This window comes from Pseudovibrio sp. Ad46 (genome assembly GCF_001623065.1).
Lineage (GTDB): Bacteria > Pseudomonadota > Alphaproteobacteria > Rhizobiales > Stappiaceae > Pseudovibrio.
The window spans coordinates 115,344-173,014 of sequence record NZ_LMCG01000049.1 but is presented as its reverse complement, the minus strand read 5'-3'; the positions used below and the strand labels follow the sequence as shown (position 1 = coordinate 173,014).

The 57,671-nt window shown below is 51.8% G+C and carries 47 protein-coding genes (2 of these 47 cut by a window edge); 24 read left to right on the top strand and 23 right to left on the bottom strand.

The features are described 5' to 3' along the window. Positions 1 to 643, bottom strand: the 5' portion of a protein-coding gene (locus PsAD46_RS13925; RefSeq protein WP_063293185.1) for a DMT family transporter. Its footprint begins 236 nt before the window's first position; the window shows 643 of its 879 coding nt (coding positions 1-643); it begins with the start codon at positions 641 to 643; its stop codon lies beyond the left edge, outside the window. 146 nt (positions 644 to 789) lie between these two features. Here PsAD46_RS13925 and PsAD46_RS13920 point away from each other — a divergent pair, with 146 nt between their 5' ends. Beyond that, entirely contained in the window at positions 790 to 1,290 is a 501-nt protein-coding gene (locus PsAD46_RS13920; RefSeq protein ID WP_063293186.1) for a MarR family transcriptional regulator, read from the top strand. 221 nt (positions 1,291 to 1,511) lie between these two features. On the opposite strand, the gene PsAD46_RS13915 is transcribed toward PsAD46_RS13920, so the two are convergent. Beyond that, positions 1,512 to 2,615 (bottom strand): zinc ABC transporter substrate-binding protein, encoded by a 1,104-nt coding sequence (locus PsAD46_RS13915; protein ID WP_063293187.1) that lies wholly within the window; start codon positions 2,613 to 2,615, stop codon positions 1,512 to 1,514. Positions 2,616 to 2,864: 249 nt separating this feature from the next. Between PsAD46_RS13915 and PsAD46_RS13910 the strand changes: the two genes are divergently transcribed. Continuing rightward, entirely contained in the window at positions 2,865 to 3,344 is a 480-nt protein-coding gene (locus PsAD46_RS13910; RefSeq protein WP_057465942.1) for an Lrp/AsnC family transcriptional regulator, read from the top strand. A 243-nt stretch (positions 3,345 to 3,587) separates the two neighbouring features. Then, positions 3,588 to 4,709: a saccharopine dehydrogenase C-terminal domain-containing protein gene (locus PsAD46_RS13905; protein WP_057465941.1), complete on the top strand. Its 1,122-nt coding sequence runs from the start codon at positions 3,588 to 3,590 to the stop codon at positions 4,707 to 4,709. A 97-nt stretch (positions 4,710 to 4,806) separates the two neighbouring features. On the opposite strand, the gene cydC is transcribed toward PsAD46_RS13905, so the two are convergent. Then, positions 4,807 to 6,546: a thiol reductant ABC exporter subunit CydC gene (gene cydC, locus PsAD46_RS13900; protein ID WP_063307173.1), complete on the bottom strand. Its 1,740-nt coding sequence runs from the start codon at positions 6,544 to 6,546 to the stop codon at positions 4,807 to 4,809. Then, positions 6,543 to 8,348: a thiol reductant ABC exporter subunit CydD gene (cydD, locus tag PsAD46_RS13895; RefSeq protein ID WP_063307172.1), complete on the bottom strand. Its 1,806-nt coding sequence runs from the start codon at positions 8,346 to 8,348 to the stop codon at positions 6,543 to 6,545. Before cydD ends, cydC begins: the two co-directional genes overlap by 4 nt. A 451-nt stretch (positions 8,349 to 8,799) precedes the next feature. On the opposite strand from cydD, the gene PsAD46_RS13890 reads away from it, so the two are divergent. Then, a complete protein-coding gene (locus tag PsAD46_RS13890; protein ID WP_208980737.1) occupies positions 8,800 to 9,300 on the top strand; it encodes a hypothetical protein in 501 nt (166 codons plus the stop codon). A 45-nt stretch (positions 9,301 to 9,345) separates the two neighbouring features. Here the strand turns inward: PsAD46_RS13890 and PsAD46_RS13885 are convergent, their stop codons facing one another. Continuing rightward, a complete protein-coding gene (locus PsAD46_RS13885; protein WP_057465938.1) occupies positions 9,346 to 10,845 on the bottom strand; it encodes a CoA-acylating methylmalonate-semialdehyde dehydrogenase in 1,500 nt (499 codons plus the stop codon). A gap of 190 nt (positions 10,846 to 11,035) precedes the next feature. On the opposite strand from PsAD46_RS13885, the gene PsAD46_RS13880 reads away from it, so the two are divergent. Both PsAD46_RS13880 and PsAD46_RS13875 read left to right on the top strand, forming a co-directional pair. Beyond that, positions 11,036 to 11,926: a LysR family transcriptional regulator gene (locus PsAD46_RS13880; RefSeq protein WP_063288218.1), complete on the top strand. Its 891-nt coding sequence runs from the start codon at positions 11,036 to 11,038 to the stop codon at positions 11,924 to 11,926. 112 nt (positions 11,927 to 12,038) lie between these two features. Next, entirely contained in the window at positions 12,039 to 12,878 is an 840-nt protein-coding gene (locus PsAD46_RS13875) for a hypothetical protein (RefSeq protein WP_063293190.1), read from the top strand. 87 nt (positions 12,879 to 12,965) lie between these two features. Here the strand turns inward: PsAD46_RS13875 and PsAD46_RS13870 are convergent, their stop codons facing one another. Together PsAD46_RS13870 and PsAD46_RS13865 are read right to left on the bottom strand one after the other, a co-directional pair. Next, on the bottom strand, positions 12,966 to 14,477 hold the full coding sequence (locus PsAD46_RS13870; RefSeq protein ID WP_063293191.1) for a phosphomannomutase/phosphoglucomutase: 1,512 nt from the start codon (positions 14,475 to 14,477) through the stop codon (positions 12,966 to 12,968). A gap of 109 nt (positions 14,478 to 14,586) precedes the next feature. Next, complete coding sequence (locus tag PsAD46_RS13865; RefSeq protein WP_063307171.1) at positions 14,587 to 15,990, bottom strand: mannose-1-phosphate guanylyltransferase/mannose-6-phosphate isomerase; 1,404 nt, start codon at positions 15,988 to 15,990, stop codon at positions 14,587 to 14,589. Positions 15,991 to 16,226: 236 nt separating this feature from the next. Here PsAD46_RS13865 and PsAD46_RS13860 point away from each other — a divergent pair, with 236 nt between their 5' ends. From PsAD46_RS13860 to PsAD46_RS13805, 12 genes are all read left to right on the top strand, one after another. Continuing rightward, positions 16,227 to 17,540, top strand: coding sequence for an acetylornithine deacetylase/succinyl-diaminopimelate desuccinylase family protein (locus PsAD46_RS13860; protein WP_063307170.1), 1,314 nt, complete (start codon positions 16,227 to 16,229; stop codon positions 17,538 to 17,540). A gap of 20 nt (positions 17,541 to 17,560) precedes the next feature. Then, entirely contained in the window at positions 17,561 to 19,072 is a 1,512-nt protein-coding gene (locus PsAD46_RS13855; protein ID WP_063307169.1) for an ABC transporter substrate-binding protein, read from the top strand. A 197-nt stretch (positions 19,073 to 19,269) separates the two neighbouring features. Further along, on the top strand, positions 19,270 to 20,217 hold the full coding sequence (locus PsAD46_RS13850; protein ID WP_063307168.1) for an ABC transporter permease: 948 nt from the start codon (positions 19,270 to 19,272) through the stop codon (positions 20,215 to 20,217). Next, positions 20,214 to 21,098, top strand: a complete 885-nt coding sequence (locus PsAD46_RS13845; RefSeq protein WP_063307167.1) for an ABC transporter permease — start codon at positions 20,214 to 20,216, stop codon at positions 21,096 to 21,098. The genes PsAD46_RS13850 and PsAD46_RS13845 overlap by 4 nt, the downstream gene beginning before the upstream one ends. Further along, complete coding sequence (locus PsAD46_RS13840) at positions 21,095 to 22,732, top strand: dipeptide ABC transporter ATP-binding protein (RefSeq protein WP_063307166.1); 1,638 nt, start codon at positions 21,095 to 21,097, stop codon at positions 22,730 to 22,732. Before PsAD46_RS13845 ends, PsAD46_RS13840 begins: the two co-directional genes overlap by 4 nt. A gap of 72 nt (positions 22,733 to 22,804) precedes the next feature. Next, positions 22,805 to 23,503 carry a class II aldolase/adducin family protein gene (locus tag PsAD46_RS13835; protein WP_063307165.1) on the top strand — a complete coding sequence of 233 codons (699 nt, stop codon included), beginning with the start codon at positions 22,805 to 22,807 and terminating at the stop codon, positions 23,501 to 23,503. 67 nt (positions 23,504 to 23,570) lie between these two features. Further along, complete coding sequence (locus PsAD46_RS13830) at positions 23,571 to 24,503, top strand: ROK family protein (protein ID WP_063307164.1); 933 nt, start codon at positions 23,571 to 23,573, stop codon at positions 24,501 to 24,503. 72 nt (positions 24,504 to 24,575) lie between these two features. Continuing rightward, positions 24,576 to 25,730, top strand: coding sequence for an acetylornithine deacetylase (argE, locus tag PsAD46_RS13825; RefSeq protein ID WP_063307163.1), 1,155 nt, complete (start codon positions 24,576 to 24,578; stop codon positions 25,728 to 25,730). Between the two features lie 287 nt (positions 25,731 to 26,017). Next, complete coding sequence (locus PsAD46_RS13820; protein ID WP_063307162.1) at positions 26,018 to 28,180, top strand: anthranilate synthase component I; 2,163 nt, start codon at positions 26,018 to 26,020, stop codon at positions 28,178 to 28,180. Positions 28,181 to 28,584: 404 nt separating this feature from the next. Then, positions 28,585 to 29,604 (top strand): ABC transporter substrate-binding protein, encoded by a 1,020-nt coding sequence (locus PsAD46_RS13815; RefSeq protein ID WP_063293199.1) that lies wholly within the window; start codon positions 28,585 to 28,587, stop codon positions 29,602 to 29,604. A 63-nt stretch (positions 29,605 to 29,667) separates the two neighbouring features. After that, positions 29,668 to 30,435, top strand: a complete 768-nt coding sequence (locus PsAD46_RS13810) for an ABC transporter ATP-binding protein (RefSeq protein ID WP_063307226.1) — start codon at positions 29,668 to 29,670, stop codon at positions 30,433 to 30,435. Next, complete coding sequence (locus PsAD46_RS13805) at positions 30,428 to 31,228, top strand: ABC transporter permease (RefSeq protein WP_063307161.1); 801 nt, start codon at positions 30,428 to 30,430, stop codon at positions 31,226 to 31,228. Before PsAD46_RS13810 ends, PsAD46_RS13805 begins: the two co-directional genes overlap by 8 nt. Before the next feature lie 48 nt (positions 31,229 to 31,276). Here the strand turns inward: PsAD46_RS13805 and PsAD46_RS13800 are convergent, their stop codons facing one another. Further along, entirely contained in the window at positions 31,277 to 31,738 is a 462-nt protein-coding gene (locus PsAD46_RS13800; protein ID WP_063307160.1) for an SRPBCC family protein, read from the bottom strand. Next, positions 31,698 to 32,048 carry a metalloregulator ArsR/SmtB family transcription factor gene (locus tag PsAD46_RS13795; RefSeq protein ID WP_063307159.1) on the bottom strand — a complete coding sequence of 117 codons (351 nt, stop codon included), beginning with the start codon at positions 32,046 to 32,048 and terminating at the stop codon, positions 31,698 to 31,700. The genes PsAD46_RS13800 and PsAD46_RS13795 overlap by 41 nt, the downstream gene beginning before the upstream one ends. A gap of 235 nt (positions 32,049 to 32,283) precedes the next feature. Here PsAD46_RS13795 and PsAD46_RS13790 point away from each other — a divergent pair, with 235 nt between their 5' ends. Continuing rightward, on the top strand, positions 32,284 to 32,934 hold the full coding sequence (locus tag PsAD46_RS13790; RefSeq protein WP_063307225.1) for a peroxiredoxin: 651 nt from the start codon (positions 32,284 to 32,286) through the stop codon (positions 32,932 to 32,934). Positions 32,935 to 33,018: 84 nt separating this feature from the next. Here PsAD46_RS13790 and ilvD read toward each other — a convergent pair whose 3' ends face one another. The 8 genes from ilvD to PsAD46_RS13750 form a co-directional block, all read right to left on the bottom strand. Beyond that, complete coding sequence (ilvD, locus tag PsAD46_RS13785) at positions 33,019 to 34,866, bottom strand: dihydroxy-acid dehydratase (protein WP_063307158.1); 1,848 nt, start codon at positions 34,864 to 34,866, stop codon at positions 33,019 to 33,021. Between the two features lie 191 nt (positions 34,867 to 35,057). Continuing rightward, positions 35,058 to 36,359 carry an FAD-binding oxidoreductase gene (locus PsAD46_RS13780; RefSeq protein ID WP_063307157.1) on the bottom strand — a complete coding sequence of 434 codons (1,302 nt, stop codon included), beginning with the start codon at positions 36,357 to 36,359 and terminating at the stop codon, positions 35,058 to 35,060. 18 nt (positions 36,360 to 36,377) lie between these two features. Next, on the bottom strand, positions 36,378 to 37,718 hold the full coding sequence (locus PsAD46_RS13775; RefSeq protein WP_063307156.1) for an FAD-binding oxidoreductase: 1,341 nt from the start codon (positions 37,716 to 37,718) through the stop codon (positions 36,378 to 36,380). Between the two features lie 184 nt (positions 37,719 to 37,902). After that, positions 37,903 to 38,670 (bottom strand): SDR family NAD(P)-dependent oxidoreductase, encoded by a 768-nt coding sequence (locus tag PsAD46_RS13770; protein ID WP_063307224.1) that lies wholly within the window; start codon positions 38,668 to 38,670, stop codon positions 37,903 to 37,905. A 111-nt stretch (positions 38,671 to 38,781) separates the two neighbouring features. Beyond that, positions 38,782 to 40,251 carry an adenylate/guanylate cyclase domain-containing protein gene (locus PsAD46_RS13765; RefSeq protein WP_057465918.1) on the bottom strand — a complete coding sequence of 490 codons (1,470 nt, stop codon included), beginning with the start codon at positions 40,249 to 40,251 and terminating at the stop codon, positions 38,782 to 38,784. 86 nt (positions 40,252 to 40,337) lie between these two features. Then, positions 40,338 to 41,159: an MBL fold metallo-hydrolase gene (locus tag PsAD46_RS13760; protein ID WP_063293205.1), complete on the bottom strand. Its 822-nt coding sequence runs from the start codon at positions 41,157 to 41,159 to the stop codon at positions 40,338 to 40,340. 13 nt (positions 41,160 to 41,172) lie between these two features. After that, entirely contained in the window at positions 41,173 to 41,613 is a 441-nt protein-coding gene (locus PsAD46_RS13755; protein WP_193757786.1) for a cyclic nucleotide-binding domain-containing protein, read from the bottom strand. Positions 41,614 to 41,713: 100 nt separating this feature from the next. Then, positions 41,714 to 44,305 (bottom strand): ABC transporter ATP-binding protein/permease, encoded by a 2,592-nt coding sequence (locus PsAD46_RS13750; protein WP_063307155.1) that lies wholly within the window; start codon positions 44,303 to 44,305, stop codon positions 41,714 to 41,716. A gap of 253 nt (positions 44,306 to 44,558) precedes the next feature. On the opposite strand from PsAD46_RS13750, the gene PsAD46_RS13745 reads away from it, so the two are divergent. From PsAD46_RS13745 to PsAD46_RS13725, 5 genes are read left to right on the top strand one after another with little or no spacing between them, the layout of a single operon-like run. Beyond that, a complete protein-coding gene (locus tag PsAD46_RS13745) occupies positions 44,559 to 45,800 on the top strand; it encodes a glycosyltransferase (RefSeq protein ID WP_063307223.1) in 1,242 nt (413 codons plus the stop codon). 2 nt (positions 45,801 to 45,802) lie between these two features. Next, positions 45,803 to 47,041, top strand: coding sequence for a glycosyltransferase family 4 protein (locus PsAD46_RS13740; protein WP_063307154.1), 1,239 nt, complete (start codon positions 45,803 to 45,805; stop codon positions 47,039 to 47,041). After that, positions 47,041 to 48,171, top strand: a complete 1,131-nt coding sequence (locus PsAD46_RS13735; RefSeq protein WP_057465914.1) for a glycosyltransferase family 4 protein — start codon at positions 47,041 to 47,043, stop codon at positions 48,169 to 48,171. Before PsAD46_RS13740 ends, PsAD46_RS13735 begins: the two co-directional genes overlap by 1 nt. Next, positions 48,171 to 49,370 carry a glycosyltransferase gene (locus PsAD46_RS13730; RefSeq protein WP_063307222.1) on the top strand — a complete coding sequence of 400 codons (1,200 nt, stop codon included), beginning with the start codon at positions 48,171 to 48,173 and terminating at the stop codon, positions 49,368 to 49,370. Before PsAD46_RS13735 ends, PsAD46_RS13730 begins: the two co-directional genes overlap by 1 nt. Beyond that, the gene (locus PsAD46_RS13725) at positions 49,360 to 50,211 is read left to right on the top strand and encodes a polysaccharide deacetylase family protein (protein WP_063293209.1); all 852 of its coding nucleotides are present in this window, start codon (positions 49,360 to 49,362) and stop codon (positions 50,209 to 50,211) included. Before PsAD46_RS13730 ends, PsAD46_RS13725 begins: the two co-directional genes overlap by 11 nt. Here the strand turns inward: PsAD46_RS13725 and PsAD46_RS13720 are convergent. The 6 genes from PsAD46_RS13720 to PsAD46_RS13695 form a co-directional block, all read right to left on the bottom strand. Continuing rightward, on the bottom strand, positions 50,186 to 50,779 hold the full coding sequence (locus PsAD46_RS13720; RefSeq protein ID WP_063293210.1) for a class I SAM-dependent methyltransferase: 594 nt from the start codon (positions 50,777 to 50,779) through the stop codon (positions 50,186 to 50,188). The two genes, PsAD46_RS13725 and PsAD46_RS13720, sit on opposite strands and share 26 nt — an antisense overlap. 16 nt (positions 50,780 to 50,795) lie before the next feature. Continuing rightward, positions 50,796 to 51,968, bottom strand: coding sequence for an ABC transporter permease (locus PsAD46_RS13715; RefSeq protein ID WP_063293211.1), 1,173 nt, complete (start codon positions 51,966 to 51,968; stop codon positions 50,796 to 50,798). Next, on the bottom strand, positions 51,965 to 52,993 hold the full coding sequence (locus PsAD46_RS13710) for an ABC transporter permease (RefSeq protein WP_063293212.1): 1,029 nt from the start codon (positions 52,991 to 52,993) through the stop codon (positions 51,965 to 51,967). The genes PsAD46_RS13715 and PsAD46_RS13710 overlap by 4 nt, the downstream gene beginning before the upstream one ends. A gap of 126 nt (positions 52,994 to 53,119) precedes the next feature. Continuing rightward, positions 53,120 to 55,036 carry an ABC transporter substrate-binding protein gene (locus tag PsAD46_RS13705; RefSeq protein WP_063293213.1) on the bottom strand — a complete coding sequence of 639 codons (1,917 nt, stop codon included), beginning with the start codon at positions 55,034 to 55,036 and terminating at the stop codon, positions 53,120 to 53,122. After that, positions 55,033 to 56,934, bottom strand: coding sequence for an ABC transporter ATP-binding protein (locus PsAD46_RS13700; RefSeq protein WP_063293214.1), 1,902 nt, complete (start codon positions 56,932 to 56,934; stop codon positions 55,033 to 55,035). Before PsAD46_RS13700 ends, PsAD46_RS13705 begins: the two co-directional genes overlap by 4 nt. A gap of 140 nt (positions 56,935 to 57,074) precedes the next feature. Beyond that, positions 57,075 to 57,671 carry the 3' end of an adenylate/guanylate cyclase domain-containing protein gene (locus tag PsAD46_RS13695; RefSeq protein ID WP_208981843.1) on the bottom strand. Its footprint extends 1,176 nt past the window's final position, so only the last 597 of its 1,773 coding nucleotides appear in the window; its start codon lies off the right edge, out of view — the gene reads right to left on this strand; it ends in the stop codon at positions 57,075 to 57,077.

Genomic DNA, 57,671 nt, shown 5'->3' with positions numbered 1-57,671 from the left:
CCAGACCCATTCCCAAAATGCCGATCCAGAAGAATGCCAGTGCCATGTTCAGGTCCGGCACAGGAGCTGCGCCTTCCAAAACAAGTGCGATTGGTACGGCATAGAGGCCGCCTAATGTGACGTGCCAGCCTGTGTACGTTACCATGCTGACATCTGGTCTGCCCCATTTGCCGCTGAGGTAAACGCCTGTGAAGGTGCTCAGGCAGGCGGCCATTGCCGCACCAATGCCGATCCAGTCCAGTTCAACAGCACCCAGCAGCAGCATGCCAACACCGAACAAACCGATGAGAGATGCAATGAGCTGGCGGGCAACCGGCGTCTTGCCGTCCAGAATCCAGATGTAAAAGATGATCTGCAAGGGCAGTGTTGCCATAAGAGTTCCGGCCATTCCGCTTGGAAGGCGGAAAGCGGCGATGAACACAAAGAAGATCATGGAGAGATTGGTCAGGCCGATGGTCATCGCTCTCTTGACCCAAGGACCTTTAAGCAAGCCCGGAGCAAACGCCAATAACAACAAGCCTGCGGGCAACAGGCGGTAGACCACCATCCAGACAGGGTCTTCTGCTGGCAAGAGCAACGTTGTAACGGCGTAGGTGGTGCCCCAAATGGCGGGCGTAAGCGCCGTGCGCAGCTGAACAAGCATATATTTCGACCTCAATTATCTTGATCTCAAATTAATTCAATCTGATGCTTAGGATATATACGCAGATCCGTCAAGTATCTTGATCTCAAGTAATTCCTCTGCAATATACCTCTGTAATGCTGCAAGCCAGATTATTGAGAGTGACCATGACTGATCACGTTGCGCGCGTCGTGCGCCAGTGGAAGAGCGAATATCCTGAGGTGGATGCCAGCCCGATGTATGTGCTGGCCCGGATGATGCGCCTCAACATGCAGATCAACAAAGATCTTTCTGCAAACTTTGCGAAGTTTGGTCTGGCAACGGGTGATTTTGATGTTCTGGCAACGCTGCGGCGAAGCGGTGAGCCTTACGCACTGCGCCCGACCGAGCTGACCAAATCCAGCATGTTGACTTCTGGCACCATGACCAGTCGCCTCGATAAGCTGGAAAAGCTGGGGTTGGTGCGCCGTAATCCCAATCCGGAAGATCGCCGGGCTCTGATGATCCATTTAACGGACAAAGGCCGCTCTCTGGTGGAGGAAGCAGCCGCCGCGCACTTTGAGATGGAAGCAGAGATGCTCAAGATTCTGGATCCAGAAGACCGGGACGCGCTTGAGGGTATTTTGGAAAGATGGAGCCACAGGCTTGAAGAAAACGGCACGATGTAATCTGCCTTAAGCATGGGGCAGGCAAACTGCCTTCGCACGTTTCTTTCTAGCACATTCACTTGCTAAAACTGGCACTTGCTAAAACTGGCACTTGCTAAAACTGGTGAGGTCTTTGCAGTTGCGCTGGCCGCCTGTGGCTGAGTTGGGGGTATACAAAACAGACAGTGCTCGTTCACATTGCACTGCCTGTTCTGACCTATTGTTCTTGTTATCTCTTAGAATTATGAGTTGCCGGAAAGGCAGGTGTTGAAGGCACCACCCATTTGCTTAAGCAGCTTGGTGTATAGCTGTGGGCCTGAATCCAGCGTTGATCCAAGAGGGTCGAGTTCTGCAGAGTTGACGCCTGTTCCCTCTTTCAGCACTGCAACCATGCGCGGATTGAACTGAACTTCAGAGAAGACACAGCTGACGCCCAGCCCCTCCAGTTTCTGGCGAACTTCAGACAAACGCTTTGCTCCCGGCAGCACTTCCGGGCTGACTGTGACTGAGCCAACCGCATTAAGGTTATAGGCCTCTTCAAAATAACGGTAGGCATCGTGGAACACCACGAAAGGCTTGGTCCGGTTGCTTTTCAGATCAGCCTTCAGCGTCTCGGAGACTTTGGTGATCTCCTCTGCTTCCGCCTTTGCATTGGCTGCATACTTGGCAGCGTTTGCAGGGTCGGCCTTGGAGAGAGTTTCTTCAATCTCATGCAGCATGGCGATCGCATTTTGCGGATCCAGCCAGATGTGCATGTCTACGGCTTCATCACCACGCTCATCGTGCGCCTCATGGTCAGCATGTTCCTCATGCTTTTCATGATCAGCGTGTTCTTCGTGCTTCTCATGATCGTGGTCGGTGTGATCTTCATGTCCTTCGTCGGTGTGTTCTGCATGTTCTTCTGCAGTTTCACCAGCGTGCTTGGCATGCTCTTCAGCGGTTTCGCCAGCATGATCACCGTGGTCGTGACCTTCAAAGTTGCCACCTTCACGGAAGTTCAGGAGCGTGAGACCATGGGCATCTTTCAGTGTCACGATGGTTGCGCCGTCGGCAAGGTTCTCAAGCGGGGTTTCAAGGAAACTTTCCAACTGAGGACCTACCCAGAAAACCACATCTGCGTTGGCGATCTTGCGAGCTGTTGACGGACGCAAGCTGTAAGTGTGCGGAGAGCCTGCCCCTTCCACCACCAGATCAGGCGTGCCCACGCCTTCCATCACGCTTGCTACAAGAGAGTGAATTGGCTTGATAGATGCCACCACATTGACCTCGGCCTGAGCCAGAGCAGGAAAGGATACGCTACCGGCAAGAAGACCGAGAATGCTTAGTGAACCTAAGAGATGCTTCATACGTCCCACAACCACTTTGTTATAATATTACATTCGATTTGTTACTTTATAACGTCACATATTTTGGAGTGCAACGGCCTTTTTGCGATTTATGCAAGACTGGGCAAAACTCAAAATGACGGGGTAAATACCCTATTAATCTCAGCAGGTTCACTCAGCTCTCAGCCAGTAAACTGTTAGTTTTGCCTGATCCTACTGCCAAATTAACGAGATGCCTGTTATATTGCCGCAAAATTCAAAGGACTTTCTATGGCCGAGATTAAGGATGAGCTGGACCGCAAGCTAATTGCCATCTTGCAGGGAAACGCTCGGGAACCGGTGTCTTCTATTGCACGCCGGCTGGACGTTGCCCGTTCAACGGTTCAAGAGCGCATTGCCCGGCTTGAGCGCAAAGGCATCATTATCGGCTATACGGCGATTTTGGGAGACCAAGAAGACCAGAAGCGGGTTCAAGCTCTTGTGATGCTTTCCGTAGCGCAGCAACGCTCACGCGAACTGATTGCGCAGTTGGAGTCCTACCCTGAAATCCGCAGCTGTCTGACGATTTCTGGTGAATTTGACCTCTGCCTGATTGTGGAGCCTGACCGTCTGGAAGAGCTGGATGCCGTGCTGGACGAAATTGCCGCCATTCCAGGTGTTGAGCGCACGCGGTCCTCTATCGTGCTGACGAAGAAGTTTGAGAGGCAACGGCCTTTCATGCCTCAAAATACCTATAGCCTTGAGAAATAACAGCTCCTGCGCATTCGTATACTTCACCCATTCGATTTAATTGGCACTCCTCGCATGTTTTCTCAAACACGAATCGTGTGAGCACCGCACGTAAAAATCGTCATATTTACAATTTTAATGTCAATATGACATAGTTACCGTCATTTACACGAAATAAAACGTCATTTCGTCAAGTTGCCCCATAAACTCCGGCAGTGTTTTCACGTAGACTTCTCGTCAATCGAAACAAGCTTGGAGGGGCTTATGAGCCGACATCATGTTGCTGTTGTGGGTGCAGGTAAGATCGGTGGGATGATCGCTGCATTGTTACAAGGTTCAGGTGATTATCAGATCAAGGTACTGGACCAGAGTGTGGAAGCGCTGAGTGCGCTGGACGTGCCGCATGTGACAACAGAAGCACTGGATGTGAGTGATCTGGGAAAACTCACAGAAGCTCTTAAAGGATGCGACGCAGTTATTTCAGCTGCACCGTTTTTCCTGACGCCGGTGATTGCGCAGGCCGCAAAAGATGCAGACTGTCACTATCTTGACCTGACCGAAGATGTGGCCAGCACTGCTGAAGTGGAGAAGATTGCAGAAGGCGCCAACAAGGCGTTTGCTCCGCAATGCGGCCTCGCACCCGGTTTTGTATCCATTGCCGGATATGATCTTGCAAAGCAGTTTGACAGTCTTGAAGACTTGCATCTGCGTGTGGGCGCCCTGCCCCGCTATCCGACCAACAAGCTTAAGTACAATCTGACATGGTCCACCGATGGCCTGATCAACGAGTACTGCAATCCATGCCTCGCCATCGAGAACGGTGAGTTGACCAAGGTGCCAGCTTTGGCCGGTCTGCAGCATTTCTCTCTGGATGGCGTTGATTATGAAGCCTTCAACACCTCTGGTGGCTTAGGCTCTCTTTCTGAGACGCTGAAGGACAAGGTGCAGAGCCTGCGTTATCTCTCCATCCGTTATCCGGGGCACCGGGACATCATGGAGCTGCTGCTGAAGGATCTGGGTTTCATCAACAAGCGTGATTTGCTGAAAGAAGTGATGGAAGATTCCATTCCGGTCACCATGCAGGACCGCGTGCTCATCTTCATCACCGCCACAGGCATGAAAGATGGTCGGTTCCAGCAGAAGTCCTACTCTCACGTGGTCAATGACCGCGAGATCATGGGCAAGCACTGGAGCGGTATTCAGATCACTACGGCAGCCAGCATCTGTGCCACGCTGGATCTGCTCATGGATGGTAGTTTGAACGCCAAAGGCTTTGTGAAGCAGGAGAGCATCAACCTGGATGACTTCCTCTCCAATCGCTTCGGCGGCCTTTACAACAACGGTGGTTCTGATCACGAAACACCGGGGCGTCAGATCGCAGCTTGATGCTGTTTATCTGATCCGTTCCGCAATCTTTGAGAGAACAAAAAAGCGCAGCTTCATTTCTGAGGCTGCGCTTTTCTTTTAAACTCGGTTTCCCGGATCAATCGTCGCGGAGGCGACCTTTGATCTCCTCAGACAATGGCAGGGTGACTTCCCCCAGCTTGCCGTCTTCAAGCACCAGAACGCGGTCAGCACCTTCCAGCTCGCTGGCACGGTGGGAGACCATGAGGACTGTTTTACCTTTGGTCATGACGCGGAAGGATGCGAGTACTTTGTCTGCAGTTGCGTGGTCCAGTCCTTCCGTCAGCTCATCCGCAATCCAGATTTCCGGATTACGCAAGTAGGCACGGGCCAATGCCAGACGACGACCTTCACCACCAGACAGACCCAGACCACCTTCGCCCAGACGGGTTTCCAGTTTTTCCTGTCTGCCTTCGACAAGCTCCTTCAAACCAGCGTGGGCCAGTGCTTCCCAAAGCTCTGCATCAGTTGCGTCTTCACGGGCAACGCGCAGGTTCTCCGCGATGGTGCTATGGAAGATTTGCGTGCGTTGACCGACAACTGTCAGAGCAGCACGCAATTTATCTTCTGCCATACCGTTCAGCTCGACGCCGCCAATCTGGATTGCACCAGATTGCGGAGTTTGCAGGCGTGCAACAATAGCTGCGAGCGTAGACTTACCAGCACCGCTTGGGCCGATCACGACTGTACGGCTGCCAGTTGGTAGAGCGAGGTCTACACCGTCCAGAATAGCAGCTGCCTTTGGTGTGTAGGCGAAGTGGATGTCTTTCAGGTTCAATGCGTCTTTGCCAACCTCAAAAGAGGGCGTTTCAGAATTACTGCGGGCGTTCTGAAGTGCTTCGCTGTCCTGCCCTACTGTGAGCAGGGAGCGGACGCGATCAGCAGCCCCAGACATTTTGCTCCAGCTGCCTGCGCTGTTGGCGAGAGAGATGAGCAGTTCTGGCAGAGCAAGAGCTACAAACGCGAACAGAGCTATATGCTTCAGTTCCATTTGGCCTTGCTGATAGGAATAGGCGGCGAACAGGAACGTGACAGCGACCATCACCTGGCTCATGGTGCTCACCACAGCCTGATTTCGCATGTCTGTCAGTTCGTTCTGCTCTTGCACATCATCCAGCTGGTTCACTGCTTTGAGTGCAGCAACACGCTGCTGTTCAAGACCGCCGAAGACGGAAAGGTCACGACGTCCCCGCACCAGATCTGACACACGAACGCGCAGGGCGTCACGGGCTGCATTGAGCTTGCGTGCCTGTGCCTTTTGGCGGTGACCACCAGATTTTGCCAGAACAGTGAGGCCTGCTGCCTGAACAGCGCCCAAAGCAATGGATGCCATTGGGGAGTACTGCCAGAGGATAACCAGTGTCAGGCCAGTGATTATGGTTGCTGAGGCAAGAGGTACAACGAGACGCAGGAACAAGCCATCAAGCTGGTCCACATCACTCACCACGCGGGAGAGTGCCGTTGCGGAGCGTTGGCTCAGTGTGCCGTTGCTTTCACGGGCTACAAGACCACGGAATACGCCGGAGCGCAGGTTTGCCAGAAAACGGAAGGTCGCATCGTGTGTGATCACGCGCTCGATGTATCTACCGAAGATGCGCATGGAGGCATAAAGACGGATGCTGCTTGCCGCAGAAGATGTGTTGAATGCGATTGCGCCTGCAGACAGGCCAGCGATTGCTGTTGCGGTGATAAAGTAACCAGAGACGGCGAGCAAGGCGATGCCAGCAGCGGCTGGTAGGAATGCCAGAAATAAGCCGCCCCAGAATGCGAGCGGTTCTTCTGTTTGCAAAAGCCAGATGATGCGAAGGGACGATCTCATTGTTCTTCTCCTTCACGTTCATTCAGCTCAACCAGCACACCTTCTTTCAGGGTCAACACGCGGTCGGCTGAGCCGACAACGCGCGGATCGTGAGTTGCGACCAGAACTGGCTTATTGTGTGCCAGCTTTTTAAGAGCCGCGACAACCTTTTGCGCGGTTGCACCGTCGAGATCGGCAGTTGGTTCATCTGCAATGATCAGTCTAGCATCCTCACGCAGGGCAGCACGTGCCAACGCAAAGCGGCGACGCTCCCCTAATGACAAGCCCTTGCCGTCTTCACCGATCTGGCCTGAGAGGCCTCCCGGGATTTTGGCGAGCAACTCATCAACTGCAGCAAGCTTCAAAGCTTGTGTGAGTGTCGCATCGTCTGCTGACTGATCAGCGCGGCGCAGGTTTGCCCGCAACGTGTCGTGGAACAGCTCAGGATTTTGCGAAAGGACGGAGATAGACTGTTGCCAGTTGGTCAAGCCGTATGAGGTGAGCGGCAGTCCGCCATAAGCAATCTGGCCCTGATCAGCTGGCAAAAAGCCGAGAATGCAATCCATCAGGGTTGATTTACCGGTTCCACTTGGGCCTTTGACAACGACCAGTTCCGGCTCTCCCAGAGACAAGTTGACGTCAGCGAGGATCTTGCGATGGCCGCGTGAAACACTCAGGTTTCGGATCGTCAGTGCGCCGGTTGCTGGCAGTGGCACAACATCGAGGCCAGTTCCGATGATATCTGCCTGACCGTCGTCCTCCAGCTGTTTTTGCAGTTCAACGATATGATCTGCTGCTGCAAGGCCTGCGGCGCGATCATGATACGCTGCAGCAAATGCACGAAGTGGTGCGAAATATTCAGGAACGATCATCAGAACGAACAGGCCACCGGCCAGTGTGAGCGGTGAGCCATATGTGCCGAAACTCCAGTCTCCAAGGAGAGAGAAGCCGACATAGATTGCGGTGATGGCGATTGCAGCGGCACTGAACAGTTCCAGCGCAGTGCTGGAGAGGAAGGCAATACGCAGAACACGCATGGTGGATGTGCGGAAGTCACCACCCAGTTTGCGGATATCGTCCTCAGAGCGTTTCACCGCACCAAACAGACGCAGGGTTTCCATGCCTCTGAGGCGGTCCAGCAGCAGCCCACCCATATCGGCAAGAACACCTAGCTGACGGTCGCTGGCTTTCTTGGCGCGGATACCAACGATTGCCATGAAGACCGGCACCAGCGGGCCAAAGATCAGCAGACACAGCGCTGCGAACCAGCTGACATAGGCGACAGACGCAATCAAGACGAGAGGGACGAGTGAAAGGCGCGCCTGAATTGGGAGAAAACGGCCAAGGTAAGGGCCGATTGCCTGAATGTGCTCCACCGCGATGGACGCGATTTTACCACTTGCAGGCAGTTCGGTTGCCGGTGACAGGTTGGTTAGATTGCTCAGCAGACTGGTTTCCAGTCTGTGGCGCGCCTTAGAGGCTGCGCGAACTGCGATCTCACCGCCCCTGATGCGCAGAAAATGGCGGATCACGGCTAAGATAAGTATAGAGGCTGTTGCATAGAATGGATCAAGGCCCGGTCCGTGTGGATCGATCAGGCCAGCGATTGCCAATGCCAATAATGCTGCCTGCGGAATCCAAAGGAGTTCCGAGAGGCCTTGTAACATTGCACCGCGTTTCACCAGTTTCATTTCCGGGCGAACCGCATCCTGCAGCCAAACCTGACCCGCGGATTTTTTGCGTCCACGTTTCTTAGCGGGGGCATTTGCCTCCGCGACGTCTGCATCAGATAGCTCTGTTACGTTTGCTAGGTTTTCAGTCATTCCGCTTGTCCGGTTCCCTCTTCGCCGGGGCATCTGCCTGTAATTCATAAAGACAATTTCCGAAAAAACTCTTCAATTGCCTAGACTTGCTTGCGCAATGGAATCGACCCGTCCGGTCTGTGATTGCAACACGCTCGTTAGAATTACTCCAGTTTTTTAATAAATCGCAACAAACTCAGAGGCGAAGACCCCCCAATTTGTATGGGACATAAGCGCACAGGTGCGCATATTGAGAGATCATAGGTGCCCCGCAGAGCGTTGCTTCGCCGAGGTTTACGGGGTTTTACCGAAGAGCTGCCACGATAAAAATCAAAATGGCTCATGGATCCCCGAGTTTTCGGGAATATTAACTGCTTTCCGCTAGGGTCCCCGAGTTCTCTTATAGCTCTCAGCCTACATCGAACTAACGAGTTGATATTGCTGAATAACAACAAAAAGGAGAGAACCTGCCATGTTTTGCTCTTTTCGCCGCCTGTGTCTGGCGGCAATTTGGGGCCTGGGCCTTGCCTCCTCATCCTTTGCCTCTGAAAAAGCCGGATTTACTGCAGAACGGGATGATGTGATTCCGCCATTGGACATTTTCAAGACGATGGCAAGTGATCTGGAGCCTGAGGGCTGGATCACCTTCCAGACTCTGGACAACAAGCAGATCATCAACTTTGCCCCCATCATGTCACTGCGCTGCAGGCTGAAAGAAATTAAGTATTCGATTGACTCCAAGGATCTGGATAAGAGCTTTCCTATTCCTGATTGCGATCCTGAATACCCCTTCCGCGTAGAAGCACAGAGCATTCATAAGCCGTACGTCATGGAGTTCCCTGGTGGGACAGTGCAAGCCCTTGCAGTGCAACTGACGTGGGATGACGGAAGCACCAGCAACACTGTCTATTATGAACCCTGCCGCGCGGTTGGTGCCGCACCTTGCGCCTATCCTCTTGGTAGCAACGAATAAAAAAGGCGCTCCAAAGAGCGCCTTTCAAACTGTCAATCCGAAGGTTTAGCCCATTGTTGGGATAGAGAATTCTGCACCTTCCTTCACACCTGAAGGCCAGCGGGATGTCACTGTCTTGGTGCGGGTGTAGAACTTGAAGCCATCTGGGCCGTGCTGGTTCAGATCGCCAAAGCCAGAACGCTTCCAGCCACCAAAGGTGTGGTATGCGAGCGGCACAGGAATTGGAACGTTGATGCCGACCATGCCGATGTTGATGCGGCTTGCAAAGTCACGTGCAGTGTCACCATCACGGGTGTAGATTGCAGTGCCGTTGCCGTACTCATGATCCATTGGTAGGCTCAGAGCTTCTTCATAGGTTTCTGCACGTACAACAGTCAGAACCGGACCAAAGATTTCTTCTTTGTAGATGTCCATGTCTTTGGTTGCGTTGTCGAACAGGCAAGGGCCAACGAAGTTACCGTTTTCATAGCCCTGCAGTTTGAAGTCACGTCCGTCAACAACAAGCTTTGCACCCTGCTCAACACCGGAGTTCACCAGACCGAGGATACGCTCACGTGCCTGTGGGGTGATGACCGGACCGAAGTCAACGTCGTCGCCTGCAGTGTAAGGGCCAACTTTGAGAGCTTCAACGCGTGGGATGAGTTTCTCGATGAGGCGGTCTGCAGTTTCCTGACCAACAGGAACAGCAACGGAGATCGCCATGCAGCGTTCGCCAGCAGCACCGAAGCCTGCGCCAACCAGAGCGTCAGCAGCCTGATCCAGATCAGCATCCGGCATGATGAGCATGTGGTTTTTCGCGCCGCCGAAGCACTGAACGCGCTTACCGGAAGCTGTACCACGGGTGTAAACGTACTCAGCAATCGCGGTGGAACCAACGAAGCCAACAGCCTGAATGATTGGATCATCAAGGATTGCGTCTACGGATTCTTTGTCACCGTTCACGACGTTCAAAACGCCGTCTGGCAGGCCAGCTTCCTGCATCAGCTCAGCCAGCATCATTGGCACTGACGGGTTGCGCTCGGATGGCTTGAGGATGAAGGAGTTACCAGCTGCGATCGCAACACAGAACTTCCACATCGGGATCATTGCCGGGAAGTTGAATGGCGTGATGCCAGCAACAACGCCCAGTGGCTGACGCATGGAGTACATGTCGATGCCAGGACCTGCGCCCTCGGTGAACTCACCCTTCATCATGTGTGGTGCGCCGATGCAGAATTCTGCAACTTCCAGACCACGGATCACGTCGCCTTTAGCGTCCGGGTGTGTTTTACCGTGCTCAGCAGACAGCTTGGATGCCAGCTTGTCCATGTCGCGGTGAAGCAAAGTCACGAACTTCATCATTACGCGAGCGCGGCGCTGTGGGTTGGTTGCAGCCCATGCTGGCTGCGCTTTTTCAGCGACGGCGACAGCTTCCTGCATTTCTGCTGCAGTTGCCAAAGCAACCTTTGCAGTTACTTCACCGGTTGCAGGGTTGAAAACGTCTGCAGTGCGGCCGGACTTGCCAGCAACGCGCTTACCATTGATAAAATGACCGATCTCTTCCATGAGGTCCTCCCTCTCCAGGTCTATTCTTGCGGCCCGCAAACACATGCGTTTTACAGGTCTGCGAGCGAATTTCTTTATGCCCCTAGCATGAACTATATTTTTCGCATATCAATGAGATAATATCCGAAACCGTTGTGCAAAAATTAAAGTACGATCCGTGCAGCATGTGGACTGGGAGCTATCAAAAATCATGAACTGGGATGATGCAAGAGTGTTTCTTGCTGTGGCGCGCTCCGGACAGATTTTGGGCGCTGCACAGCGGCTTGGCCTCAACCATGCAACGGTTGCCCGCCGCCTTTCCGCGCTTGAAACTGCTCTGCAGGCCAAGCTCATTGATCGGCGCACCACGGGGTGTGCGCTGACCAGCGAAGGTGAGCGGTTCTTTGAGTTTGCTGAATCGATGGAAACGGAGATGCTTTCCGCCCGCGCCGAGATCGGTGGGACGGATGTGGAGCTTTCCGGTGCTGTGCGCATTGGTGCACCCGATGGCTTCGGGGTGGCTTTTCTGGCGCCGCGTCTGGGTGCACTGAATGAGCGCTATCCTGACCTTACGCTCCAGTTGGTGCCGCTGCACCGGGCTTTCTCTCTTTCCAAGCGCGAAGCTGATCTGGCAGTTACGGTTGGCCAACCTGAACACGGACGCCTGGTGAGCCGCAAGTTGACTGACTACTCATTGGGTCTTTATGCATCTCGCGCTTATGCCGAACGCTACGGGCTGCCGGAGAACGAGGAAGAGCTGAAAGAACATCGCCTGATTGGCTATGTGGACGATTTGATCTTTGCCTCTTCGCTCAACTACTCCGCAGAATTTTCCAAGGACTGGCAGTCTCGCCTGGAATGTGCCAGTGCACTTGGCCAGACTGAAGCAGTACGAGCTGGTAGCGGGATCGGAATCCTTCACGGATTCATTGCAGATGGCAATGATGATTTCGTTCCAGTGCTTCCCAAACGTCGTATTTCGCGCAGCTATTACCTTGTCACCCATGAAAGCGCACGGCACCTGCGCCGTATTAAAGCGGTTTCTGATTTCATTGGTGACTTGGTAAAGCAGGAGAAAGATCTCTTTAGAAATCATCTGTAACGCTTTGATTTGGAATCCGAATTAAGCCTTTAAAATTATAAATTGTCATTTTTGATAATTTATAATATACAGTGCGGATCACTTCCCGACTGTAACTTGAAGGCAAAATGAGATGATTGGTAAGCTTGCGGAGTTCGTTGGCGTTCCTATGATTGTTGTCGCGATTGTCGCGACCCTGCTTTACTTTGATTTTGGCGGATCCCTCACACAGGAAAGCCATGCAGCTGATGGCAAAGGTCAGCAGGTTCTCCTAGATACTCTTGCACCGGATATCCCTTCCCTGCCTGTGATCAAGATTGAATTTCCGAATCTTTACAAGGACCTGCAGAGCCAGATTGAGAAAGAGATTCAATCAGGGGCAGATGAGCGCGGGCTGGCTAAGCGTCTGCATGACTTGCTTTACCGCGCACTTCAGGTTTATCGCCCACTGCTAAAATATGCTGATGACGATAAGATCATCACCGTCCTCAAGGCCAAACGTGCTCTCACCTTAAAACTGAAGAAAAGCAAAGGTGAGCTGGTTTGTGCTCAGTTTTTTTCCGGTTCCACTGGTGCGTTTCTGGACAGCTACGCCGTGGTGGAGAGCGAAAGTACGCAGGAAGGGCTCGCGCTGTTCCAGTTGCTCGCGGATGCTCAGGTTAAAGCCAAGGACGATGGGCTCGTGATCCATTACACCGCTGAGCCTGCGCAGAAGAAAGTGCGTGTGATTGGCAAGCCTGCGGATAAGCCGACTGATGCAGATTTGTATCTGCCTGCGAACCCGGCATTTGATACGCTGATGAAGGTGTATCCAATGGATTCCCTAAGCCGCATTTTCGCTGCTGATCCAACCGATAAACAGCTGTGTGATAGTGAGGTCCGCCTTTACGATGCTCTTGTTGGCCTACCCGCACCACATGGCCCTGCAATGCGCAAATACATCGTGGACCTGCTCCACTTCGCTGGTTACTAACCTGCCCAAGGTAAGCAGAGCGCCTAAAGCAAAAAACGCCGCCCCATACAGGTCGGCGTTTTTTAGTCTGTTTTTTAAGGTGGTATCTTAAGCGAGTTCTGCCAGTGTCTGGTTGTAGTCACCAACCTCTGGGTTCTCGCGAAGAACTGCATCCATTGCTTTGAACATCTCGTGCAGGCGCACTTCTGAGACCGGGCTTTCAACAACAACAACCAGTTCTGGTTTGTTGGAGGATGCACGGACAAGGCCCCATGTTCCATCTTCACACACAACACGGACACCATTCACGGTGATCAGATCAGCTATATCCTGACCAGATACCTTCGCGCCGTCAGCATGCATGGATTTGAAGCGCGCAACCACACGATCAACTACATCGTACTTGATCTCGTCCGCGCATTTGGCGGCCATGGTTGGGGAGCCCCAGGTCTTTGGCAGATCACGGCGCAGGTCAGCCATGCTCTTATCCGGATTGCGGTCCATCATATCCAGAATGGCAATCGCAGAGACAACACCGTCATCATATCCACGACCGATTGGCGGATTGAAGAAGTAGTGGCCGGACTTTTCAAAACCAGCAACAGCACCAAGCTCAGTTACACGGCGTTTGATGTAGGAGTGGCCTGTTTTGAAGTAATCAGTCTTTGCACCATTGGCCTTGAGGACCGGATCGGTGTGGTACAGGCCGGTTGATTTTACATCAACCACAAATTGGCTTTCCGGATGAAGAGCGGAGATATCGCGAGCCAGCATGACGCCGACTTTATCAGCGAAGATCTCTTCGCCTTCGTTGTCGACCACACCACAGCGGTCACCATCACCATCAAAACCCAGACCGACTTCAGCACCGGTTTCCAGCACTTTGTCACGGATCGCATGAAGCATCTTCATGTCTTCCGGGTTCGGGTTGTAGTTCGGGAAGGTATGATCCAACTCGCAATCCAGCGGAATAACATCTACGCCCAGCGCTTCGAGAATACGCGGAGCAAACGCACCTGCGGTGCCGTTGCCACATGCGACGACAGCTTTGATTGGACGCTTGAACTTTTCGCGTTCTGTGAGGTCTGCGATGTAGCGATCGGTCAAATCAGGATGGTATTCGTAAGCTCCGCCACCGCGTAGGTCACTGGCCCCTTCCAACACAATCTCTTTCAGGCGGCCCATTTCTTCCGGACCAAACGTCAGTGGACGGTTTGCACCCATCTTCACACCAGTCCAGCCGTTGTCGTTGTGAGACGCGGTGACCATGGCAACGCATGGGACATCCAGATCGAACTGCGCGTAATAGGCCATTGGAGACATGGCGAGGCCGATGTCGTGCACTTTGATGCCTGCAGACATCAGGCCGGTGATCAGTGCCATCTTGATGGATGCGGAGTAGCCGCGGAAGTCGTGACCAGTAACGATCTCAGGACGTACGCCAAGTTCATGAATGAGGGTTCCAAGTCCCTCGCCCAGCGCCTGAATGCCCTTCAGGTTGATCTCTTTTTCAAAGAGCCAGCGTGCATCGTACTCGCGAAAACCGGTCGGCTTGACCAACGGTGTCGTTTCATAGGCCAAGGTGTTTGGCGTTAGCTGTGAAACCGGCTTAACTGACATAATTTCTCCTAGACAAGCTTCAGGTCACTGGTAATGCAGAGACGTGACGCTTTTATCAAACTCCGTTTGGTTGTGAGACGTTTCTCACCCAACGGTTTTCAAATTCACGTTATACTCGCAGGATATCATCCTCGGCGATGTATGCGCCGGACTGGACTTCGATCATGCGAACCGGGATTTTTCCCGGGTTTTGTAGCTTGTGCCTTGCGCCAAGCGGGACAAACACGGACTGATTTTCTGAAATCAGCTCATCTTTTCCATCAATGGTCACTTCCAGCGTGCCACTTACAACAACCCAGTGCTCTGCACGGTGGATGTGGCGCTGCAAGGTCAGGCCTTTGCCGGGCTCAATCATCATGGACTGGACGCGGAAGCGCTCACCTTCAGAGATGCGCTCGCTCCAGCCCCATGGACGGTACACGCGGCGGTGCTGTACGGTTTCCGGCCTATTGGCCTTGTCCAGCTGTTCCACCACCTTCTTCACGTCCTGTGCCTTATCTTTTGCGGCAACCAGAAGCGCATCCTTGGTGTTGACGACCACAACGTCTTCAAGCCCTACAACACTGACAAGGGCATCTTCAGAATAAACGAGGCAATTTTTGGACTGTTCGAAGATCGCTTCGCCCAAAGCCGAGTTACCCTCATCATTCTTCGCCATAGACTCCCAAATGGCAGGCCATGAGCCAAGATCGCTCCACCCCGGATCAGTTGGAACACAGGCGACGTTCTCTTCATTTTCCATAATCGCGTAGTCGAAGGAGATGTTGCGCACCTGAGCGAAGGCTTCTTCTTCAAGCCGCAGGAAGTCCAGATCGCGTCGTGCGTTATTGGAGGCCTTAGCAACTTGCTCCCAGATGTCAGGCGCGTGTTTTAAGAAGGCGTCGCGCATGGCAGCTGCGGAGTACATGAAGATGCCAGCATTCCAAAGGTAGTTGCCGTCCTTGAGGAACTCTTCAGCCGTTGCCAGATCAGGTTTCTCGACAAAGGCATCAACTTTGCGGACGGAAGCGCCGCCTTCACAGAGTTTTATATAGCCGTATCCGGTGTTGGGTTCACTTGGCTCAATACCAAATGTGACGATCTGACCAGCTTCAGCGGCTGCATGAGCGGCATCGACAGCACACAAGAACTCCTTATCATCAGCGACCAGATGGTCTGATGGTAACAGGAGGACAATTGCGTTTTTATCTGTTTCAAGCGCCATGAGTGCAGCGAGTGCAGCGGGAGCAGCCGTGTTTCGTCCGCATGGCTCCAATACGATAGCCTGTGGCTCTATCCCAAGTTCGGCCATTTGCTCACCGATCAGGAAGCGATGGTCTTGATTTGAGATAACCAGCGGTGCATGGAACTGCTGGGAGCTGACACGCTCACATGTCTTTTGAAAGAGACTTTGACCTGAAAAGATTGGCAAGAATTGTTTTGGCCTTTCTCTACGGGACAGAGGCCAGAGGCGAGATCCAAACCCACCCGACAGAATCACAGGTGTGATTTTGCTTATGCTATTGCCAGTCATATTTTCAGGATCACTTTCAAACAAACGAATAGACTATTCGTAAACTTAGATGCTGTAGCCCAAAACCCTCAAAACACGTGGAGTTTCAGTGTTCCACACATTCTCTCGAAAATAATTAAGGCTTTTTACCAGTCTGCGCGCTCCGAGATACTCCATTATTTTTCAGGGGTATTCAGTCGATTTGGGAACGGTCACGATATCATTTAATTCATTTAAGCATTTGTTCTGGGGGGAAGATGCGGGAGGAATTAAGCCAATCCGTTGAGCGGAAAGTGGATGAGCTTGTTGCGCTCACTCGTGACCTGATAGCTTTTCCGACAATCAATCCTCCCGGAGAAGCTTATCGTCCCTGTGCAGAGTTCATCGGCGAGCGCTTGAAGCGTAAAGGCTTTGCTGTCGAGTATGTCAGAGGAGAGAGCACCCCCGGAGACTCTGACCGTTACCCGCGTATCAATGTCATTTGTCGCTATGAAGGTCGCGGTCCCGGCCCTTGTGTCCACTTCAACTCCCATATTGATGTTGTCGAGGTGGGATATGGCTGGACGGTTGATCCCTTTGCTGGCGTGGTAAAAGACGGAAAGGTCTTTGGGCGCGGTGCCTGTGATATGAAAGGCGGTCTGGCCTCTTCCATAATCGCGGCAGAGAGTCTGATTGAATGTTTCCCTGAGTTTTGTGGTGCCATCGAGATATCAGGAACGGTTGATGAGGAATCCGGCGGCCTTGGCGGTGTGGCTTATCTTGCCAGACATGGCTACTTTTCCAAACCGCGTGTCGACCATGTGATCATCCCTGAACCTTTGCACAAAGATCAGGTTTGTCTTGGGCACCGAGGGGTATGGTGGAGTGAAATTGAGACGCGCGGCTCGATTGCTCACGGCTCAATGCCGTTTTTGGGTGACAGCGCAATTCGTCACATGAGTGCTTTCCTGAATGTGCTGGAAAACGAGCTTTACCCTGCGCTCAGCAAAAAACAAACACAAATGCCGGTTATTCCTCCGGGCGCCCGATCATCCACGTTAAATATCAATTCTTTACATGGTGGGCAGGATGAAGGACACGATGGTCTTCCCTCCCCTTGCGTTGCAGATAGTTGCCGCATCATACTGGATCGTCGATTCCTGATTGAGGAGCCGCTGGAGGATGTGAAACAAGAGATAGTTGAAATATTAGAAAATCTGCGTAAAACACGTAGAAATTTCGAATATGAACTTAAGGATCTCCTTGAAGTTCTCCCCGTGATGGCAGAGAAGGACTCCCCAGTCGCTCGCGCTGTTGCAGGCGGAATTAAAGACGTGCTTCAAAAGGATGCATCATATGTTGTCTCTCCGGGGACTTATGATCAGAAGCACATAACACGATTGGGCCACTTGCACGATTGTATTGCGTATGGTCCAGGCAAACTTGAAATGGCGCATAGGCCGGACGAATTTGTTGGAATTGAGGATCTCGTTGACAGCGCCAAAGTGATGGCACTGGCCGCGTACTCTCTTTTGACGGAGCCTGATGCAAGACCAATAACAAGAACACTGTCTGATCACGTGCACTCTTAAAGTATAAGGGACGGAATGGAATGCATGCAAAGTCATTAAAAAGCCAGCTGCTTTGCCTTGCCGGAGGCGCGGCCCTCGTCCTTGCTGCACTAACAGGTGCGCACGGTTCTGCTGAAGCCAAATCTTCCCTGTCTTTGGGAATGGTACTCGAACCACCGCATCTTGATGCAACTGCAGGGGCTGCAGCTGCTATCGATGAAGTGGTCTATCAAAACGTTTTTCAAGGCCTGACACGTATCGGGCCAGACGGAAGTGTTCTGCCCTCTCTCGCCAAATCGTGGGATGTGAGCGAAGATGGCATGACCTATCGCTTCCATTTGCAGACGAGTGTCCTCTTTCATGATGGAACGCCGTTTTCTGCCGATGACGTAAAGTTTTCCTTGGATCGTGCTCGCGCTGAAGGCAGCGTAAATGCCCAGAAGCCGCTCTTTGCAGCGATCTCTGATGTGGTTGTCGTAGATCCGCAAACCGTTGACATCAAGCTCACTACGCCAAGCGGAAATCTTGCTTACAATCTGGCTTGGGGCGATGCGGTAATTGTATCTCCTAAAACGGCTGAGACGAACAAGACGCAGCCTGTGGGCACCGGACCGTTCAAGTTTGACCGTTGGATGAAGGGGCAGGAAATTCGGATTTCCCGTTTCGACCAGTATTGGGGTGAACAACCGAAGCTGGATAAAGCCTCTTTCCGTTTCATCTCTGATCCCAATGCCGCCTTTGCTGCAATGATCTCTGGCGATCTGGATGCGTTCCCGACATTTTCCGCTCCAGAAACCATTATTCAGTTTCAAGCGGACCCACGCTTTGAAGTTGCTATTGGCACGACTGAGGGTGAAACCATCCTTGCGATGAACAACACTCGCGACCCGCTCAAGAACAAGCTCGTGCGTCAGGCAATCTCGCATGCGGTCAATAAGCAAGCCTTGATTGACGGGGCAATGTTTGGACTTGGTACGCCAATTGGAACGCACTTTGCTCCGCACCATCCCGCTTATAATGATCTGACAGGGCTTTACCCTTATGATCCGGCAAAAGCGAAAGAGCTTCTTGCCAAAGCTGGGTATCCAGATGGCTTCAGCGCAACGCTGAAACTGCCACCACCGACCTATGCCCGTCGTGGTGGTGAGCTGATTGCCTCCGATCTGAAGAAGATCGGCATTGATTTGAAGATCGTGCCTGTTGAATGGGCGCAGTGGCTTTCCGAGGTCTTCAAGGAAACCAATTACGATTTCACAATCGTTTCTCATGTTGAGCCGATGGATATTGGTATCTATGCGCGCGATAAGTACTACTTCAACTACAACAGTGATGCTTTCAAACAACTGATTGAAGAGCTGAATGTGACTGTTGACGAAGAGAAGCGGTATGAGCTTTTGAAGCAGGCACAGCAAGTCATCTCCGAGGATGCTGTGAACGTCTACCTGTTCCAGTTGGCGAAATCTGCTGTGTGGAATGCCAATGTGAAGGGGCTTTGGCGAAACTCCCCTACACCGGGTAACGATCTGTCGCAGGTCTATTGGGCGAATAACTAAAAACACATAGCAAATACACGTAGATATTTGCACAGGACTGCGGTTGCAACCGCAATCGCAGTCCTTCTCAATTGCTATTCCAAATTATATGGTTTAAGCGGTTGCCAAACTGACAGTTACTTTAGGGGTAACCCTTTTCTCTCATTGTGCAATTTGCTTGTGCAACGCAAGTTTGATTGGTTTAGCGGATTTGTCCGATGCTCTGGTTTGCGTTCCTTCGTCTCATAGGCTTACTGACAACTCTCCTGGCCGCAAGCCTCGTCATCTTCGTTGTGCTTGAGGTTATTCCCGGTGATCCGGCTGAAGTGATGCTTGGGCTGAATGCGCAGCCTGACACACTCGCAGCTCTGCGCGCTGAACTTGGCCTCAACGCTCCTTTATCCACCCGCTATGTGAACTGGTTACTGGGCATGTTGCGGGGTGAATTTGGTGTGAGCTACACATATTCAGTTCCGGTTTCTGAACTGATCGGCGAACGCATTCAGGTCAGCCTTCCGCTTGCAACTGGCGCACTGATCCTCTCGACAATCATTGCTATACCGATCGGCGTTTACTCTGCCCGCTATCATGGCAAGGTCATCGACACAGGTATTATGTCCATTGCCCAGATCGGCATTGCTATCCCAAACTTCTGGATTGCCATTTTGCTGGTTTACGTGTTTGCGATCGTGCTGCGGGTTTTACCATCTGGTGGTTTCCCGGGTTGGGATGTGAGCTTCTTCGGCTCATTGCAGGCGCTCTTGTTGCCCGTTATCGCGCTGGCTCTCCCCCAAGCGAGTATTCTGGCCCGCGTGATGCGCTCAGCCTTGCTGGATGTTTTGCATGAAGATTATATCCGCACAGCGCGTGCCAAAGGGCTCTCCAACAAAGCCACGCTTTGGAGACACGGCGTACGCAATGCTCTTATTCCGGTCCTGACTATTCTGGGTCTTCAGTTCTCTTTCCTGATCGCAGGTACGGTGATTATTGAAAACCTCTTTTACCTACCAGGCCTAGGGCGTCTGATTTTCCAAGGCATTACTCAGCGCGATCTGATCGTAGTGAAGAGCAGTGTCATGTTGCTCGTTGCTCTTACAATCTTTGTGACATTCCTTGTCGACATCGCCTACGCAGCCATTGATCCGAGACTGAGGCGACGTGCATGAATCAGGAACTCCCAAGTTATCCGCCGCTTGCCAGTTTTGACGAAATCTCCATCTGGAAGAAAGCCTTTCACAGTCGTTCTTTCGTTATCGGGGCAGTGCTTGCTCTCGTTATTCTCATTGCCGGGGTTACTTCCGTCTTCTGGACACCCTATGCCATCGATGTTCTGGATGTTTCCAAGCGTCTTAAGCCGATGAGTTCTGAATTCTGGTTTGGGACGGATCAGTATGGTCGCGATATCTTCTCCATGCTGATGGTTGGCGCCCGCACCTCCATTATTGTAGCGCTGATTGCCGTTGGCATCGGCATGCTGATTGGCGTGCCATTGGGACTACTGGCAGCGGCCCAAAAGGGTTTTCTGGAAGAACTGGTGATGCGCACCAATGATCTGATTTTCGCATTTCCGTCTCTGCTCTCCGCCGTGCTCATCACATCCATTTTTGGACCAGGAACAATCAACGCTGTAATTGCGATTGGCATCTTCAATATTCCGGTTTTTGCCCGCGTTGCTCGCGGTGGCGCCTTGTCTCTTTCAGGACGCGAGTTTTTGCTTGCCGCCCGCATTTCCGGCAAGAGCTCGTTTTTGATCACTCTGGAACACGTTATTCCGAACATTGCTAATTTGTTGATCGTGCAGGCAACCATTCAGCTTTCTCTTGCAATCCTTTCAGAGGCAGGCCTCTCCTATCTTGGTTTGGGGACGCAACCACCCATGGCGAGTTGGGGCCGCATGTTGTACGAGGCCCAGACCATGGTTGCCTTTGCACCACAACTGGCGCTTTATCCGGGATTTGCGATTATCTTTTCCGTTCTTGGTTTTAACCTGCTTGGCGATGGGCTTAGGGATTTGCTGGATCCCAAGATGCGGAGGAGAGTTGCGTGACCTCTGTTTTTTCCACCACTGACCTTTGCGTTTCCATTTCTGGCAAGCCGATCCTGCGCAATGTGAGTTTTGACCTTGAGCAGGGCAAAATTCTCGGTCTCGTCGGCGAAAGTGGCTCTGGTAAATCCATGAGTGCGCTCTCAGCAATGCAGCTTTTACCAGAGGGTGCTCATCAGATTGGCGATCTGATGTTTGAGGGCAAGAACCTCACGCGCGCTACAGATACAGAGATGACCCATGTACGTGGCAAAGACATCTCTATGGTCTTTCAGGAGCCGCTGACCGCTCTCAACCCAACCCGCACCATTGGCGAGCAAGTTGCTGAAGGCCTTCGCTGGCACCAGGGTCTTACGCGCAAGGAAGCGATGGACCAGACCATCGATGTTCTGGAACGGGTTGGTCTTGGTCTTGAATATGGTTTGATTGATCGTTTCCCTCACCAGCTTTCCGGCGGACAGAGGCAGCGCGTTGTCATCGCCATTGCCATCGCCTGTAAGCCCAAGGTGTTGATTGCTGATGAGCCGACCACCGCACTTGATGTGACGGTTCAGGCGCAGATCCTGACATTGCTGAAAGACATCGTGCGCAAAGAACAGATGGCCATGCTGCTCATTTCGCATGATCTGGCAGTTGTTGCTGACATGGCGGACACTGTTGCGATTATGAAAGACGGGGTGATTGTTGAGCGCGGCCCGACTTGCGAGCTGTTCGACAACCTTTCTCACCCCTATTCCAAGAAGCTGTTTGAAGCCTCCAACCACGTACCTGTTCCACGGCAAGAGCCAGTTGACGAGGTCACACAGCCACTCTTGCAGGTGAGCAATGTGCTGCGGGAATATCCTCTCCCTCGCGCCAGCATCTTCACACGCAGACAGTGGCACCGAGCCGTGCAACATGTCTCCTTCCACGTCGCCCCGCGTCAGAGCATGGGTCTGGTGGGTGAAAGTGGATGCGGTAAATCCACCCTTGCACGCACTATTTTGGGACTGACGCCTCCGAACGCTGGTCATATCCAGTTTCTTGGCAAAGATCCTTACTCGGTTTCACGAAAAGACCGTCAGGATTTGCAGCTGGGTATTCAAGCCGTGTTCCAGGATCCTTATGGAAGCTTTGATCCGCGGCATACGGTTGAACGTACCGTGGGTGAGCCTTTGCACCTCATGCGCAACGAACTGTCTCGTTCTCAACGTAAAAAACGCGTTCATGAGGTTTTGGAAAGCGTGGGGCTTTCTTCTGCAGATGCCAACAAATATCCGCACGAATTTTCTGGCGGACAACGGCAGCGTATCGCGATTGCGCGTGCGCTGGTCACCAATCCAAGCCTGATCGTCGCGGATGAACCCGTTTCTGCGCTTGATGTTTCCATCAGAGCACAAATTCTGGATCTCTTTGCAGATTTGCGTGATCGGCTAGGTATGGCTTATCTGTTCATTTCACACGATCTTTCTGTTGTGCAGGCTATCACTGACCGGGTGATTGTGATGAACGCAGGCCGTATTGTTGAAGAAGGTCCAACCGGAGAAGTCTTTTCCAATCCCAAACATCCTTACACACGTATCCTTGTTTCTGCAGCACCAGACCTCAACGAAGCCTTGCGCAGGCGCAGAGAAAAAGAGAACAAAGATACGCATTGAGCGCTATTGCCTGAAGCAAACCAGTGCAGCTAGCCTTGCATTTGCTCAGGCTACAGCTATCGGAGACATGTTATGACAACAGCTGAGAACCAGCTTCGCCGGGAAGTTATAAGAACGGCGCGTGCTTTACAAAGCACTGGTTTGACACATGGAACCTCCGGCAACGTGAGTGCACGATATGAAGACGGTATGCTCATCACCCCTTCTGGCATTCCTTACGAAGACCTGGAGATCAAGAAGATTGTCTTCATGGATCTTGAAGGCGGATACTTTGGGAATTACTTGCCTTCGTCCGAGTGGCGCATGCATATGGACATCTACCGGCACTACAAAGAAGCAGAGGCGGTTGTTCACTGTCATTCAGCCAGAGCGACTGCGCTTTCAACCCATAACAAAGGCATTCCGGCCTTTCATTATATGGTGGCTGTTGCTGGCGGTGATCAGATCAAATGCGCAGATTACGCCACGTTCGGAACCAAAGCCCTATCTCAAGCAATGATCAATGCGCTAGAAGACCGGAAGGCTTGCCTTTTGGCACATCATGGACAGATCGCTTTTGGTCCATCGCTGCACAAAGCGTTTGGCCTTGCCGGTGAAGTGGAAGCATTGGCTGATCAGTACTTGTCTGCGCTGGTTCTGGGAGAACCTGCACCTCTTTCTCCAACTGAGATGAAAGAGATTTTGAGAAAATTTAAAAGCTACGGCAAACAGCTGGATGCATTGGATGGAAACGACGCGGGTGCTTTTGAAATGCCCCAGCGACGTGACTAATCCAGAAAAGAACAAAGAATACAGAGGCGAATGCCTTTTATGATTGTAATGGGGGAATAACTGGAACATGCGAATTGGACTTGACTGGGGTGGTACTAAAATTGAAGCGCTGGCACTTTCTAACGAAGGTGAAGAACTGTTTCGCAAACGCGTTCCAACTCCCAAGAACGACTATCAGGGTTGCGTAGAAGCTGTTATCGGACTGGTTGCTGCAACGGAGGCGGCGACTGGCGAAGTCGGCACAGTGGGCATTGGCATTCCGGGTTCTATCTCGCCCAGCACGGGGCTGGTTAAGAACGCAAACTCCACCTGGATGAACGAGAAACCTCTCGATAAAGATCTTACAGATGCGCTTGGCCGTGAAGTGCGCATTCAAAACGATGCCAATTGCATGGCGGTATCTGAGGCCATTGATGGAGCGGGAGCAGGATGCGGAGTTGTTCACGGCATCATCATTGGCACTGGCTGTGGCTCAGGCATTGCGATTAATGGACGTCCCCATAAAGGCGCTAACGGCATTGGCGGCGAATGGGGCAACGTTACTGTGCCGTGGATGCAGGAAGGCGAGTTCCCAGGGCCGCTCAACTGGACCGGACACCACGGTACGATTGACCTTTTGTGCTCTGGCACAGGTTTCCAGTGGGATTATGAGAATGCCACCAGCAAGGTTCTTAAGGGCCGTGAGATCATTGAGTTGATGCGCTCTGGTGATGAAGCTGCCATGGGCACCTATCAGCGTTATGTAAGCCGCTTAGGCCGCGCCTTGGCGATGGCAGCCAACATTTTAGATCCGGACTGTTTTGTACTCGCTGGTGGAATGTCCAACGTGGAGGAGATTTACAAGGATCTTCCTGCTGCGATGCGTCCTTACATTTTCTCTGATGGTTATGATTTTGATATCCGCAAGGCCAAACACGGCGACAGCTCTGGTGTGCGCGGAGCAGCATGGCTGTGGGGTAAAGGCGAAACAACGCTACGGCATGTCAACGAAAGCTCGTAAACGTACTTTTCCTTATGGATTTCTCTTTCTATAGTCAGAACTCACGATTCCGATTTCCTGAAAGAAATTTCCATGACAATGACAAGCCAAGAAGTCCTTGCAAAGCTGGTTAGCTTTGACACGGTCAGCGCAAAAACCAATCTCCCCCTGATCAAGTGGATCGAAGAGTATCTTAATGATCTGGGGGTCTCCTCTTCCATTCTGCCAGACGAGACAGGGGAGAAGGCGAGCCTGTTTGCAACGATCGGCGGAGATGGGGCCGATGGTTACATTCTTTCAGGTCACACAGATGTGGTGCCGGTTGAAGGACAAGACTGGAGCAGTAACCCGTTCTCCCTTCGCGAGGAAGACGGCTTGCTTTACGGTCGCGGTTCTTGCGACATGAAAGGCTTCGTAGCGTGCTCTCTTGCCAAAGTGCCAGAGATGCTCAAGGCGCCGCTGAACAAACCGTTTCACCTGATGTTCTCCTATGACGAAGAAACTGGTTGTACTGGCGTTCAGCCTGTGCTGTACAAACTTGCAGGTGAAGGATTTCAGGCGGAAGCATGTTTCGTTGGTGAGCCGACTGAAATGCAGGTTGTGGTGGCACATAAATCCAAAGCCTCCTACCGCGCTGTGTTTACCGGCCTTTCCTGCCACTCCTCCCTTGCACCACAGGGCGTAAACGCCGTGCATTATGGCGCTCGTCTTGTTGCAAAACTTGAAGAGATGGCACGGGAACTGGCAGCGGGCCCGAGCGATGATCTGTTTGACTTGCCATATTCCACGGCTCACACAGGTGTCATGAAGGGCGGCACAGCACTCAACATTGTGCCGGAACACTGCGAAGTCATATTTGAGTTCCGCGTGCTGCCAACTGAAAGCCTTCAGGCTTGCATGGATGAGATCAGGCGTTATGCCACAGAAGAGCTTCTTCCTGAAATGCGCCAAGTTTCTGAAAAAGCAGATATCGAGCTCATTCCTTACTCTGAGATCCCAGGACTGGATACGGAAGTGGAAGCGGATGTGACTGTTTTGGCGAAGAAACTGGCTGGCCGCAATGATCATGCAAAAGTTGCTTATGGCACGGAAGCTGGCCTGATCCAGACCATTTTGAAAGTCCCAACCGTGGTGTGTGGCCCAGGTAGCATCGAGCAAGCTCATAAACCGGACGAGTACATCAAACAGTCCGAACTCGACAAGTGCGACGGTTTCCTAGACCGCCTGATCCAGCACGCGTGTGCTTAAGTTGATGATGGGGAGCTCTTCACGATGGGTTGAAGGGCTCTTCTTTTCATTGCTGGGTGCAATTTTGTTTCAGGAGTTGCACCTATGAGCTCCTTAGGTTATGAAAATCGCATGATGACTATGCAAGTACAAAACATGCTGTGGTGGTGGCGCCGGTGACGGTGGCTGAACACGCATGTCTTGTTGACCTGTAATTTCCAAGCCGCCGCATTTTCTGCAGGCGGCTTTGTTGTATCTACCGCCTCGCAAACATCGGAAACAGGTGTGCACGACCCGGAGGATTGACCATGCCGATTACGGCAGAACGGACTTATAAGAGCAAAGGCGGCGTTATCATCCGCCGTAAAAGCCGAAATGCTGATTATGCCGCTGGTACAAGCGAATGGATGGACAGGCTGGACCGTCAACGCGGTGCTGTGCTTTCCTCTTCCTACGAATATCCGGGCCGCTACACGCGCTGGGATATGGCGTTGGCCAACCCACCGCTGCTGATTGAATCCAATGATCGCAAGATTACCATTCAAGCGCTAAACGAGCGTGGGCGCGTGCTGATGCCTGCCGTTCATGGCGCATTGGATGGTCACGAGGATATCGCAGATTTCAATGCAGATGAGTACCGCATTGATCTGACTATCAAGACGCCGGACAGAGCCTTTTCAGAGGAAGAGCGTTCCCGCCAGCCTTCAACCTTCTCCGTGGTGCGTACACTTGTTGATCTGTTTTCCTGTGACGACGATCAGCTCGGGTTGTATGGTGCATTCGGATATGATTTGACGTTCCAGTTTGAGCCGATTAATCAGAAGCTGCAACGTCCTGACGACCAGCGGGACATGGTGTTGTTTCTGCCCGATGAAATCCTGATTGTTGACCACTATGGCCGTAAAGCCCATGTGCTGGAATACGATTTTGAGTTCAATGCCAAAACGACAGACGGTCTGCCGCGTGATGGTGAAGAAACACCCTACAAAGCAGCGACTGAAACTCCAGCACGGGGTGACCATGAACCGGGTGAGTACGCTGATCTGGTGCGCTCTGCAGTCGATTATTTCAAGCGCGGTGATCTGTTTGAGACCGTTCCGGGACAAGTGTTCTATGAGCCTTGCAAAAACCCACCATCCGCTGTTTCTCGCCGTTTGCAGCAGATCAACCCTTCGCCTTATTCCTTTTTCATCAACCTAGGCAACGCCGAATATCTGGTTGGTGCCTCTCCTGAGATGTATGTGCGAGTGACTGGTGGTCGCCGTGTGGAGACATGCCCGATTTCTGGCACGATCCGCCGCGGCAAGAACGCGATTGAAGATGAAGCACAAATCCGCAAGCTGCTGAACTCCGCCAAAGACGAAGCAGAACTGACCATGTGTTCTGACGTGGACCGGAATGATAAGAGCCGCATCTGTGTTCCAGAGTCTGTCCGCGTGATTGGTCGTCGTCAGATCGAGATGTATTCTCGTCTGATTCATACCGTGGATCACATCGAAGGCACTCTGCTTGATGGCAAGGATGCGCTGGATGCGTTCCTTTCTCATACATGGGCTGTAACTGTTACTGGTGCGCCGAAGCGTTGGGCTATGCAGTTTATCGAGGATCACGAAAGGAGTTCTCGTGCATGGTATGGCGGTGCGATCGGTGCTGTGCTGTTTAATGGCGATATGAACACAGGTCTGACCCTGCGCACAGTTCGCATCAAGGATGGTGTAGCTCAGATCCGTGCAGGTGCCACGCTGCTTTATGACAGCATCCCAGAGGATGAAGAAGCTGAGACTGAGCTGAAAGCATCTGCGATGATTGCTGCGGTTCGCGAAGCTGGACTTGCGCTTACCTCTGAAGAGGAAGTGGTTAAGGCTAAACCGGGCAAAGGCAAGAAGATTCTACTCGTCGACCACGAAGACAGTTTCGTGCACACACTGGCAAATTACTTCCGTCAGACAGGCGCTGAGGTTGTGACTTACCGTAGTCCAGTGCTAGATGACGTCTTTGATCAGGTTAGTCCGGATCTGGTCGTGTTGTCCCCAGGCCCAGGTTCTCCGAAGGACTTTGACTGCCGGGCTACCATCGAACGGGCCCGTGCACGCAAGCTGCCAATTTTTGGTGTGTGTCTTGGTCTGCAGGCGCTGACTGAAGCGTTTGGCGGTGAACTTGACCAGCTTGATGTGCCTGTGCATGGCAAGCCATCTCTTGTTTCCTTCAGTCACGGTTCCAAGCTGTTTGATGGGCTGAGTTCACCTGTCAGTGTTGGCCGTTATCACTCCTTGTTTGCTAAACGGGATGTGTTGCCAGATTGCTTTGAGGTAACCTCAGAGACCAAAGACGGTGTGATCATGGCAATTGAACACAAGAATGAGCCTATTGGCGCTGTTCAGTTCCATCCAGAGTCTATCATGTCCCTCGATCAAGACGGTGGTCACAAGATTATTGAAAATGTGATGGCCAAACTTCTTACCGGTGGCTAGATCGACTCTCTGACCAAATTGAATTCATCAATTGGACTAAATTAAAGGCCGGGATTGAGCGATCACTTCCGGCCTTTCTCCTAGAATTTTGTATAGATGGTTTATCTGCACGAAACCTAGAAGCATCTTTGGTCGCATTGTTGTGGAATTGCAGCATATAAATGCGCTGGATAGTGAACGTGAACCTATTCAGATTGAGAATATTGCAAGTCTCATGTGCGCCGGGTTGCGTTATATGACTAATCTATGCACGATTGAAGTGATTGACGCAGTCATTTTCCATAGGGATCTATAGACTGCAAAAGATCTTTACTGCGTATCCTACCGGAGAACAGTTGCCACTTTTCGGGATTACGCTTTGATTGACGAGAGTTTGCTCTCAAGGTTCACTAAAGAGGATAAAGATGAAGGTACGCGGTATTTTAAGCGGCGTTTTGATGGGCGCAGCGGTTCTAACAGGAACGTTTGCGACTACAGCAACTGCAGCAGAGAAGATCACTGTCGGCGCCTTGCGCTTCACTTCTCATGCGGCGAATTTTGTTGCGTTTGAAAAGGGTTATTTCGACGAGGCTGGTCTGGAAGTTGAGTTCAAGTTCTTTCAGGCAGCACAACCAATGGCGCTTGCTATCGCCTCCGGCGATGTGGACTTCGGCCTTACCGCAATTTCCGGTGGCTTGATCAGTCTTGCCGATAAGGGCGCTGTGAAAGTGATTGGTGGCGCACTACAGGAAGAAGCTGGCATTGACGGCCAGATGATCCTTGCCTCAAAAGCTGCGTTTGATGCAGGCCTGAAAACTCCGGCTGATCTGAAAGGCAAGAGCTTTGGTGTGACGACAGCAGGCTCGTCTTTCCATTACATGGCACATAAGATTGCAGATAAAGAAGGTTTTGGGCGCAAAGACATCAAGATTCGCCCACTCCAAAAAGTAGGCGCTGTGATTGGTGCGCTGAAGAGTGGTCAGATTGATGCGTGGTCTATTGTTCCCCACATCGCAAAAGGCCTTGCCAAGTCCCCACAAGTGGAAATGATCGGCAAAGTCTCTGACTATGTACCGAATTATCAGGTGACCACTGTCTTTACCTCCGCGAAGAACATTAATAGTAATCCTGAGCTGGTAAAGACCTTCCTTGGTGCCTACTCTAAAGGCGCAGCTGATTTTAACGCGACTCTGGTGGACAAATCCGCAGGAGATGCGGCGGCTGAAGACATGGTGAAGCTCATTCATAAGTACGTCTATGCTGATCGTTCATATGAGAAAGCTGCTCCATCCATTCGCAATGGAGCGATGCGTCTTAACGAAGGTGCTGCGCTAAACATGGCGAGTGTTGAAGACCAGCTCAACTGGTTCAAGAGCGAAAAGCTGGTGCCAGCAGGTGTAACACTCGACAAGCTGGTTGATGTGAAGTTCGTCGAAACCTTCTAATCCAACACACGCATTGCCCGCTGCGGGTGGGCAATGCCTTTTCCCTTAATCCGGTTGGATTACATGCAAATTTCCATTGAAAATCTCTCGCATGCCTACGGCTCTGTCGAGGTTCTGAATGATATCAATCTGACCTTTGAGCCCGGCGAGATTGCCGTGATCATCGGTCCGTCCGGTTGCGGAAAATCTACGCTGCTGCGTCTGATGGGCGGACTTGAAGAGCCGAGCAAGGGCGCCGCTTATATCGCAGGTCAAGCACCAGAAGGGTCTCTCAATCCCCTCACCTACATCTTTCAGGATTTTGCGTTGCTACCATGGCGCTCTGTTGCCGGGAACATTTCTTTGGTGCTTGAGGACCACAAGCTGCCTGCAAAGGAACGTGAGGCTATCATTAAAGATGTGCTTGCCCGCACTAACCTTTCAGAGTTTCGTGAGGCACTTCCGCGCCAGCTTTCCGGCGGTATGAAGCAGCGTGTGGCTATTGCGCGGGCACTTGCGGTACGTCCGGCCTTTTTGCTGATGGATGAACCACTTTCTGCTTTGGATAGCCAGACGCGAGAGCTCCTGATGGATGATCTGGTGGAGCTGTGGGCGAGAGAGAAATTCTCAGCTTGTTATGTGACGCATAATCTCGCTGAAGCAGTACGTCTTGGGCACAAAGTGGCTGTTTTGTCTCGTCGCCCCGGCAAGCTACGAGAGGTGGTGGAGATCAGTATGCCGCTTGAGGAACGCCGTGACCGTGCTGGAGAGCTGGAAGATGTTCAACAGCAGCTTTGGCAGATGATGCGTGATGAGGCTCTTGCTGCGGATAGGGAGCTGGCTGATGTCTGATCAGGCCAACCGAAAGAAAGTTCCGTTTCGCGGTGGTGGGTTCAAACCACACCCTATCCGTTTTGTCGCTCCCTTAGTGTTTCTCGCGCTTGTCTCGTTCTGGGAGGTCGGATCACGGACCGGGTTTATCAGTAATCTGGTTTTGCCTGCCCCTTCTGAGGCCTTTCAGGCGTTTTTAGACCTTTATCACTCTGGTTTGCTCTGGAAGCATGTAAGCACGAGCCTTTACCGCCTTGTGTTTGGCTGGAGCATCGGAACTGCACTCGGTATTCTGGTTGGGTTGTTGATTGGGCTGTTTTCTCTGGCACGCGCCAGTCTCCTGCCACTCACTTCAGCCTTTTTTCCAATTCCCAAAATCGCATTGCTGCCACTCTTTATCATCTGGTTTGGCATCGGCGAAGGGTCCAAGGTTGCGACGATCCTGTTTGGCACTTTCTTTCCAACAGTTATCGCCACATATGGCGGGGTTGACCATGTGGAGCGTGGGTTTATCCGCATGGGGCAATCCTTCGGAATGAGCTGGCTTTCTATTGTACGGAAGATCATTTTGCCCGGAGCCCTGCCCGCGATCCTTTCTGGCGCGCGTATTTCTGCCAGTATCGCCATCATTCTGCTCGTCGCAGCAGAGATGATTGGCGCTGAGTATGGTATCGGCGCTTATGTTCTGATGGCTGGATCACTGTTTGCAACCGACGAGTTGATCGTGGGTGTTGCTATGCTCTCCATTCTGGGACTGTGTGTCAGCTGGCTGATTGGCAAGGCCGAAAAGGCCCTTTTGAATTGGCGGGGTTAAAACTGCAAAATGCGACCCTCGCTGAGCAAGTCGGCGAGGGTTAGAATGCTAGGCAACACTGGCGTTACATGCATCCTTGAAGTGCGTCTCAAACACGCTCACCCAGCCATTGTTGTAGTTCTCGCGCATTGCAGAGCCGACTTCTCCAAGCTTTTCCCAGTCGTGGTGGCTGAGGACAACCTTTGTGCCCTCCCCGTCGTTTTCAAAGGTCACGTCAACACAGGTTGCCATACTCTCTGGGTTGTTGATGTGCCAGAGAATAGAAAGGGCTTTGGCGGGCTGATAAAGCTTGATGGTGCCCCAGTCGTGGCGGGTGCCGTCCTTTGCCACTTCATAGAGCTTGCCACCCTCCTGCTGCTCGCAAAAGACGTCGGGCAGCGCTCCGCCATTCATTGCGGTAACAGAGTGAGTTTGTGTTGGCCACCAATTGCTCAGGTCGTTGACGAAGACCTTGAAGGCCTTTTCCGGACTACAGTCCACTTTGATCATCTTCATCACTGGTGCAATCATTCCCCATCTCCTGCTGGTCGGCAACTTCATTTGCAAAAGCGTCCAGAACACCCTCCCAGAACTGATCAAGGTAGTCACGCAGGGGCGCGATGCCTTCACGCCTAAGCGCATAAAACCTTGAAGTTCCGCGTTGGTATACCTCCACCAGACCAGCGCTCTGTAAGACTTTCAGATGCTGGGAGACCGCTGGTCTGCTGACGCCTTTTGTTTCAGACAACGCTTTGACATTCTTAGGGCCCGCGCGAAGATCCTCAAAGATCTTGCGGCGTGTGTCATCTGCTAAAGCGTGAAGAATCTCTTCGTAAGCCATAACTTACGGTAAGTCTATACTTACACTTTGTCAAACACTGATCCCAAAGTCATGAAATCGTAATGTCAATTGAGACCAGTAATGCGCCCGCCAAAACTTATAGCTGGCCTACGGTTATGGTTTAGCTCTATTGTTTCGCGGAACTCAATATCAAGCAATGATGGTGGCGGGCCGAAAAAAGGCATATTGCGGCCTTATCTCAGTCCTGATGCCTTTTATCAAAAGAGGACTTGTCATGGTTTTACGCATAAACGATACGATCCCCAATTTGACCGTTCCAACTGATCATGGAGAGATAAATCTGCACGACTGGGTGGGTGACAGCTGGGCGATCATCTTCTCTCATCCTAAAGACTTCACCCCTGTTTGCACGACAGAATTCGGTGCTGTTGCTCAGCTTGGTAATGAATGGGCCAAGCGTAACACTAAAGTTCTTGGCGTTTCAGTTGATGGCGTGGAAGACCACAAGAAGTGGAAAGTCGACATTGAATCTGTTGGCGGTGCAAAGCCAGACTTTGCGATTGTAGCCGATGCTGGTCTTGAAATGGCCAAAGCCTTCGATATGCTGCCTGCTGAACATGTGCTACCTGATGGCCACACACCTGCTGATTCAGCAACAGTTCGTTCTGTCTTCATCATTGGGCCGGACAAGCAAGTGAAGCTGATGATGACCTACCCTATGACCGTTGGGCGAAATTTTGCAGAAATACTGCGTGCACTGGACGGGCTTCAGATGTCTGCCAAGGGCGTTGCAACGCCTGCGGACTGGACTGTTGGCGAGGATGTGATCGTGCCCCCAGCCGTCAGCACCGAAGACGCAGAAGTTAAATTTGGCTCTGTGAAAACAGTCCTGCCCTATCTGCGATATGTGAGTGCGCCGAGCTAAAAGCTCAAAACAACGCTCCTACAATAGAAAGCCCCGCAGAGATGGTCTCTACGGGGCTTTTGAATGTCTTACTGAACCTGAGGCTTAGTCAACTTTACGAACTGCGCCTTTGGATGCGCTGGTGGTCATGGCAGCATAGGCTTTCAGCGCGGTGGTCACCTTGCGCTTACGCGTCTCAATAGGTTTCCATGCAGCATTCCCTTTTGCTTCCATCGCAGCGCGGCGGGAGGCAAGCTCTTCATCAGAAACACGCATCTCGATTTTACGGTTTGGAATGTCGATATCAATCATATCGCCTTCTTCCAACAGGCCGATATTGCCGCCTTCTGCTGCTTCCGGAGAGACATGGCCAATGGACAAACCGGAAGACCCACCAGAGAAGCGGCCATCTGTGATGAGTGCGCAGGCTTTGCCGAGGCCTTTGGACTTGAGGTAGCTGGTTGGATACAGCATTTCCTGCATGCCCGGACCGCCACGAGGGCCTTCGTAACGGATAAGAACGATGTCGCCCTCTTTCACCTTCCCAGTCAGGATCGCACTAACGGCTGTGTCCTGAGATTCAAAGATGCGTGCAGGGCCGGAGAATGTGAGAATGCTCTCATCTACACCAGCTGTCTTAACGATACAGCCGTCTTCTGCCAGATTGCCGTAGAGAACTGCCAGTCCGCCATCCTGTGAGAAGGCATGTTCTTTGGAGCGGATAACGCCGTTTTCACGATCCTCATCAACACCTTCGGCATAGCGGGAGCTCTGAGAGAACGCGACCTGTGTCGGCACACCACCAGGTGCGGCTGAGAAGAACTCGCGCACGCTTGTGCTGTCTGTGCGTTTGATGTCCCAGCGCTCAAGAGCGTCGGCTAAGTCTTTGGCATGCACTGATTTTACTGAGGTATCGATGAGGCCTGCACGGTCCAGTTCACCCAGAATACCGAGGATACCACCTGCGCGGTGAATGTCTTCCATGTGGACGTTGGCGACCGATGGAGCCACCTTACACAGCACTGGTACTATGCGAGACAGACGGTCAATGTCTTCCATGGTAAAGTCCACTTCACCTTCCTGCGCTGCGGCCAGCAAATGCAGAACGGTGTTGGTGGAGCCGCCCATTGCGATGTCCATAATCATTGCATTTTCAAAAGCTTTGAAGTTTGCAATGTTACGCGGCAATGCGCTCTCATCTTCCTGTTCGTAATAGCGTTTTGCCAGATCTACGATCAGGTGACCGGCTTCGATGAACAGGCGTTTACGGTCTGAATGCGTTGCCAGAGTTGAGCCATTGCCCGGAAGGGACAGGCCCAGAGCTTCTGTCAGACAGTTCATGGAGTTTGCGGTGAACATGCCAGAACAGGAGCCACACGTCGGGCATGCGCTGCGCTCGATGCTTTCAACGTCGCTGTCAGAAACGTTGTCATCAGCTGCGGCGATCATTGCGTCGACAAGGTCAACTTTGCGTTTTTCACCGTTTGCGAGCGTTACTTTGCCAGCTTCCATCGGTCCACCGGACACAAACACGGTTGGAATGTTCAGGCGCAAAGACGCCATCAGCATGCCTGGAGTGATCTTATCACAGTTGGAAATACAGACCATGGCATCTGCGCAGTGGGCGTTGACCATGTACTCCACGGAATCGGCGATCAACTCACGAGAGGGCAAGGAGTAGAGCATGCCGTCGTGACCCATTGCGATGCCGTCATCGACTGCGATGGTGTTGAACTCTTTTGCGATGCCACCGGCCTGCTCAATTTCGCGAGCGACGAGCTGGCCGAGGTCTTTCAAATGCACGTGGCCTGGAACGAACTGAGTGAAGGAGTTGACGACAGCAATAATTGGCTTGCCGAAGTCATTTTCTTTAACACCGGTTGCCCGCCACAGGCCTCTGGCGCCTGCCATGTTGCGGCCGTGTGTGGAAGTGCGCGAACGATAGTTTGGCATCGAAAACCCCAATCTGGCGAATATGTTATTTACGCGTTGCGGTATAGTTAGTTTTATCGGACTAATTTGGCAACTTTTCTTCAGCTTACACCACTAATGAGAAAAAGAGTACCCGCGGGTACGCCTCTCCCCTTCTGATCGCTTGAGCATTTCTCGGGTGTCGCCTGCTCGTGCCTCAAGTCTTGCAGCTTTTAGAAGCGGTTAAAGGCAAAACTGGAGAGATCGTGACCAGCTGGTTTCCCTGTGAGCACATCTGCCATAAGACGTCCAATAGATGGGCCTATTCCAAACCCATGGCCTGAGAAACCCGTCACGATATGCAGGTTATCCAGATCTGGAGCTCTATCGATCACCGGCAGAAAGTCTGGCATGGCATCAATGAGGCCGCCCCAGGCGGATTGCAGTTTTGTTCCTTTGAGCTGCGGGAAACGATCAGCGAGTGCTTGTGTAAGAGCACCCAGCTCTTTCTGATCAGGTTTAGAGTTGAGGACGCGCATGACTTCAAATGGTGTTATGTCCGCTCCGGTCCAGCGTCTTTTTTGCATCCAGTGATCAGGGTAGTTTTTTGGAGACCATGGTTTGATGCTGGTGCCCTTGAGGTTTTCGGCCATATTGGGCAGCCATTCTTTCAGGAACCGGAATGAATCCAGACCGATATGATGGGTCTGATTGTTCTTCAGTGCCAGCGTGTAGCCACCACCCTGACGGCGGCGCATAGCAAAGGTGTTGTCTGAGGCATTTGCCGGGAAGACATCCGGTACGGCTTGCGTTGCTGCAACGGTCAACTCTACAGAAAGTTGAGGCAGTTTAATGCCTGCATTGGCGGCGAACAGAGAAGACCATGCCCCACCTGCCAGCATTACTTGCCCCGCTTTGATCTCGCCTTGTTCTGTGACAGCGCCCACAACCTCGCCACCGGATTTTACCAATGTACGAACAGCGTTGTTTTCGCAGATAACAGCTCCAAGACGCTCTGCAGCTTTTGCGATGCCGAGCGTCGCCTGCCCGGGTTCAGCACGACCATCACTGGCAGTATGCATTCCGCCGATCCAGCGTCCTTCTTTGCCTTTTATGTCTTCATGAACCTGCGCTCTTGAGATCATGCAGGTATCAAGATCATATTTCCGGCCAAGCTCGACGAACTTTTCGAAATTTTCCAAGTCCTCATGCTTTTCAGCAAGGTAGTAGACGCCGCTCGCGCTGTAGCCGAGGTCTTCCCCTGTCTCTTCGCTGAGCTCCGCCCACAAACGACGAGCTTCGATAGAGAGCGGGATTTCCGGCTCATCACGTCCTTGCTGGCGAATCCAACCCCAATTGCGACTGGACTGCTCTCCTGCAACTCTCCCCTTTTCGCAAAGAGTGACGCTCACACCCTTCTTGGCGAGGTAATAGGCGGTACACACACCAATGATGCCCCCGCCGATTATGAGCACATCTGTTTCCTGCGGCTGTTCTCCATGGAACTGCTGCGGTGTATTTTCTGAATAAATCACGTCACTTACTCAAGGAGGTTAGATAAAGGGTCCGAGCTTGATTTTGGAGCCATCGGAAAAACGCGAATAACGGAAGCGCGTCAGGTCGTAGCCAGCTGGTTTGTCCATGAGCAAATCTGCCATTATGCGTCCTGCGGCAGGACCAATGCCAAACCCATGCCCGGAAAAACCCGTTGCGATAAACACGCCTTTTTGCGTCGGGACTTCATCCATGATCGGGACAAAGTCCGGCATTGCATCAATCATTCCAGCCCAACTTTCTTCCATTTGCAGCCCTTTGAGCTGAGGGAAGCGGTCAACCAGACGATCCTGAATGCGTTTGAGAGCTTTCGGGCTTGGATCAGGGTTTAGCACACGACATGTTTCAAACGGTGTGACTTCATCTCCAGACCAATGCCGCTTATGCGCCCATGAATCTGGATAGTTCTTTGGTGGGTTCATGCCAAAGGAAATGCCTTTGAAGGACGCTTTCACAGCAGGAAGCCACTTGAAGATGTGACGAAACGAGTCCTTACCGATGTAGTGATCATGAATATCACTGACCGCAAGCGTGTAGCCACCATCTACTCTTTTGCGGAACGCGAATGTGCCGTCTGCAGCGTTGCCGTTGAAAAGATCAGGCACAGCCTTGGTTGCAGCCACAGTTGCCCGCACACATAACTGAGGCATGGACACGCCGAGGTTTTGTGCAAAGAGTGAGGACCATGCACCAGCAGCGATCAGGACGCGGTTTGCTTTGATCGTCCCCTTTTCGGTCACAGCTCCTGTGAGTTTACCACCTTCAATCTCGAGCGTACGCACTGCACAGTCTTCAACGATCACAGCGCCGTTGCGTTCCGCTGCTCTGCCAATCGCGGGCACAGCTATCCATGGCTCAGCACGGCCATCACTTGGTGTGACCATGCCACCAACCCATTTGCCATCACGCCCCGGAATTTTGGCGTAGACCTCGTCTTTACTGAGGAGCTTGGTATCGAGTTGATGCTGTTTGGCGAGCTCAAGAAAGTCCTCATAGTTTTTGAGGTCCTCTTGTTTTTCTGCCAGATAATAAACACCCTCCTGGCGAAACCCGAGATCCTCTCCGGTTTCTTTCATCAGCTGCTGCCAGAGCCGGCTGCTTTCCATGGATATGGGGAGTTCTGCGGCATCCCTGCCTTGCTGGCGGACCCAGCCCCAGTTGCGGCTCGACTGTTCTCCGGCAACGCGGCCCTTTTCGCAGAGTGTCACGTTCACACCCTTTTGTGCCAGCCAGTAGGCTGTGCAGGTGCCAATCACGCCACCGCCAATAATCAGAACATCAGTCTGCTCTGGAAGGTCGCCGAAGAACTGTTGGGGAGTGGAGCTGGTATAGGTCGCCATGAAGGCCTCTAGGAATCGGATCTATAAATTACAATCCGATGAACTTAGCAGGACTAAGATACCACTGCACGAGGGTGTGCCTAAGCACTTAGTCGACCTTTGGATTAGACCATATTGGTAGGTCTGGTTGTTTCGCAACCAGAAGCTGGCCTGAGAACTCAGCGCTCTCAGACCAGAGAATTGCTTAGCGCGGTGCCATGCGGATTGCGCCATCCAGACGGATGGTTTCGCCGTTCAGCATTGGGTTGGTGCAGATTGCTTCCACCAGCTGAGCGTATTCGTCGCCGCGGCCCAAACGGGATGGGAACGGCACCTGCTGACCGAGTGAGTCCTGCACTTCCTGAGAGAGGCCACGAAGCATTGGAGTTTCGAAGATACCCGGTGCAACAGTCATCACGCGGATACCGGACTTGGACAGATCTCGTGCAACAGGCAATGTCAGAGCGGCTATGCCACCTTTAGATGCTGCATAAGCTGCCTGGCCGATCTGACCGTCAAATGCTGCTACAGATGCAGTGGAGATGATCACGCCGCGCTCACCATCTTCTGTCAGTGGTTCAAGGCTTGCCATGCGTGTTCCAGCAAACGACGTACAGCGGAATGTGCCGACAAGGTTTACGTTGATCACCGTCTGGAACATATCCATTGGGTGCGGCTCACCACGAGAGGTGGTTTTTGCAACAGGCGCAATACCTGCACAGTTGACGAGAATACGTGTTGGGCCGTGCGCTACTTCAGCTGCATCCAGACCTGCTTTCACGCTGTCATCGCTGGTGACGTCCACTTTGACGAACTGACCACCAATCTCTTGTGCCAGTGCTTTACCAGCTTCTTCATTCACGTCGAAAAGAGTTACTTTAACGCCATGGCCAGCCAATTTCCGTGCGGTTGCCGCACCAAGACCTGATGAGCCGCCGGTTACAACGGCTGCAATTTCTTTATTAAGTTGCATGGAATCCCATCCCGATTCATTTTGTTTGCCCCGCTGTCTTTCAAAGCTCCCGCCAAAATTCTTTGAAAGCAGCAAAATGCTGGATTGCGGGTCGGCATGAGAAAATCATTCTCACGCCAAAGCCACAAGGTCTACTTTTCCATTGATTCCCGCAACACACTCAGACTTTAAATCTATCATGTTTCCCTTATACCCTTGTCGTAGAGCCATGGAATAACTTGCACCATCTGTCAGGAACCGCGTGCCCTGGACCTTGTTGGCGGCTTCCAGCTTTGCAGCGCGGTTGACAGCATCACCGATCACGGTGAACTCCAACCGGTCCCGCACACCAACAACTCCGACGCTGACCGGACCTGCTGCGACCCCTACACCAACTTCAAATTTCATGGGCCAACCTGCAGCTTCCAGATCGGCGCACTCTTCCTCCAGAATGTGAGTCAGTTCGACACCTGCTCGCAACGCGTCAGCTGCATACGTTTCGCTGTCTGATACAGCGCCGAAGGTTGCAAGAATTCCATCACCAAGGAACTTATCAATTTTGCCTCCCTCTCCCAAAATCACCTTTGCAGCTTTCTTTTGGTAGAGGCTCAAAACCCGCATGGTGGTTTCTGGCGGCAGTTTGGCGGCAGTTTTTGTAAAGGACCGGATGTCTACAAGAAGGATGGCAACATCCCGGATTTCACCGGTTCCAGCCATAAGCCTGCTTTCAGATTCCACAATGGAATTTGCAACTTCCGGCGTGAAAAAGCGGCTCAAGTCTTTTACTGCATTCTTCTGGCGAATGGCTGAGAAGAAGGTCCGGCGGGCTCTGAAAATCGAAAGGGCAAGAAGCGCTGTCACTGACAGGATGATTATCAACTTGTCTAATTCTGCCCCGATGAGAACTGCCTCGCCGGTCAGATATTCGATGTAGTTTCGAGTGATAAGTGTTGAGCCACCTTGATAGGTCAGAGCATAGAACACCAGCCCTAACCATCCCAAAGCTCCGAAAACGCCAGTGAGGATCACGTATCTTGGATCAAAGCGGAGGGCTCTCAGAGCGATGAACAGGAACAGGTACATCAAGGTCGGGGCCTTGAGGTAAAAAGTGGGATGCTGGGCATACTGGATATGGAAGGAGAAAATCAATCCGACCAGAAGCGCCACGTCTGCCATGATAGACAGGACCAGATACCAGACCGGCAGGGTGGTTCTGAAAGAGACGTAAATACGTATAAGCGTAAAGACGAGATAACAGGAAAAGGCGATGGGAACGAAGTTGAAGCCCATTGTGCCTTCGGCTCTTGGCGCCAGAGCGTACAGAACAGCGAAGAAGATGATGACTCCGAGCTGGACGATACCGATCAGACGTTCGGAGGCCGCTTCCTGACGCGCTACTTCACTACGCACACGTAAAGGCAAGTCCCCTTCCGGAGCTTTTGGCCCTAAAACACCGCGCTTCAGCTGCTGGTAGAAGTTAGGTTCAGCTTTTTTCTGGTAAGAGATGCCATGGAACTTTTCGCTCAAGTCCACATCCGGCTTTTTCTCAGATCCACGTTTTTTTGAAGGATCGGAATTTTCTGGACCACTTCCAACTGCCACACTTGTCTCCCGTCACACCATTCAACAGGTGTTGCTGGTTTGCTCGCAGTTTCATCCGATCTGTTGCGAGCGACGGGTGAATGAACTTAAGGTTTGAAGACCATCCCTTCAGAAGCCACGATTGCTCGTGGATGCATCTGCTGGGCAGCCAAACCTATCTCGTCCAATTCATCATCCGTGCGACGCGGATCGTGATGAAAGATCACGGGCGTTTTCACGTTGGCGCGCTGGCATATTCCGACCACATGCTCCCATGTGGAATGTCCCCAACCCTTATACTTAGGGTATTCGGCACAGGTGTACATCCCATCCTGGATCACAACATCTGCATCACGGATAAACTCTAGGACAGCAGCATCGTGAGATGCGCTCCCCATTTCGTGATCTGTGATGATGCACATGGACTTACCATTGTACTCCATCCGGTAGCCACAGGCACCGCCAGGATGGTTTAGCGCAACGGTTTTGATTATCAGCCCATTGTCTTTCTTCAGGGTGTCCCCTGCCTTGAAACTTTTAAAGGAAACAGCACTTAGCGTGTTCGCTCCTACCGGGAAAATAGGGGGCGACATGATCCGACAGATGATATCCTTCAAATCACACGGGTCATTAAAATGGCCTGCGGTTAGACGAATACTGAAATTGGGATCGTACGCCGGCTCGAAGAAGGGCAAACCACAGATGTGGTCTAGGTGTGTATGCGTGAAGAGAAGATCTATGTCGCGGTGCGGGCCTTTCATCAACTCTTTACCCAGATTGCGTGCACCAGACCCACAGTCGACCATCAACAGAACGTCTCCCGCCCGAATTTCAAAGCAGGCTGTTTCTCCGCCGTATCTAAGTGTTTCGGGACCAGCAGCAGCTGTTGAACCGCGAACACCCCAAATTTTAAGAGAAAACTCGTTCAAGTAATCTGGCCTTTCAAGTGGACGCAGGGCGTGCCTGCGCAAGTTCTCTGGTCGTTTTTTCCAATCGCAACGCCAATACACGCATAATCTCGAGCGAAACTTTCGGAAACTCCGCGATGAGCTTCAAAAAATCGTCTTTGGATATTGCCAGAATGTGAGTTGTACCCACTGACTGTAAGGTCGCTGTTCTTGGCACATCACACAGGATCGCAATCTCACCAATGATGGCATATTGTCCAACCTTCGCAACCTCATTTTCATCAACAAACACAGCAACTTCACCGGAAAGGACAACAAATGCACTGTCACCATCATCTCCCTGATGGCACAAATGCTCCCCATCCTGAAACTCCATGCGATCACTGATGAACGCAAGAAGACGCAGTTTGCTTGGTTCCAATCCCTGAAAGAGAGGGACACGGCTTAAAGCTTGGACTTCTGCATCAATAGTCACATTTCACTCCCAATAACTTGATGAGCATAGCTGAAGTTCTCCCAGCAAACTGTGTTCCAGCTCACATCATCTCGCCTTTGTTTCACCATAGTTCCCAAGACTATCTTTCGATAACCCTCCCATTTTCTAGGTGAAGCGTCGTAGAAAACTCCTCAGCAACACTTTCATTACTTACTCCGAACATGAGAATTTTATCACTCATGAGCTTCCTGAGGTCTTCGCGCAGGGTCTTATCTGTTGCACTTACACTGTTTGCTGTTTCATCCAGAACGTAGATGTGTGCATTCTTCAACAGGGCACGAACCAGACAGATCAACCTACGTTGATGGGAGGATAACTTCGCGCCAGCAATGCCCACCTGATAATCGAAGGCAGCGCGGCGAATTGGGGCGATCAGATCTCTTTCACGCACGAGCTCCTGCAGAACTTGTTGTATTTTCTGGCGGGCATCGCGGCGGTCTAACCTTGCGTGTCCGAAGACCAGATTGTCCTCGATGCTCAAAGTGGTGAGATAAGTGTCTGGATCAAAGAACTCGAAACGCTCATTGTCTTTGCCCACTGTTTCCATAAACTGTTTCCGAGCTGCCAGGATCTTCTCCCGCATATCATCATCCAAGACACCAAGGCGGTGCTTTGCTGGAATGAGCTTGAGCGCCAACGCAATCAAACGGGCCCGATCTACATCTTTTAGCCGTTTGCGCCGCTGTTCACCCTTTTGCTCATTCACAATACGGGCAAACTCCGGAAGATCCTCACGACTGATGAAAGAGTACCTGTTCAGCAAATCACTGTCTGCGCTGACATCAGCAAACAGTTCGACCATAGTCTTTGCAATTTTCAGTCCGATATCCGCCAGAAGCACATCAAACCCGGTCTCTTTGAGGAAAGCTGAAATCTGCGGGTCTGTCGGAACATGTTCAATGGTCATGAAGTGTTCTTTGGGACTTGCAAAAAACAGGTTCTGCGCAAGATTGGCGGACATGTTGAATTTTTCTGGGTCCCAGAATTCGACGAGATTTTGAAGTTTCGTGTCATTTTGGATTTTCTCGCGTAAGGCTTTCCGCGCCTCAACCAATTTGGGCATGAGGCCGCCATTGAGCTCTTCAGTCTCGCCTGGATTGATGACTGTCTCAACGCCCAGTAAGTACAAATCACGCGAGAAACCCGCCACTTTACATAGCTCAAGGGCTTTGTCTTCCAGTTGCTGCATGGACCCAGCATCGGCCAACTCGTAATCTTCCCAGCGCGCTTTCAAATCAAAGTACGGATTGAGTGTCATGGCAGCTTCCTTCAACTGGCGCTGCCTTTTCCTCAGATCGCTGCCTTCGTACTCTACCTTTTCCTGAGGCCTGTGGCGCAGCCCGTAGAAGAGGTTATCGCGAATTGTCCCTGTCCAGACATGCAAATGACCACCCACGTAGGCAATCTGCCGACCCAAGGTCGCTTCTGGCATGCTTTCGAAATTGGTGTTGTTGATGGTGACTGATCCTGACGTGGGGCTCAACAATCCAGCTGCCATCTGCAACAGTTCAGCGCGTCCAGAACCATCCACACCAGAAACAGCCAGTGGTTTACCAGGCTCGACATTAAGTGAAACATTATGCACTTCCTGCCCGGTCCCTACTCCTGATAGCGCTAGTTTATCCAAGGTGAGTGGGCCTGTGAGCACCAGAGATTCATCATCCAGCAGGCGTTGCTTGTCGTAGAGGTCAGGTGGATCAAAGTTCTCAACCACTGTCTGGTATTTGACTGAGACGTCTGCGGTCATTTGGTAGTAGGCCAGCAACTCTTTCCATGGACCAGCCAGATCCTTGTAGGCTGCAATCACCGCAATCAACGCACCGATACTGAGCTGCCCTTTGATGACCAGATAGCCGCCGATAAAGTAGAAGAAAAACGGCGTCAGCTGGTTCATGAAGTTATTGACGAACTTGATGAAGTACTTGCGATTATAGATATCGAAACGAATGCGGAAGTTTCGATAGAGTCTGTCTGAGAGGTCTGCTGAATGCCACGCTGAGGTGTCGTTGCTATGAATCTCGGAGATACCTGAGATGCTCTCCCCCACCTTATCCGCGATCACGCGCACATTCTTCACACGTTGGCGAGACAGGCGAACGACCTTCTGTTGAAGCTTGGGGATGATATATCCCTGCACCGGATAAAGTGAGATAGCGGCCAGCCCGAGCAGCGGGTCCTGCATGAAAATAAAGCCAACCTGAACGACCAGCATTCCGCCTTGATAGGCTGGTAAAGCGAAGGCCTCGCCAACAAAACCACCAACATCCTCGACCTCGGCGGTAATCATTGGTATGATCTCGCCGGAGCTGACCTTCTTAAAGTGAGGCAGGCGGAAGCGGAGTACGCGCTGAAACAGCTCAAACCGCAACTGGCGTAGCATCCTCTCACCCAGTCTACCCTTGTAGACGTTGAGGTAGAGCTTGATGCAGTTGCTAACAACAACAAGAACCAAAAACAAAATACATAGCACCGCCAGATACTGAATCTGACCGAGCTGCATTCCGAAAAGTTCTACTGGAAAATTGCTACCCTGAATTGCTTCATTGGTAATTGTCTTAGGTAGATCCAGCAGGATGTAACTCACCGGATAGGACAATATGGTGACTAGAAGAATCGCCACTTGATAGCGGGCTGAGTTCTTCCAGATGAATTGGAAAAGCGATTTTTCCATGTCCACTCCGATTAAGCTCAGATCAGGCTAACCCAAACTGAGGCGATGCGATTTACGCTCTAACTGACGCAAGGGAACCTTACGCTTCAAGATCTTAAAAAACGGCATAAACCCGCAAGATCCCTTGGATTTATGGGGGTACTTCTTTGGTGTTTAAACGCTTCAAAGCAGGTTTGACCGTTCCTTGGTGGCCCTCCCCCGCCAAACTGATCTGATGCTGAGGTTTATGCGCAGCAGATGGAATAAGAAGCGCATGACGGTAATGACGCCAAAAATTCTGATTTATAGCCACGACACCTTTGGATTGGGCCATCTGCGGCGGTGCCGCACAATCGCACAATCTTTGGTTGGCTCCTTCCAGGAAATGTCCGTTCTCATCCTTTCAGGATCTCCCATCATTGGTAGTTTCGAGTTTCGTTCCCGGGTCGATTTTGTCCGCATTCCGGGCGTGATCAAACTGCGCAGTGGTGAGTACACTTCGCTCTCCCTACAGCTTGATATCAATGAGACGATCGCCATCCGATCATCCATCATCGAACACACGGCCAAGGTGTTTAAACCTGATATCTTCATCGTCGATAAGGAGCCGCTTGGACTGCGCGGTGAGGTTCTCCCCTCGCTTCAATACCTCAAGGGGCAAAAAACACGGCTGGTTTTGGGTCTTCGCGATGTGATGGATGACCCGCATGTTCTGAAGGAGGAGTGGCTTCGCAAACGAGCCTACCCTGCTCTCAATGATCTTTATGATGAAATCTGGGTTTACGGCCCTTCAGTGATGAACAATCCATTGGATGGGCTTGGCTTTGACCAGTCGGTGATGGAAAAGACGCTTTTTACCGGTTACCTGCGCCGGTCAATGCCAAGTTCAGCTCAGGATTTCACAGCACCCTTTGACGGTGCCCCTTATGTGTTGGTGACCCCGGGCGGGGGCGGTGACGGTGTTGAGCTCGTCGATTGGGTCATACGGGCCTATGAAGCACGTTTGCGTCCCTTGTTCCCAGCTCTCATTGTCCTTGGCCCCTTCATGAGCAAGGCAGATGTCGAAGCATTCTCAACGCGTGCATCTCATTTGCGCGATGTTGAGATCCTTCGATTTACCCCAGAAATTGAGCCCTATATGGCCAATGCGACTGCTGTGATTGGCATGGGAGGGTACAACACATTCTGCGAGATCCTCTCCTTTGACAATCCAGCCCTTCTGGTTCCACGTGTTGTGCCACGCAGAGAGCAGGCTATTCGAGCAGAGCAAGCCCAGCGGCTGGGCCTTGCACAGATGCTTCCGATTGACTCATACCCGAGTGTTGAGCTGATGGTGAAAGCATTGGCAAACCTACCATTTATCGCACCACCGTCTCATGCTCATTCAGAAAACTATCTGGGTGGTTTGGATATTATCAATCTGCGAACTGCCGAAATTCTTGGCATGCGTGAACAACATTTATCACAACGTCTTGGTCCTCGAGACGATATCAAACTGACATATAATGCGGGGTAGTGATGGAAGTTGGTCGCATTGCTGTGGTTGTTAAAGGATATCCTCGTCTTTCCGAGACCTTTATTGCCCAGGAAATCTACGGTCTGCAGGAACGCGGTGTAGGCCAGCTTATTGTCGCGCTGCGCCGCCCCTATGATCCTTATGTGCATGACGTCCACGAGAAGATCACTTCCGACGTGCTTTACCTGACTGAGTATCTCAAGGATGACCCTCCTCGTGTCCAGAAAGCTATGGCATGGGCGAAGAAGCAACCGGCATATGCAGCAGCCAGAGCATGTTTTGAAAAAGACCTAGAGCACAAGAAAAATGCAGAGCGCTTCCGCCGATGGGGGCAAGCTTGTGTGATGGCTCATGAACTGCCAGAGGATGTTATCTGGATACACACGCATTACCTTCACAGCCCTTGTAGTGTTGCACGTTACGCAGCTCTGCTCTCGGGGCGTCGCTGGTCATTCTCTGCTCATGCCAAAGATATATGGACCACGGAACGATGGGAGCTTGAAACAAAACTTGCTGATGCTGTCTGGGGAGTAACCTGTACCAAAGCAAACCTTGCTTACCTGCGTTCCCTTTGCAAGGAACCTGACAAAATCAGTCTTGTTTATCATGGTCTCGATTTTTGCGGATTTCCTGAGGCTCCCCGTCCTGCCACGTTACGGGATGGAACAGGAGCAGACGGCGTTCGGATTATCTCCGTCGGGCGACTGGTAGACAAGAAGGGTTATGACAACTTGCTGCGCGCTTTCAGCAAACTCCCAAAGGACCTGAACTGGCACTTCACCCACATCGGTGGAGGTGAGCTGTCATGTTCACTCAAGGACCTTGGTGTGCAACTTGGTCTGAAAGACCGTATATCGTGGCTGGGAGCCCAACCGAGGAAGCTTGTGTTGGAAGAGATGGAAAACGCCGATATTTTCGCTCTTGCCTGTCGTGTCTCAAAGTCAGGTGACCGGGACGGTCTGCCGAACGTGGTGATGGAAGCGCAAGCTATGGCGTTGCCGTGTGTTTCAACAGAGGTATCTGCTCTTCCTGAGATCATTGAAAGTAATGAGACTGGTCTGCTTTGCCCTGCTGAAGACATCTCAGCCTTATCAGAGGCACTGCAGCTTCTGATCACCCGCCCTTCTGAGCGAGAGCGCATTGGAACCAATGCGTTTGAAAGCGTTCATCGCCGGTTCAGCGCCTCGCCCGGTTTGGATTTTCTAGAGGAGAAGTTCTCGAGAAGTTTGGAGCCCTGCTGATGAAAGTCGCCTTTACAGCGCCCATGAAGCCTATTGACCACCCTGTGCCTTCGGGAGACCGAACCATGGGGCGATTGATCGTGCGAGCATTGCATTTGGCGGGGCATGAGGTTGAAATTGCCTCCACTTTTCGCAGCTGGCGCGCTGAGGGTGGTGAGGACGTGACACGCGACGTGAAAGAGCTGGCGCTTACAGAGGCAAAAGCTATCGCAGAGCGCTGGATTGAACACAGTGAAGTGCCAGATGTGTTTCTCACGTACCACCTCTACCACAAAGCACCTGACTGGATCGGGCCGTACCTGTGCGCGAAATTCAACATTCCCTATGTGGTCGTGGAAGCCAGTCGTGCCCCAAAACGGCAAGCAGGCAACTGGGCTCTCGGGTTTAATGCAGCTGATGCTGCTCTTGCTCAGGCCAGTCAGGTGGTCGCCCTGACCAAATCTGATGCACAATGCCTGAAAGAGGTCCTGAATGAAGACGTTCTGACGGTTTTGCCACCGTTTTTGGAGACTGCGAAGTTTGAGGTCAGTCACAGTGTCACCAAAGGCTCGGCTGATGGAAAGATACGGCTGCTGTGTGCGGGTATGATGCGTGAAGGCGACAAGCAGTTTTCATACATGGTGCTTGCCGCCGCCCTGAAACAGATTGCCGATTTGCCATGGCGCTTGACCATTGCCGGAGATGGACCGGCCCGAGGTGAGATTGAACCGCTGTTTGATCCGGCGCGCACGGAGTTTGTCGGGCTCATCCCTTGGCAAGAGATGCCGCGTCTTTACCGGTCTCACGACATTTTTGTCTGGCCTGCCATTCGTGAAGCCTTTGGCTTTGTGTTTCTGGAGGCTCAATCCTGTGGCTTGCCCGTGGTTGGTGGGCGGGTGTTTGGTGTACCTGACATCGTGGAGGAAGGTACCAGTGGTTTGCTTTCAGATGAAGGCGACGCCTCTGCTTTAGCTCAGAACCTGATGTCTCTCATAAAAAACACACACAAGCGGGAGAATATGGGGCTCGCAGCTATAGAAAACATTCACAAAAACCATAGTCTTGAAGCTGGTGCGAGAGGGCTGGATAAGGTGCTCAACGCAGCTCTTGAACATCACAAATTTAAACGGAGAGTTCACGGAGGCCGATGATGAAAGCCTTCATCCATGTTCAGCACTTACTTGGCTCGGGCCATATCGTCCGGGCAGTGGCGCTTGCCAAGGCGCTGGTTCGTCAAGGCATTGCAGTGACCCTTGCAACTGGGAACCGTATTCCTGACACGCTGAATTGTGACGGGCTATCTGTTGTCCGGTTGCCTGCTGTGCGTGCTGCCAGTGCAAAATTTGATGTTCTGCTGGATGAGCATAACCTTCCAATTGATGAGGCGTGGTGGGAGAAGCGCATTACGGCAACCCTTTCTGCCTTTTCCTCTGAGCATTTTGACTTATTGATCACGGAAACCTACCCCTTTGGGCGCAGGATGTTTGCAGCTGAGATGACGCGTCTTCTTGAATGTGCTGGCAGCAAACTCTCCCCGCCCTGGGTCGTTTGCTCCGTGCGTGACATTCTGGTGCGCAAGGACGAGTTATGGAAGGAAGAATGGATGGCTTCACAAGCCTCCGCCTTTTATGATCGGATCCTTGTCCATTCAGACCCACAACTCATTACGTTTGATGAGAGTTTTCCGTTCTCAAACAGGGTGAGTTCGCATATCCGCTACACGGGCTATATCAGTGATGACCGTACAACATCCGCACCTTCAATTGACGGTGTAGGTGAGATTATTGTTTCGTGTGGAGGTGGAGCTGTCGGCTCTGCTTTGTTGCGGGCTGCGCTGTCTGCTCCCAACCATATGTCACCCAACATCAGCCATCGGTGGCGCGTGCTTGTTGGACAGGACGTTCCCGACGCTGAGTTCCACCAGCTTTTCAGGCACTCCTCATCAGAGCTCATTATTGAGCGGGCTCGAAAAGACTTCCCTGCGCTTTTGAAGAATGCCAAACTTTCTATTTCTCAAGCTGGTTACAACACGGTTGTCGATATCCTGCGTGCAGGCATTCCATCCGTTCTGGTTCCTTTCGCACAAGAAGCTGAGACAGAGCAAACTCAACGCGCGCTCAGCCTCATGAAGCATCACAGAGCGGTGGCTGTTCCCGAAAAAGTGCTCAGCCCTAATACGCTTGCACAAGCAGCACAAAAAGCACTCTCCCTTCCAGCGCCAGACTTACACGTGGCGCTCAATGGAGCGGAGATTTCAGCTCAAGTGCTTGCCGCAGATCTTGGCATGGAAACACCCATGGACCACGCACTCGGGATTATCTGGGAGAGGAACGTTTCTCGTGATCTCTAGTATCGCTCCTGTCGTTGAGCCTGTTCCGGAAACCGAACAATTCGCAGGTGACGGCCAAGGGGTGTTTGAACATCATCTCACCCAGCACCTCAATTGGTTTGAAGAGCGCGGCCTTATTGTCAAGTTCTGGTGGCGGGACGATGATGCTGTTTCGCCAACTCCTGCGCTTGAAGAATTGCTTGTGTTTTCTGACCAGTTCCGCATTCCGCTTTCGCTTGCCGTTATTCCCAAGTTCGCAACAGATGCACTCGCACAGCGTCTTGCGAACACGCAGGATGTTCATGCCGTTCATCATGGTTGGCAGCATAAGAATTATCAGAAGAAAATATACGGCGAGAAAGCCAGTGAGTTTGGCTGGCGGCGAACGTCTAAGGAGATGGCAAAAGAACTGGCAGAAGGCCGAGTGATCCTGCAAAACTTGTTCGGTGAACGCTTTGTGCCGTTGTTTGTGCCTCCCTGGAACCGGATTGCGCCCCGTGCTGTGCAACTCCTCAAGCAGCAAGCCGATTACGGATTATCCGCATTTACCTGGATCAATCATTTCCGCCTGCCACGCCTCCAAAGCCACGTCGACATCATCAAATGGAAGAAAAACAAACGCTTTATCGGTTGGGAGGCCGCTCGCAAACGGTTAGATTTGCAGCTTTGCCGACGTCGAACCAATGTCGCTGAGCCGATCGGACTGCTGACACATCATCTTGATCACGGTGAAGGCTGCTCTGAGTTTCTGGAGGCATTTTTCAAGCTCACGTCTGCTCATCCTGCAGTTAAATGGCTTAGTTCTCGAGACCTTCTGGATCAAGCAAAACGCGATTTCACTTTGGCTGCCGGGCAGGTCTGACCAACCGAAGTTTCCACCCTACATTCTTTGAAAAAGACTTTAACTCAAGGTCATCGAGCACTTGCCAATGATCTGTTTTGTCCGTTTCATCCCAGATCTTCTTAATGGACTTGTTTGCCCCTGATTTTTCTCGCGCTGGCGTGTACATGGAGATTGCAATAACGCCGTCATCTTCAAGAAATTGTGCATAGCGATTGAGTTGCAACTCTGGCTCTTCACAAAAGTAGAGCACTTCATTGAAGACAACTGCTGAGAACGTCTCCTCTGGATTAGCGTTGAAGCTCTCAAGATCAGATTGCACCAGTTGCACATGCTCCTCCACAACCTTGGCATTGCTTAGTGCAATTTCTGAGAGATCGACACCACAATACCGCTGTAAGCCTGATGACTTGAGATAGTGATACAGAATTGCTTCACCGCAACCGACATCAAGGACCGCACGTGTTGCTGCAGTTTGCCTAAGCCATGCGGAGAGAATTCCGTAGCGCGCAGCCTCTTTGATATCATTAAGAAAATGCCAGCGACCTGCTTCGTACTGGCGATCCCAATCACCTGAGAGATCTTCCATTATATTGAGGCTCCAGCTACTTATACGGATCAGCTGCATCGCGCAGCCCGTCGCCCATGAAGTTGAAGGCAAGCACGACAATGATGATCGGAATAACCGGCGCCATCAACCACGGATAAATGGTAACAACGGAGATATTCTGGGCTTCATTGAGAAGAACACCCCAGGATACAGCAGGCCTCCTCAGTCCGAGATTCAAGAAGGACAGAGCCGTTTCACCAAGTATCATCGCCGGTACAGAAAGCGTTGCTGATGCAACAAGGTGACTCGTGAAACCGGGAAGCAAGTGTTTGACGATAATACGACTTGGGCTAGCGCCCATCAGAGCTGCAGCCTTGGCATATTCTTCTTCTCGCAGTGAGAGCAATTTAGATCTGACGGCACGCGCCAAACCCGGCCAGTCCAACAGGCCCAGAATGACCGTCAGGCCGAAGTAAATCCAGACTGGCGACCATGTTATGGGCAAGGCGGCAGATAGAGCCATCCAGAGTGGGAGTTCGGGCAATGAGCGCATAATTTCGATAACGCGTTGAATTGAGCTATCGATCCACCCACCGAAGAAACCAGCAAGTCCGCCGAGCAAGACACCAAGCACCATGGATATGCTTACACCGACAAGACCAATGGTGAGAGACAGCCGTGCTCCATAGACGAGGCCTGAGTATTGATCACGCCCCAATCTGTCCGTACCTGCAATAAACAGTGTCCCGTCTTTCGCAGGGCAAATGACGTGAAGGCTTGCGGGAAACAAGCCCCAGAACTTGTAGGGGTCTCCTTTGCAAAAGAACCGGAGCTTTTGAACTTTTGTGGTGTCTGTTTCATAGACCCACTTCAAATTTTCCAGATCAACTGAAGGGTTCAGACCATACACAAAGGGTCCAACCAACTTGCCTTCATGGAACAAGTGGATGGCTTGTGGCGGAGCAAAGAGGAAATCTACGTTTCGCTTTGCCACTGGATAAGGTGCAATAATTTCTGCAAAAGGGACGCATAGGTAGAAGAAGAAGAGAATGATCGCTGAGATAACGGCCAGCTTATGCTTGCGGAACTTCCACCAGATGATTTTCCATTGTGGCGCTTGATAATATCTCTCCTGCTCTCGGGTCAGGATCTCTACATCCTTGGGGTCAAAGCCCTTTGGGTTGACGTAGTGCTCTGCTTTGTCCTCTCCACGTTCGCCCGGGCTCATTGTCTTGCCCCTTCTTTGCCAAGGCGAATTCGTGGATCCAGATAACCAAGCAAGACATCAGAGACCAACATGCCAATCAATGTGAGGATAGAGACGAAGAGGAGGATAAACCCTGCAAGGAACTGGTCCTGCGATTGAAGTGCTCCAAGAAGGACAGGACCGACAGTGGGAAGGTTGAGGACGACAGAAACAATAACCGAGCCTGACACAAGCGAGGGAATTAAATTGCCTATATCTGCTATGAATGGGTTGAGAGCGACACGAAGGGGATATTTGACGAGGAGTTTGCTTTCTCGCATTCCCTTTGAACGAGCAGTGGTGACGTATTGCTTATAGATCTCATCCAGAAGATTAGCGCGTAATCGGCGGATCATGGCGGCTGTGCCGGATGTTCCGATGACAATCACCGGAACAATAAGATGTGCCACAATAGACAGGGCTTTACCGCCGCTCATGGGTTCGCCAATGTAGTGCTCCTCCATGATGCCCCCTACCGTCAGTCCAAACCAGCTGTTGGCCAGATACATTAAAACCAATGCCAACAGGAAGTTAGGGGTCGCTAGACCGAGGTATCCAATAAGTGTGAAGGTGTAATCCCCCACCGAATACTGATGTGTCGCGGAGTAAATGCCGATAGGAAAGGCAACGCAGTAAATGAAGAGGATCGTAGCAAGGTTGAGCGCAACTGTAAGCGGCAATGTTGGGCCAACCACTTCACCGACTGGCTGGTCATACTCAAAGGACCAGCCCCAATTGCCCTGAATTAATCCATCAAAACCATTGGGTCCGGGCCAGAGCCCCACCCAAATTCCGTAACGCTCCACAAACGGCCTATCGAGAGCGAACTCTTTACGCAGAAACTCCAATCTGCCAATGGAAGCACTTTCTCCGGTTGAGCGGAGCATGGAGATCTGGTTGGAGATGTAATCCCCTTCCGGCAATTCAATGATGAAGAAAACCAGGAAACTGATGGCAGCAAGCGTTGGTATCATCACCAACAGCCGCCGCAGGATGTAATTGAGCACCCGCTTCCCTTTCTTTTCTCACACCACTCGTGGGTGAAGTCTAAAGGAGCTCTCTTGGCTTTCTCTGAGAAAATCTAATCAGGTTTGAGAAGCCCTATTAGCCCGCGCTTAAGGCAAGTGAAATAATCAATGAGGGAGATCGTCTTCATCCGGTAAGAGATCTTCAAAAAAGAAGAGATCCATGCGGTGGATGCCGAACTGAGCACCGGGATCCCATCCATAAATGCCCATTTCAGGTACATTCAAAAGCCCCTTAACAACCACCGGCTGCCGGACAGCATTGACCAGACCGATATGAATTGTTTCATCTGCGTGAATCTGCAGGATTTGCTCCCAAATCATATCCCGTTCTTCAAAACTACTGCTCACGAGCCATTGATCAAAGAGCTCAATCAATCGAATTGCCGGGGGCCAATCAGGTTTAACACCTGCGTGTCCGTCACTCTCATAGTAGTTGCCCCATGGAGCCCATGAGAGAAAATCTTCGCGCGTGGGAGCATAATCTATCGGCGGCATATCTGCTGTTGGTACACCGTTTTCAAAACCGGACCAGACAGACATCATCAAAGTTCCAGAGAGCGCGCGAGCCCGGATCGTGTCGCGCTGGCTTGGGCGGATAAAAGCAGAAACACCGATTTCCTTCCAGGTTTCTGCAACAAGCTCCAGCGCATCATCCTGTTCAGCACTCTCGCCTGTGGTCTCAATAATGAGTTGCAGCGGGCGTCCGTCTTCCAGCAAGCGTACGCCGTCTCCTCGCCTATCTGTCAGTCCAATATCATCCAGCAACTGGTTGGCAAGGTCTGGATTAAATTCCGCCCAAGCCGTTTGAAAATCTGGCTGATACAGCGGAGAAATGTTGAGAACCGTATCGTTGCCAGCTCTCCCCAAACCAAAATAAAGCACTTTATTTATGAGTTCACGATCAATGCCCAACGAGAGTGCATGGCGAAATCTGCGGTCCTGCATGAGTTTGCGCCATGTTGGGTCTTTGACGCTGAGGTTGGGCAGGATCGAAATCTCAGATCCCTTGGAGTTGAGCCAGAGACGGGTGTCATAATCCTGTGTCTGTTCACCACGTTTAAGAACGGAAATATCAGAGAACCCAAGCCCACGTGCCTGCAAATCACTTTCACCAGCCAGCGCCTTTGCCGGAATAAGTTTACCATCCACCACATCCATAATTATGCGGTCGATATAGGGAAGTTGCTGGCCTGCACTGTCTACGCGATGGAAGAACGGATTGCGCTCCATAACTGCCCTGCGATCACCCGAAGTGTTTCGTGGCACCCATGGCTGCAACGTGGGGATATGCGGATTGGATGCGCCGTACATGTCGTCCATGCGGTTGAACAAAGGTGCCCACCCACGCACTTTCTCAATTCGAGCAATCTGCCTGATAAATTCCGGATTTCCATATTCTTCATGGAACTGCTTCATGTAAGCAGCTGGCCGGTAAATGAACGGTGGGCGTGCTTTTGCAAGTTCTTGCAGGAACAGAGGATTTGGCTCATGCCACTCAAAACGAACAGTCGTCTCATCAATAACTGAGAACTCAGGACCTTCACCATCCACCAGCATGAACCCTGGTAGGCCGATGGGGTTCAGTTCCTCGTTTAGGGCGACATCTTCAAACCAAAACCGAAAGTCTTCTGCATTAAAGGAACTTCCATCAGACCATTTATGGCCTTCACGCAGATTTAGAGTGAAGACCTTGTCATAGTGATTGTCTACGCTCTCCAAAATGTCTGGATTTAACTCGAGGTTTTCATTGTATCCAACCAGCCTTGCATAGCCCCACACATTGATCAGGCGCACGTCTTTAGGCCGCGAAATGAGCGTATGCATCGCACCACCCTGCACTCCGATTACACGGCCAATATCATCAGGGTAGGTCACAAGTGGTTCTTTGGGAACACGATCTACGATAGATGGCAGGCCCGGCGGAATTCCCGGAGTTTCCTTCAGGACCAGAGCTGCCGAGACCGTAGGTACTGCGAGACTGATAAGCATAACAACCGTTGTGAGGAGGCCAAATTTTCTCATATATGGCTCCCCCCTAAACCCACGATATCGCGCATGCTTTCCATTCCCGGAGCACATACCCAATGATCTGTCTCAATCTCAACCAAATACGGTACGGTTGAGTAGCGCATCCGGTAGGGCGAAGGCCATTGTGTCGGGTCTGAGCTTGCGGTTCCTGCCAGAGATGAAAAATCCAGTTTGTGGTCCAAAGAGGGTTCTGGCACTGCTTTGAGAAGTGTACGCGTATAGGGATGGATCGGATTATCTATGATCTGCCGCGTTGGTCCGACTTCGACAACCTTGCCCTTGCACATAACTGCTATGCGATCAGAAATGTAGTCAACCACAGCAAGGTTGTGGCTGACGAAAACATAGGTCAGGCCCAACTCATCTTTGAGGTCTTTGAGAAGGTTCAAGATCTGTGCCTGAACGGAGACATCAAGCGCTGATGTTGGTTCATCGCAAATTAAGAACTCCGGGTTTAGCGCCAGAGCTCTTGCGATCCCGATACGTTGTCTTTGCCCTCCGGAGAAGGAATGCGGGTAACGACGCAGATATCTTGGCGACAAGCCGACAAGATCAATCAGTTCCCGGATGCGCGCTCCTTGACTGAGGCTGTCGCCCATACGGTGTATGACGAGCGGCTCCTGCAAGATCTCGTTGAGTGTACGGCGTGGGTTTAACGAAGAAAACGGGTCCTGAAAGATAATTTGAGCCCGTTTACGGTATTGGAAGAGCTCTTTTTCAGAAAAACCCTGAATATCGCGTGCGCCGTCCTCAGTGGTGTAGGAGATTTTGCCACGCGTCAAAGGAAAAGCTCGCAGCATAGCAAGCGCGGCTGTGGTTTTTCCGGAACCTGACTCTCCAACAATACCAAGGCATTCACCTCTACGGACCGTCAAAGATACATTGTCGAGTGCGGTTGTCATGCCTCTGCGTTTTTTGCCGCGCAGGTTCTTGAATGTGAAGTTCTTACAAACGCCTTCCAGCTCAATGAGCGGCGTTCCACGGAATGCGCGAGCTTTGCCAACCGGACTTGGCTGAAAGTCAGAATGATGCGTGCGGGGTTTGATTGGGCGGATTGGAACAAGGCGTTCATCCGGCTCCATAGAAAGCGAAGGAACCGCGTTGAGCAGCGCTTTCAGATAAGGGTGCTGCGGGGTCAGGAACAGGTCTTCAACACTACCCTTTTCCATGACCTCACCGTTGTAGACCACGACAACCTCATCAGCCATATTTGTGACTACACCAAAGTCATGCGTGATCATGAGTAGCGTCATGTTCAGTTCAGCTTGCACTTCCTTAATCAACTTCAGAATTTCGGCCTGAATGGTAACATCCAGCGCAGTTGTCGGCTCATCTGCAATAAGAAGCGTGGGGCGGCAGATCATCGCCATGGCGATGAGTGCGCGTTGCCGTAAGCCGCCAGAGAGCTCAAATGGATAGGCACGGATTGCGCGCTCGGGCTCAGGGAAATGAACCAGACGCAGCATATCCTTGGTCAGTTCCTGGGCTTCTTTAGTGCCAACAAAGCGGTGCAGTTTTGCTGCTTCGCTGATCTGATCTCCAATGGTGTGCAGTGGTGAGAGCGAGACCATGGGCTCTTGAAAGATCATTGCAATCTGATCGCCGCGAATGGCGCGCATGGCAGGACCAGCCGGAGGCAGTTTTGCAATGTCTACTTTCTCACCGTTTTTGCGATTGTCCCGAAATAAAATTTGACCTGATGTGATGCGAGATTTTGCAGGAAGGATCCCCATAACCGCCCTGGAGATCACGGTCTTGCCAGACCCTGACTCACCAACCAAAGCGACGCATTTGTTTTCCGGGACACTAAAAGACACATCGCGGACAACTTGGTGATGCCCTTCGTCTCCATGAAACTCTACCGACAACCCTTTGACGTCAAGCAGGTTCACGTGCGTCCCTTCCTCACTGGCCTGTTGCTAGCGCACGCGAGAAAACCTTTCGCGGCTTTCACACTAGAACAGGGCTTTCTTTCAATGAGGTTGGGTTACGTGGCACACTTAAATTAAACTAGAAGACAATGCCGGGATTATCAGTCATCGCATATGGTCGAGTTGAGCTGCCAAACCTCGACTTTGCCCTTCCGGCCACGAATGTCATGGCTACCGCGATGGGTTACGTTATCGGGTCGGCCTGCTCTCTCAACAGTTTCACCGCTCAACACCACACATGCTCCTTTAACGGAGGAGATGGTGCCACCCAGACTTTGCAGGCGGCTGCACACATTCACGGCATCGCCAACAATGGTGTAGTTCCAACGTTCGACCGCCCCCACATTGCCAACAATTACCGGGCCTGTGTGAATGGCAATCCGTACATTCAAAGCATTTTCGGGTGTAACAGCATTGGCTTGCTGGATAGCGCTGACCATATCTTCTGCAGCCAAGATTGCGCGGCGGGCATGATCTTCCATCTCGTTTGGTGCACCCCAGAATGCGAGCATGCCGTCACCGACGAATTTATCGACAGTCCCCTGATGAGCCTCCACAGCAGACACAAGCAGTTTGAAGTGATCATTGAGCAGTCCAGCCACTTCGCCAGCGCTTCTGTGTTCGGAGATCGACGTGAAACCTTCAATGTCGGTAAACAAGATCGTCAGTTCAGCTTCTTTCGCTTTGGCTGCACGGTC

Bases quoted from the DNA above. Each gene is read 5' to 3' on its own strand.
- PsAD46_RS13720 (WP_063293210.1), bottom strand. From the start codon at position 50,779: ATGGAAGATCTCTCAGGTGATTGGGATCGCCAGTACGAAGCAGGTCGC.
- PsAD46_RS13890 (WP_208980737.1), top strand. From the start codon at position 8,800: ATGTTTTGCTCTTTTCGCCGCCTGTGTCTGGCGGCAATTTGGGGCCTG.
- PsAD46_RS13795 (WP_063307159.1), bottom strand. From the start codon at position 32,048: ATGGCTTACGAAGAGATTCTTCACGCTTTAGCAGATGACACACGCCGC.
- PsAD46_RS13750 (WP_063307155.1), bottom strand. From the start codon at position 44,305: ATGGAAAAATCGCTTTTCCAATTCATCTGGAAGAACTCAGCCCGCTAT.
- PsAD46_RS13885 (WP_057465938.1), bottom strand. From the start codon at position 10,845: ATGGAAGAGATCGGTCATTTTATCAATGGTAAGCGCGTTGCTGGCAAG.
- PsAD46_RS13875 (WP_063293190.1), top strand. From the start codon at position 12,039: ATGATTGGTAAGCTTGCGGAGTTCGTTGGCGTTCCTATGATTGTTGTC.
- PsAD46_RS13715 (WP_063293211.1), bottom strand. From the start codon at position 51,968: ATGAGCCCGGGCGAACGTGGAGAGGACAAAGCAGAGCACTACGTCAAC.
- PsAD46_RS13865 (WP_063307171.1), bottom strand. From the start codon at position 15,990: ATGACTGGCAATAGCATAAGCAAAATCACACCTGTGATTCTGTCGGGT.
- PsAD46_RS13915 (WP_063293187.1), bottom strand. From the start codon at position 2,615: ATGAAGCATCTCTTAGGTTCACTAAGCATTCTCGGTCTTCTTGCCGGT.
- PsAD46_RS13855 (WP_063307169.1), top strand. From the start codon at position 17,561: ATGCATGCAAAGTCATTAAAAAGCCAGCTGCTTTGCCTTGCCGGAGGC.
- PsAD46_RS13815 (WP_063293199.1), top strand. From the start codon at position 28,585: ATGAAGGTACGCGGTATTTTAAGCGGCGTTTTGATGGGCGCAGCGGTT.
- PsAD46_RS13790 (WP_063307225.1), top strand. From the start codon at position 32,284: ATGGTTTTACGCATAAACGATACGATCCCCAATTTGACCGTTCCAACT.
- PsAD46_RS13850 (WP_063307168.1), top strand. From the start codon at position 19,270: ATGCTCTGGTTTGCGTTCCTTCGTCTCATAGGCTTACTGACAACTCTC.
- PsAD46_RS13835 (WP_063307165.1), top strand. From the start codon at position 22,805: ATGACAACAGCTGAGAACCAGCTTCGCCGGGAAGTTATAAGAACGGCG.
- PsAD46_RS13705 (WP_063293213.1), bottom strand. From the start codon at position 55,036: ATGAGAAAATTTGGCCTCCTCACAACGGTTGTTATGCTTATCAGTCTC.
- PsAD46_RS13775 (WP_063307156.1), bottom strand. From the start codon at position 37,718: ATGGCGACCTATACCAGCTCCACTCCCCAACAGTTCTTCGGCGACCTT.
- PsAD46_RS13820 (WP_063307162.1), top strand. From the start codon at position 26,018: ATGCCGATTACGGCAGAACGGACTTATAAGAGCAAAGGCGGCGTTATC.
- PsAD46_RS13905 (WP_057465941.1), top strand. From the start codon at position 3,588: ATGAGCCGACATCATGTTGCTGTTGTGGGTGCAGGTAAGATCGGTGGG.
- PsAD46_RS13735 (WP_057465914.1), top strand. From the start codon at position 47,041: ATGAAAGTCGCCTTTACAGCGCCCATGAAGCCTATTGACCACCCTGTG.
- PsAD46_RS13910 (WP_057465942.1), top strand. From the start codon at position 2,865: ATGGCCGAGATTAAGGATGAGCTGGACCGCAAGCTAATTGCCATCTTG.
- PsAD46_RS13805 (WP_063307161.1), top strand. From the start codon at position 30,428: ATGTCTGATCAGGCCAACCGAAAGAAAGTTCCGTTTCGCGGTGGTGGG.
- PsAD46_RS13870 (WP_063293191.1), bottom strand. From the start codon at position 14,477: ATGTCAGTTAAGCCGGTTTCACAGCTAACGCCAAACACCTTGGCCTAT.
- PsAD46_RS13770 (WP_063307224.1), bottom strand. From the start codon at position 38,670: ATGCAACTTAATAAAGAAATTGCAGCCGTTGTAACCGGCGGCTCATCA.
- PsAD46_RS13845 (WP_063307167.1), top strand. From the start codon at position 20,214: ATGAATCAGGAACTCCCAAGTTATCCGCCGCTTGCCAGTTTTGACGAA.
- PsAD46_RS13880 (WP_063288218.1), top strand. From the start codon at position 11,036: ATGAACTGGGATGATGCAAGAGTGTTTCTTGCTGTGGCGCGCTCCGGA.
- PsAD46_RS13800 (WP_063307160.1), bottom strand. From the start codon at position 31,738: ATGATTGCACCAGTGATGAAGATGATCAAAGTGGACTGTAGTCCGGAA.
- ilvD (WP_063307158.1), bottom strand. From the start codon at position 34,866: ATGCCAAACTATCGTTCGCGCACTTCCACACACGGCCGCAACATGGCA.
- PsAD46_RS13730 (WP_063307222.1), top strand. From the start codon at position 48,171: ATGAAAGCCTTCATCCATGTTCAGCACTTACTTGGCTCGGGCCATATC.
- cydD (WP_063307172.1), bottom strand. From the start codon at position 8,348: ATGACTGAAAACCTAGCAAACGTAACAGAGCTATCTGATGCAGACGTC.
- PsAD46_RS13860 (WP_063307170.1), top strand. From the start codon at position 16,227: ATGCGGGAGGAATTAAGCCAATCCGTTGAGCGGAAAGTGGATGAGCTT.
- cydC (WP_063307173.1), bottom strand. From the start codon at position 6,546: ATGAGATCGTCCCTTCGCATCATCTGGCTTTTGCAAACAGAAGAACCG.
- PsAD46_RS13830 (WP_063307164.1), top strand. From the start codon at position 23,571: ATGCGAATTGGACTTGACTGGGGTGGTACTAAAATTGAAGCGCTGGCA.
- PsAD46_RS13920 (WP_063293186.1), top strand. From the start codon at position 790: ATGACTGATCACGTTGCGCGCGTCGTGCGCCAGTGGAAGAGCGAATAT.
- PsAD46_RS13745 (WP_063307223.1), top strand. From the start codon at position 44,559: ATGACGGTAATGACGCCAAAAATTCTGATTTATAGCCACGACACCTTT.
- PsAD46_RS13810 (WP_063307226.1), top strand. From the start codon at position 29,668: ATGCAAATTTCCATTGAAAATCTCTCGCATGCCTACGGCTCTGTCGAG.
- argE (WP_063307163.1), top strand. From the start codon at position 24,576: ATGACAATGACAAGCCAAGAAGTCCTTGCAAAGCTGGTTAGCTTTGAC.
- PsAD46_RS13740 (WP_063307154.1), top strand. From the start codon at position 45,803: ATGGAAGTTGGTCGCATTGCTGTGGTTGTTAAAGGATATCCTCGTCTT.